This is a genomic window from Streptomyces nitrosporeus (assembly GCF_008704555.1).
Lineage (GTDB): Bacteria > Actinomycetota > Actinomycetes > Streptomycetales > Streptomycetaceae > Streptomyces > Streptomyces nitrosporeus.
Genome location: NZ_CP023702.1, coordinates 7422758 through 7479173 on the forward strand (window position 1 = coordinate 7422758; position 56416 = coordinate 7479173).

Sequence of the window (56416 nt, forward strand, 5' to 3'; positions counted from 1 at the left end):
CGCCCGCGGATCCGGCGAAGCCTCCCCGGCCAGGCCGGCAGAGGGCCCCTCGGGGCGGCGCCCGCCGGCGGGCGGTCCCGCCTGGGCCGCGGGCACCAGCGCCGGCGCGTGGAAGGCGCCCACCACCATCGCGGCCCGCTCACCGCCCGCGGTGGCGGCGGCCAGACAGGACCGCATCCACCGCTCACGCCGGAGGTCCAGCGGACCGATCCCGTGGGACGCGGCCGCGTCCTCCCGCAGCGCCCACCCCGTGAGCAGGGCGGCCCTGCGCAGCGCCTCCGGCGGCGACCCCGGTGCGGCGGCCTCCACCAGCCGGTCCCACAGATCGTCACCGGCCCGGCCGGTGAGACCCGCGCGCAGGGCGGCGGCCGGCCCTGCGGTGTGCTCCCGGCCGCCGGCTCCGTGTGCCGGTTCCGCTTCCGACGGCTCCGCCTCCTCACCGGCCCGGCCGGCCAGCGGGAGGTCGCAGGCGACCACCCGCACACCCCGCCGGGCGGCCCAGCGGACCGCGGCCAGCTCGGGTGAGAAGTCGGCGAAGGGATAGAAGGCGGGACCCCGGCCGTCGTCGGGAGCCGCGGCCAGGGCGACCGGCGCGCGCGTCTCCTCGTGCGCGAGCCAGGGCAGCCACTCCTGCAGATCGGCCGGGAGCTCGACGAGCAGCACGTCGGGCCCGGCCCCGTCGAGGAGCGCGGGCACCACCGCGGCCAGGGACGGCGCGTGGTGCCGCACACCGATGAGGTACGGCGCCGCCGGGCCGGTCAGGGCGGCGAGGGCCGCCTCGGGGGAGACGGGGGCGAGGGACACGGCGGTCAGTCCTCCAGAACCGTGCGCAGGTCCCACAGGGTGCGCCAGGTCGCGGCACCCTGTTCGGCACGGCGCCGCACCGGACCGTCCCAGTAGCCGCGCAGCCGGGCGGCGTCCGCCGGATCGTCCTTGCGGACCACACCCAGCAGATGACCGGGCAGCAGGCCCAGCACATCACGGTCACCGGGGAAGTACGCCGACGCGAGCCCCAGCGCACCGGCCACGGCCACGGCCTCGGCCGTGCTCATCACCGTCGAGGGCCGCTCGACCTCCCAGCCCTCCGCCGACCGCCCCTCGCGCAGATCGCGGAAGGCGGTGACCAGCGCCTCCAGGACGGCGTCGTCCACCCGGAAGGCCGCACCGGCCCGCTCCACGGAGGCTCTGGCCTGGGAACGCACCAGCGCGGTCTCCGCGTCGAGGTCCGGGATGGGCCCCACGGTCTCGAAGTTGAAACGGCGCTTGAGCGCGGCGGACATCTCGGACACGCCCTTGTCACGCAGGTTGGCGGTGGCGATGAGACCGAACCCCGGCACGGCGTGCGCCAGGGCGCCGTCCGTACCCGCCAGTTCGGGGACCGCGATACGGCGCTCCGACAGCAACGAGACGAGCGAGTCCTGCACCTCCGGCAGGCAGCGGGTGACCTCCTCGACCCGGGCTATGGCCCCCCGGTTCATCGCCGTGAGCACCGGGGAGGGCACCAGCGCCCGCGGACTGGGCCCCTGCGCCAGCAGCAGGGCGTAGTTCCAGCCGTACTTCAGCTGGTCCTCGGTCGTGCCGGCCGTGCCCTGCACCACCAGCCCGCTGGTCCCGCACACGGCGGCGGACAACAGCTCGGACAGCATCGACTTGGCGGTACCGGGCTCACCGACGAGCAGCAGGCCGCGCTCACCGGCGAGCGTGACGACACACCGTTCGACCAGGGCGCGGTCACCGACGAACTTGCCCGCCACCACGAGCCGGCGCGGTACTCCCGCGGGAGCCCCGGCCTCGTCGGGCAGCTTCAGGGCCTGCCCGCCACTGCCCATGACGAAGGTGACGACGGCCCGCGGCGTGAGCCGCCAGGAGGGCGGGCGCGGCCCGGTGTCGTACGTGGCGAGGAAGGCCAGTTCCGTCGCGTACAGGTCCTCGGGCGGCACGATCTGCCGGGTCGCCCCGGCAGCGAGGGCGGTGGTCATCAAAGGGGGCCTCTCTGGGTGGTACATGGGGCGGTACGGGGACGGGTGGTGCCGGCCGGTGCCGGCCGCGGGGACCCGGTGCCGCACCGGGCACCGGGCCGTCCGCCGGGGCGGGCCGCACTCACCGGCGGCCCTTGCGGGCGCTGCGGGTGGTGAGCTGTTCGTACGCCGGCGCGTCCTGGGCGAGCACCCGCTCCCAGGCGCGTGCGAAGAGCTCGGCCACGGGAATCCACGGCACGGTCCGCTGGTGGGCGTGGACCGGGTAGAGCCCTTCCTTCCAGCTCTCCACCGGCAGGGCGGGCGACTTGAGGTCGAGCCAGCCGCCGGGCAGGAAGAGGGTCCGGCCGGCGCGTGAGCGCTTGGCCTCGACGACGAGGCCGGTCGCGGCCAGTTCGGTACGGGCCTTCTTGGCCCGTGCCGGCTTCCAGCCCGTCCACAGGGCGCGGTTGCGGTCCGTGGGGTCCGGCAGAGCCAGCAACTGGAGGTAGAGGGCGGCCGCGTCCTCGCCCACTCCGTACGCCGCCGCGACCTCGGCGACGAGCGCGGGCACGCTGACCGCCGGGTCCTGCGCGTACCCCGCCGGCTGCCCGGCGCCCGCCGCGACGGCCCGGGCGAGACCGTCGCCCAGGACGGCCCGCAGCGCCGCCGGCCCCTGGGCGCGTCCGGTGCCCGTCAGCCCTTCGAGGAGGCCGAACACCTCGTCGTCGGGGCCGGAGAGACCGGCCGGGCGGACCAGGACGGTCTCGGCGTCCCGGTACCAGGGCCGCAGGACGAGGGCCTCGCCGATCCGGGTGAAGCCCTGGGCGTCGGCCCCTCCCGTGGCGGGCATCCCGTACGCCTTGCGGAGCTCGGCGGCGGTGTGATGTCCCTGCTCCGTCCACTCGACGCCCAGGTCGAGCAGCAGTCCCGGGTCGGCGACACGACGGCGCAGCGCTGCCAGGGAGTCCGGCAGCGTCGCGCGCAGCGGGTGGCCGTACGGCAGGGCGTAGGCGAGCGCGGCCAGGGCGCCGGCCGCGTGCTGGACCGCGTGCCGGCCGGGAACGGCCGAGGGGTCGTCGGCGACCAGGTCGCCGTCCTTGTCGTGCCGCTGGACCGTGGTACGGCTCAGCCAGGGGGTGTGCCGCGGGTTCAGCACCGCCTCCGCGGCGGCGGTGTCCACCGTCGTGAGCTGCCCGGCGAGGTCCTCCGGCAGGCGGACCAGATGGCCGAGCCGCTCCGAACAGACGAGGCCGGCCGCCGCGGTGTCCGGGCCCGAGGTCCACAGACCGGCGGGGTCGGCGGGCAGCAGCGAACCGACGAGCGCCAGCAGGTCCCCGCCGCCCACCGAGCCGAGCAGTCCGTCGCCGGTGTCCAGCTGACGCTGTTTCAGGCCGATGGTGCCGAGTTCCGCCGCGGCCGGCCGGTAGGGCAGGGCGGCGAGGAGCACGGTGCTCTGGAGCGGGCCGAACCGGCCGTCGGTGGCGGTCTCGAACGCCTCGGCCGCCTCGGGCCGCCAGGGGGCGGGGCCCTTGTCCCGGACCAGCCGCACGACGGCCGCCAGATGCCCGGCGGCGATCGCCGGGGCGTGCCGCACCTCGTGGTCCAGGGTGAAATGGGCGACCGCCCCGAAGACCCCGGACGGGTCGTGGTCCAGCGCCAGCCAGTTGACCCGGTCGTGCTGCGGGTCGACGTTCCGGCAGCCGAGCACGACCACGGTGCGCCCGCCGAGACGCAGCACCTGCCCCGCCCGCTGCTGTTTGCCGCGCGGCTCACTCAGCACGACCTCCCGGAGCACCCCTTGGGGAGTGGCGAGCGGCCCTTCGAGGATCGCGTCGAACAGCAGGAGGAGCCCCTCGCGCCGGGGCGTGTCCAGGGAGGGCGAGGCCGCCCGGTAGGCGAGCGGCCGCAGCGCGGAGAGAGCGTGCGTCCATCCCATGCCGATGTCGGGGACCGTGCGCTCCTCGCTGCGCCAGCCGCCGTCCAGGACGGCCGGCCGGCCGTCCTGGGGCAGGGGCCTGCCGTCCGCGGGCTTCCCGGACAGCACATGGTTCACCGCGCGGACCTGGCGCAGCACGCTCCACCGCGCGGTACCCCACCAGCCGCGCATATCGGCCATCCGGGACGTCGCGTCGTGCAGCACGCGGTCCTCGCCGTGCTCGGGCGCGTAGTCGGCGAACATGCCCGCCGTCCGCCGGGAGGGCTTCGGCCGCTCGGCCTCGGGCGCCGCGAAGGCGGCCGCCGAGCCGGCGAGGTGCAGAGCCGAACGGACGAGGGAGCGGACACCACTCAGCAGCGCCCCGTCGAGGCCCGGCAGGACCCCGGCCACCGCGTCCGCCGCCACCTTGTCCGCGGAGGGTACGGCGGCCACAGCGGCCTTGTCGGCCCCGGCGCGGGTCAGCGCCTCCTGCCGCTCGGCCAGTGCCTTCCCGGCGGTGCGCAGCAGCTCTTCCGCCCGCTCGTCGGTCAGGGAGCGCAGCACGGCCGAACCCTGTTCGTCGCGCGGACGCAGCGCGTGCCAGAAGGCGGCCGGCGGTACGAGCCGGGTGCCCGCGGCGAACTCCCCGCCCCGCTCGCACGGCGTGAACCTGCCGAGCAGCCCGTCGCCGGAGTCCGCCTCCCCGGCGAACAGGCCGATCTGCTGGTGCAGCAGTGCGGCGGCCGGCGCGGCTCCCCCCGGCAGCCGCAGCGCGCCCAGAGGGATCCCCGCGCTCCGGCCGGCGCCGTCCGCGCGCAGGGTGACCGTCCTGCCGTCCGGTGTCCCGGCCGTCGTCCGGGCCTCGGCGCCCTCGCCCTCCCTGCGCACCCAGCGGCCGAGCACCACGCCGTCCGTGCCGAACGGGCTCTGCTCCAGACCGGGTTGCAGGGGCAGCACCTCGCAGGAGTCCATGAGCAGGGTGGCGCCCTCCCGGACACCGGAGCCCAGCAGGGCGGGCAGGGACGCGCGCCCGTGGGTACCGGTGGCCGGGTCGTACTCCAGCCACAGGGTCTGCCGGCCCTGCCGGCCCCGGCGCCAGAACGTCGTCCCGTCGCCGATCACGGCACGCCGGGACGGCAGTTCGGTGTCGCCCGCGTGCAGCGTACGGCCGCCGGTGGCACGGCCGCCGCCGGGCAGCGGGAGGGAAACGGGGTGGACGTCGTGCCCGGACCACCAGGCGTCGAACTGCTCACCGCCGAGGGTGAACACCTCCAGGGGGCGGGACGACCAGTAGGCCGACTGCTTGCTGCCCTGCCGCCACGCCACCAGCAGTTCCCCGTCCACATAACGGAACCGGGGGCGCTGCCAGCGGTCGAGGTCGTCCGGGAGGTGCAGTTCGTGTTCGAGCAGCACCTCCCCGGGGCCGACGACGACCGCCTTGCGGCGACGGGCCAGGATCAGCGCGGGCCAGGCCTCGTGGACGCCCAGGGTGTCGTTGTCGCCCTTCGCGGCTTCGGCGTCGAGCAGCCGCAGCGCCTTCTCCAGGGCGGGCCAGCCCAGCTCGTCCAGGATGCCCGCGCGCAGGGTACGCCCCAGCAGCGGCGCGAGCGGGTGCCCGGCGGTGCGCGCGACGGCGGCGGGGGCGACCGCGGCGGCCACCTCGCGGAAGGGCCGCATCCGGTCGAGCGCCGTGCGGGCGCCGGGCAGGCCGGCCGCGCGGGTGTACGTCCCGGCGGCTTCCTCCAGCCACTCACGGGCCACCTCCCGGAGCACCGGGTGCTCCGACAGGGCGGTCATGACCTTGCCCGAAGCCCTGCGGCTGTCCCCCAGCGCGCCCACGGCCCGGTGCAGCAGGGCACGGAAACGGGTGTCGGCGGCGGTGGCGGTCAGATCGCGCCGGGCGGACGCCGCCGCGTCACCGGGGAGGAGCCAGTGCTCCAGCGCCAGATGCACGTCCACGTCGTCGGCCGGCAGGGTGAGCGGAACGCCTTCGGCCACGCACAGGTCCAGCAGGTCGAGGTCCGCCCCCGCGTGCCACCGGCCGGTGAACAGGTCGACGGGCCGCCCGTCGGCCCGCAGGCGCGGGGCCATCCGTCCGACGAGCGCCAGGGTGGCCGCGGACGGGCGGGACCAGGACGCGCCGTGCTTACGGTGCAGTGCCCAGCGGCTCAGCCAGTCGGCGGCGTCCACCCCCTGCTCCTCACCGGCCGGTGAGGTGAGGAGGGCCTCCGCACCGCTCTCCGCCAGCACCGCAAGCCAGAACTCGTCGTCCTCCAGGCCCCGGCCCAGACCGGTCGGCATGATCTCCAGCAGCCGGGCCCGCACGGCCGGCCGGTGCCCGGCGAGGACCGCGAGCGTGGACCGGTAGGCGGTCCAGAACGAGGCCGGTGCCCGCACGGCGGCCGGAGAGGCCAGCAGATCCGCGACGAGCGCGCACTCCTCGGTCACCCGGTCCAGGCCGGCAGCCCTGATCAGCCCGCGGGCGTCCTGCGGCAGCGAGGCGTACGGCGGCATCCCCGCCGCACAGCGCTCCACGGTCAGCTGCCGGAACTGGCCCCACGCCGTGGCGGCGTCGAGCCGGCGGGTGAGGTCCTTCACGTACTCCTTGAGCGCCTTGACCGTCAACGCCCCGGCGAAGGCGAACTCCAGGAAGACGGCCCGCTGCCGCTCCTCGTCGACCGCGAGCGCGTGCACCCGCTCGGCCTCGCGCGCCTTGCCGAAGAAAGCGGACGCGTACGTCGTGTTCTCGTACCGGAGGAAGACCCGCGCGGCCTGCTCGTAGAACGTCGGCAGGAAGTGCGGCACCGCCCGGCCGAGCCGCGCCCCGAGGGCCTCGAAGCCCTCCTTCGCGTTGCCCGGGCGGGACTTGGCCTGGCGGGCGAGCCGCTCGACGTCCTTGACCAGGGCCAGTGCGTGGTGCCCGTTGGCCGGGTCGTTGACCAGCGCCCAGGCGGGGAAACCGAGGGTCTCCCGCCGCACCTGCCCGACCTCGGGCGTCTTCGCCTCGCGGGCCAGACCCAGGAACTCCAGCGCCAGGTCCTCCGCCTCGCCGAGCGTGCCGGGCACCAGCCGGACCACGCGCCGGCCGTCCAGGGCGGGATGGCCGTAGGACCGTACGGTCAGCGTGTCGGCGTCCTCACGCGTGGTGGCACCGGGGAGCAGCACGGCCCCCGCCTCCAGCAGCGCGGCCGCGGCGGTGTCGTCGTACGTCGTGCTCATGCCGCCTGCTCCTCGTCCTCGATGTCCCGCCCGGCGTACAGGGACGCCGCCATCCGCATGCCCTCGGACCAGGCCACGGGGCCCACCTGATCCAGCCTCAGCGTGCCGCCGGAGGGGCCGGCCCAGGCCAGTGGACCGGTCTCGGTCTCCTCGTAGCTCTCGTAGTCACCGATCCACACGCGGGCCTCGGCCGTGCGGCCGTCCTCCAGGACGGAGCACACGGCGTGTCCGCCGCGCACCCGGTATCCCAGCTGGGCCGCCCTGCCGTGCAGGAAGCGGAGCTCCTTGAACGAACCGCCCGCGTAGTCCTCGACCTGGGTGCTGCGGGCGTCCACGGCCGCCGGACGGTGCCACACCTCGCGGAAGAGCTGCTGGGCGCGCTGCTCGACGCCGAGTTCGACGGCGAACTCCCGCAGTTCGGCCAGGTCCTCCAGGAGGACCGGGTGGGGGATGTGCACGGTCTCGGGCGTGATGCGCACCGTGTCCCCGTCCAGGTCGACCAGGCCGAGACCGCGCTCGGGGTCCGCGTCCCTGAGGAAACCCGCGACCCTTCCGCCGGGGCCCGTGACGACGAGGTCGCGCAGCGCCGCCTGCCAGGCGGGATCCGGCCAGACACGGGCCACCACGGCAGACGGCACGGGCAGCGAGCGTGTCATCCACCGCTCGACGTCCGCCAGGCACTGCCGCTCGTGCCGTTCGAGCCACTCGGCGAGCTGCCGCAGCCCCACGACCGCCGGATCGTCCGCGAGCCTGGCCGGAACGGACTTCAGCCTCCGCCCGGCCGCGTTGCGGCACACCACCTTGCCGTCGTCGAGGGCGATCTCGTAATCGCCCGCCGCCACCCACCCCATCGGTGCCTCCCCGTACCCGCAGTGATCAAGTGACGGGAACTCTAGGCGAGGCCACTGACAACGCCGGGCGGCGGCCGGGACCCGGCCGGGGGAGGGGCGGAACGCGCAAGCCCGGAGCGGGAAGGGGGCGGGGGCGGCGGGCGGTGCGGACGCGCGCCCGGCGCCCGTACCGGCCGCGGGCGGGCGGACGTGGCCGGCAGGGGGTCAGGGGCGCTGCCGCACGGGTCAGTTGAACTCGTCGGGGTCCGGGCCGGTGCGCATACCGCGGTCCAGACCGGCGATCGCTTCCATGTCGTCGGGCGTGAGCTCGAAACCGAAGACGTCGATGTTCTGCCGGATCCGGGCGGGCGTGACCGACTTGGGGATGACGATGTTGCCGAGCTGGAGGTGCCAGCGCAGGACGATCTGGGCCGGTGTCCTCCCGTGACGCGCGGCGAGTGAGAGCAGTACCTCGTCGTCGAGCAGGGCGCCCTGGGCGAGCGGGCTCCACGCCTCGGTGGCGATGCCGTACTCCTCGTGCAGGGAGCGCAGTCCGCTCTGCTGCAGACCGGGGTGCAGCTCGATCTGGTTGACGGCGGGGACGAGCGAGCCGGTGTCGATCAGCCGGCGCAGATGGGCCGGCTGGAAGTTGGAGACGCCGGCGGCCCGGACCCGGCCGTCGGCCACCAGCTTCTCCAGGGCGCGCCAGGTGTCGGGGTACAGGTCACGGGCCGGGGTGGGCCAGTGGATCAGGTAGAGGTCCACATGGTCGAGACCGAGCTTCTCCAGGCTGGAGTCGAAGGCGGCCAGAGCCGCGTCGTAGCCCTGGTCGGCGTTCCACAGCTTGGTGGTGACGAACAGCTCCTCGCGGGGGATCCCGGACTCCGCCAGAGCCCGGCCGACCCCGGCCTCGTTGCCGTACACGGCGGCGGTGTCGATGGAGCGGTAGCCCGCGTCGAGCGCGGCGGCGACCGCCGCGGTGGTCTCCTCGTCGGGGACCTGGAAGACGCCGAAGCCGAGCTGGGGGATGGTGACGCCGTTGTTGAGGGTGACGGTGGGTACGGAGGACATGGTGCTTCCTTCCTGGGGACCGGGACAACCGGTCCGCGTGCGGTGGTTGCAAGCGTAAACAATAATTGCATGCGCGGGTTAATGCCAAAAGCGGGCCACCCGCTCCCCGGGTCGGAGCCCTCCCCCCTCCGCCCCCTGCCTCACGCCCGTGCCCGCCCGGTCATCCGTACGGTCCCCCTACACGTCCGCGACCGAGTCGAACCGGACGTCGTCACGGCCGACCCCCCGCGCGTCCGCGTCGACCGAACGCCTCAGCGCCTCATGGAGCTTCGCCGGGGTGAGCACCCCGAGGAAGCGCGCCCCGTCGAGCACGGCCACCCACCCCGCGTCGTGCTGCAGCATCTCGCCGAACGCCTGCTTCAGCGGCGCGCCTACCGGCACCCACGCGTCCATGCGCCGGGCCGGACCGCTCACCGTCCCTCCCTCCCCGGCGTCCCGCAAGGCGTCGGCCGACACCCACCCGTGCAGCTCGCCGTCCCCGTCCAGCACGACGGCCCAGCGCGCGCCCAGGCCGTCGAGCCGCGCGGCCACCGTGTGCGCGGGCTCGTCGAGCCGCGCGGTCGGCGGCTCCTCCAGGTCGTCGGGCTCGACCGCGGTGACCGAGAGCCGCTTCAGCCCGCGGTCGGCGCCCACGAACCGTGCGACGTACGGTGTCGCGGGCGCGCCGAGGACCGCGCCCGGCGTGTCGTACTGCTCGATCCGCCCCTGCCCGAACACGGCCATCCGGTCGCCCATCCGCACCGCTTCCTCGATGTCGTGCGTCACCAGCAGCACGGTCTTCCCGACCCTCGCCTGCAACGCGAGGAACTGGTTCTGCAGGTGCTCGCGCACCACCGGGTCCACCGCGCCGAACGGCTCGTCCATCAGCAGTACGGGCGGATCGGCGGCCAGCGCCCGGGCCACTCCCACCCGCTGCCGCTGCCCCCCGGAGAGCTGGGCCGGGTAGCGCGGACCGTACGTCTTCGGGTCCAGGCCCACCAGGTCGAGCAGTTCGGCCGCGCGCTCCCGCGCCCGGGCGCGCTTCCAGCCGACGAGGAGGGGGACGGTCGCCGTGTTGTCCAGTACGGTCCGGTGGGGGAAGAGGCCGGCCTGCTGGATGACGTAGCCGATCCGCCTCCGCAGCTGTACGGGATCGATGCCGGAGACGTCCTCGCCGTCCACCAGGATCCGGCCCGACGTCGGTTCGATCAGCCGGTTCACCATCATCATCGTGGTGGTCTTCCCGCAGCCCGAAGGGCCGACCAGGGTGACCAGTTCACCCCGCTCCACCTCGAAGCTCAGGCCGTCGACCGCGCGGGTCCCGTCGGGATAGACCTTGCCGACCTGCTCGAACCGGATCATGGATGCACGCTAAGGGCTGCCCCGCCGTTCCCGGTGGATCAGCGCGCGGCGCCGTACGGTGCGCCGCCGGACGCGGGCGCCACGGGCCGGGGCCCCGGGAGCCGGCCGGGGGCAGGCGGGCACGGGCCGGGGGCGGCCGGACCGGGGGCGTGTGCTGGACTGTCCGGGAATCACCGGATATCAGGAGTACACGTGAACAGCTATCGCCGGCCCGGCCTCGTTCTCACCGACCACCGCTTCACGGTCCCGCTGGACCACGGCGACCCGGGCGGCGAGACGATCGAGATCTACGCCCGGGAAGCCGTCGCCGCCTCCCGGGCCGGCGACGGGACGCTGCCCTGGCTCCTCTACCTGGAAGGCGGTCCCGGTTTCGGGGCCCGCCGTTTCATCGGCACCGAGGCGTGGATCGGCCGGGCCGTGCGGGAGTTCCGGGTGCTGCTCCTGGACCAGCGCGGCACCGGCCTCTCCACCCCCGCCAACCGCCAGACGCTGCCGCTGCGCGGCGGCCCGCGGGAGCAGGCCGCCTATCTGGCCCACTTCCGCGCCGACAGCATCGTCCGTGACTGCGAACTCGTCCGCCACCGGCTCGCCGGCGGCAAGCCCTGGACGGTGCTGGGGCAGTCCTTCGGCGGTTTCTGCGCCGTCCACTACCTCTCGGCCGCGCCCGAGGGCCTGGAGGAGGTCCTGATCACCGGCGGGCTGCCCTCGCTGGACGGCCACGCCGACGACGTCTACCGCGCCGCGTACCCCCGGATCGAGCGCAAGGTGGCCGCCCACTACGCCCGCTACCCCCAGGACGTCGCACGGGCCCGCGCGATCACGGCGTACCTCGCCGAGCACCGCCCCGAGAGCGCCGGGTACCGGCTCACCCCGGAGAGCTTCCAGTCACTGGGCATCATGCTGGGCGGCGCCGACGGCAGCCATCAGCTCCACCACCTCCTGGAGAACGCCTTCGTCACCGGACCGCACGGCACCGAACTCTCCGACGCCTTCCAGGAAGCCGTCCGGACGGCGAACTCCTTCGCCGGCCACCCGCTGTACGCCGTGATGCACGAGGCGATCTACGGACAGGGCGACCGCCCCACCGCCTGGTCCGCCGAGCGGATCCGCGCGGAGTTCCCGCAGTTCGACGCCGCCGCCGCGCTGGCCGGCGAAGGACCGGTGCTGTTCACCGGCGAGAGCGTCCACCCCTGGCACTTCGAGGTGGACCCGGCCCTGCGCCCGCTGCGCGAGACCGCCGGACTGCTCGCCGCCCGCACCGACTGGCCCGCCCTGTACGACATGGAGCGGCTGGCGGCCAACGACGTACCCGTCGCCGCCGCCGTGTACCACGACGACATGTACGTGGACACGGGCCACGCGCTGCGCACCGCGGCCTCGATCCGGGGCCTGCGCACCTGGGTGACCAGCGAGTTCGAGCACGACGGGCTCCGCGCGAGCGGCCCGCGCGTGCTGGACCGGCTGCTCGGCCTCGTGCGGGGCGAGAGCGACCGGTAGGCCCGGCCCCGGGGCGGGCGGGCACCGGCCCGCCCCGGGCGGTCGGTCAGCGCTGGAGGACGGCCAGCGTGGCGTCCAGGCCGGCGGCGGTGCGCGGCGCGCGGTTGTGCGGGAGCCTGGAGAGCGCCGCCGCCATGCCGCAGGTGTTGCTCACCGCCGAGTAGACGAGCCCGGCGCCGACACCGGCCGACAGCCAGCGTGCGGCCGGCAGGCGCCGTCCGGCGAGCAGGCCCGCCACCACCAGCGAGCCCGCCGCGAAGCGCACCTGGCGTTCCATCGGCCAGACGGCCCGGCCCCCCTGGGGCCGTTCCAGGCCGTGGCCGTCGCTCTGCCAGGCGGAGGTCCCGCCGGCCAGCGTGCTGGCCTCGATGTCGGCCTCGGCGAGGATCTGGCAGGCCTGGACGGAACGCGCGCCGGAGGCGCACACCACCAGCAGGGCTCCGCGGGCGGAAGCGGACTTCAGGGCGGGAACCGCCTCTTGGAGCCGGTCGAGAGGGACGTTCAGGGCGCCGGGCACATGGCCGGAGGCATACTCTCCGGGCGCCCGCACATCCACCACGGTGAACTCCTCCAGGCGTTCCGCGGCCTGGGCGGGGGAGAGGGCGGCGGGGCTGGTCACGAGTGGGTTCCTTTCGTTCGCCGACGCGGGGGAGAGGCGGGGCCTCTGCGCACCCGACTCTCCCCAGCATACCCCTAGGGGTATTTTCCGGGCTGAGGCCGGATGGCCGTACGGCCCGGCCGGGCGGTTCGGTGTCCGGCGGCTGGACCGCGGTCCGGGGCCGGGCCCCGTCCGGCCCGGGGTGACGGTGCCCGCCTACCCCGCTCCGCGCCCGGAACGCGTTCTTCCGTCCCGTTCCCGGAGAGGCCGGCCCGCCGGCCGTGACGGAGCGGCTGGGGCCCGCGCCCGCGGACCGGCGGCGGGCGCTCGCGGCCGTCGCCCGCCCCGGTGGCCTCGGGTCCGGCTGCGCCGCGGCGGTGGGGGCCTGGACCGGCGGGGCCCGGGGGCCGTCCACCCGTCCGCCGCGCGGGCCCTGCCCGCCCGCGGAACCCCTCCCGTACCGGGCCGCCGGGTGCCCGGCGGCCCCGCCGGCCCGCGTGATTGACAAACCGGCTTGCCGAAAATGCAATGGGCGGATGAAGGAACAGAGTCAGGAAGACCCCGAACTCGACGCCGTGCTCGCCGGAGTCGGCCCCCGGCTGCGCAGGCTCCGCAAGGACCGCGGTGTCACGCTCGCCGCGCTCTCCGAGGCCACCGGCATCTCCGTGTCCACCTTGTCCAGACTGGAATCGGGCGGCCGGCGCCCCAGCCTGGAGCTCCTGCTGCCCGTCGCCCGGGCCCACGAGGTGCCGCTCGACGACCTCGTCGGGGCGCCGCCCGTCGGGGATCCCAGGGTCAGGGCGAAACCCATCGTGCACGGGGGCAAGACCTCCCTCCCGCTGACCGGCAGGCCCGGCGGCCTCCAGGCGTACAAGGTCATCCACGAGAAGGTGCCGGGCGACGCCTGCGAGCAGCGCACCCACGAGGGGTACGAGTGGCTCTACGTGCTCTCCGGCCGGCTCCGGCTGCTCCTCGCCGAGCACGACCTGGTGCTGGGGCCCGGCGAGGCCGCCGAGTTCGACACCCGGCTGCCGCACTGGTTCGGCCCCGTGGGGGACGACCCGGTCGAGTTCCTGAGCCTCTTCGGCCCGCAGGGCGAGCGCATGCACGTACGGGCGAAACCGAAACGCTCCTGAACGTGTGCGCCTCCGCTCGCCCGAAGGTGTTCCCAGAGAGGCAAGCGACCGCTTAGTATGCGCCGGAGCAGTGGTAATGCCGACAGTGTTGGAGGGCCCCTCATGCAGGCATGGCGAGTGCACCGGAACGGTGAACCGGGCGAGGTGATGAAGCTGGAGGAGGCGGACCTCCCGGTCCCGGCCGAGGGCCAGGTGCTGCTCAAGGTGCGCGCGGCGAACGTCAACTTCCCCGACGCGCTGCTCTGCCGCGGCCAGTACCAGGTCCGGCCCCCGCTGCCGTTCACCCCCGGCGTGGAGGTCTGCGGCGAGACGGAGGACGGCCGGCGGGTGCTGGCCACCCCGGCCCTGCCCCGGGGCGGTTTCGCCGAGTACGTCGTCGCCGACGAGGCGGCCCTGCTGCCCGCACCCGACGCCCTGGACGACGCGGAGGCCGCCGCCCTGCACATCGGCTACCAGACCGGCTGGTTCGGACTCCACCGCCGCGCCCGTCTGCAGCCCGGCGAGACGCTGCTCGTGCACGCGGCGGCCGGTGGCGTCGGCAGCGCCGCCGTACAGCTCGGAAAGGCGGCCGGCGCCACCGTCATCGGCGTCGTCGGAGGGGCCGCCAAGGCCGCGACCGCCCGGGAACTCGGCTGCGACCTGGTCATCGACCGCCACAGCGAGGACATCGTCGCCTCCGTGAAGGAGGCCACCGGCGGGCGCGGGGCGGACGTCGTCTACGACCCGGTCGGCGGGGACGCCTACGCCAAGTCCGTGAAGTGCATCGCCTTCGAGGGCCGCGTCCTGGTCGTCGGCTTCGCGAGCGGCACCATCCCCGCTCCGGGTCTGAACCACGCGCTGGTGAAGAACTACTCGATCGTCGGGCTCCACTGGGGCCTGTACAACACCCACGACCCGGCCGCCGTGCGCGCCTGCCACGACGAACTCGCCGCACTCGCCGCGCAGGGGATCGTGAAGCCGCTGGTCAGTGAGCGTGTCCCGATGGCCGGGGCCGCCGAGGCCGTCCAGTGTGTCGCCGACGGCACCAGCACCGGCCGCATCGTCGTACTGCCCCCGGGAGGGACCCGATGACCGCCGCCACCGACGCCGACGCCATCCGCCGGCGCACCCAGGACCTGCTCGCCGCCCACCCGCCCGCCACCACCGGCCGGGCCGAGTTCCTCCGGGCCCGCTTCGACGCCGGACTGGCCTGGGTGCACTACCCGGCCGGACTCGGCGGACTCGGCGCCCCGCGTTCCCTGCAGGCCGTGGCCGACGCGGAACTGGCCGCCGCAGGCGCCCCCGACAACGACCCGCGCCGCATCGGCATCGGCCTCGGCATGGCCGCGCCCACCATCCTCGGCTACGGCACCGACGAGCAGAAGCAGCGCTTCCTGAGGCCCCTGTGGCTGGGGGAGGAGGTCTGGTGCCAGCTCTTCAGCGAGCCGGGGGCCGGATCCGACCTCGCGGCGCTGGGCACCCGTGCCGTCCGGGACGGCGACGACTGGGTGGTGGACGGACAGAAGGTGTGGACCTCCAGCGCCCATGTGGCCCGCTGGGCCATCCTCATCGCGCGTACCGACCCCGGCCTGCCCAAGCACCGCGGCATCAGCTACTTCGTCTGCGACATGACCGACCCCGGCGTCGAGGTCCGGCCGCTGCGGCAGATCACCGGCGAGGCCGAGTTCAACGAGGTCTTCCTCACCGGCGTACGCATCCCCGACAGCCATCGCCTCGGGCCGGTGGGCGAGGGCTGGAAGGTCGCCCAGACCACCCTGATGAACGAGCGCGTCTCGATCGGCGGCGCCCGTATCCCCCGCGAGGGGGGCATGATCGGCACCGTCGCGAAGACCTGGCGCGAACACCCCGGACTGCGCACCCACGACCTCCACCAGCGCCTGCTCACCCTCTGGGTCGAGGCCGAGGTCGCCCGGCTCACCGGCGAACGGCTGCGCCAGCAGCTCGTCGCGGGTCAGCCCGGCCCCGAGGGCTCGGGCATGAAGCTGGCGTTCGCCCGCCTCAACCAGGAGATCAGCGGCCTGGAGGTCGAACTGCTGGGCGACGAGGGACTGCTGTACGGCGACTGGACCATGCGCCGCCCCGAGATCGTGGACTTCACCGGGCGCGACGCCGGGTACCGCTACCTGCGCTCCAAGGGCAACTCCATCGAGGGCGGGACGAGCGAGGTCCTGCTCAACATCGTCGCCGAGCGCGTCCTCGGCCTGCCCGCGGAACCGCGTAACGACAAGGACGTCGCCTGGAAGGACCTCGCCCGATGAGCGCACAGCCCGAGACCGCGCACGCCCCCGACCTGCTCTACTCCGAGGCCGAGGAGGACCTGCGTTCCGCGGTGCGCTCCCTGCTCACCGCGCGCGCCGACGCGCCGGCGGTGATCGCCGCGACCGAGTCCGCCACTCCGTACGACCAGGAACTGTGGGCCTCCCTCGCGTCAGGGATCGGGGCCGCCGGACTGCTCGTACCGGAGAAGCTCGGCGGACAGGGCGCCGGGCACCGTGAGGCGGCCGTCGTCCTGGAGGAGCTCGGCCGCGGCGTCGTGCCCGCCCCCTACCTGACCAGTTCCGTCGTCGCGACCGAGGTCCTGCTCGCCCTCGATCCGCTGGGCGGTCCGGCCGGTGAACTCCTGGCGGACCTGGCGGCGGGGCGCCGTACGGCCGTCCTGGCGCTGCCGTTCGCCACCCCGCCCGCCGGCGCCCGGGCCGCGATGGCCGGCGGCCTGGAGCGTACGGTCACCACCGTCGCCGACGCGGCCGCCGCCGACGTCCTGCTGGTGCCCACCGCCGAGGGGCTGTACGCGGTCGGCACCGCGGGCACCGGCGTCACCGTCGAGCCGCTCGTCCCCCTCGACCTGACCCGGCCGCTCGCCTCGGTGACCCTCGCGGGTGCCGCGGGCGCCCTCCTCGCGGAGGCCGGGCCCGCGGCGGTGGCGGTGGAGCGGGGACTCCTGTCCGGTGCCGGACTCCTCGCCTCCGAACAGCTCGGGATCGCCGAGTGGTGTCTGACCGAAACCGTCCGGCACACCCGCGAACGCCACCAGTTCAACCGCCCGGTGGGCTCCTTCCAGGCGCTCAAGCACCGGATGGCGCAGCTCTGGCTGGAGGTCGTCTCAGCCCGTGCCGCCGCCCGCAACGCGGCCGACGCGCTCGCGGCCGGCGCCCCCGACGCACCGCTCGCCGTGGCGGTGGCCCAGGCCTACTGCTCGAAGGTCGCGGTCCACGCGGCCGAGGAGTGCGTCCAGCTGCACGGCGGGGTCGGCATGACCTGGGAGCATCCCGCGCACCTGTATCTGAAGCGGGCCAAGGCCGATTCGACCGCGTACGGCACCCCGGGCCGCCACCACGAGACCGTCGCCCGTCTGACGGAGCTGCCCGCACCGTAACGGCCGCGCACGGTTCGACCCGGAGCGGGACACACCACGGTGGGTGTCCCGCTCCGGCGCGTGGACCGGGACACCGCGGCGGCGGACAGCCCCGCGTCCGGCCGGGACGCGACCGGGGGCCGTCCCCGGGGGCCGGCCGGGACGCGACCGGGGCAGGCCGCCCCGTGTCCGGCCGGGCGCCGGGGCGGGGAAACACCCGGGACGGCACCGGCGGCGGGCGGACGACATCCACCCCAACTCTTGGCAGGTACCTGCCCGACAGGGCGGACGGGCCCCATACTCGTCATGCGTCGGGCGCGGCCCCGGAGCCGTCGGGGAAGCGCGCCGGTCATGCGCGCCCCCACGCCGATACAGGGAGACCCCCATGGCATACCCGACCCGCCGCGCAACCGTCACCGCCACCCTCGCAACCGCCGCTGCCCTCGCCTTCGTCCCCGCCCCGTCCGCCGCCGCGACGCCCGCCCGGCCGCGGGGGCCGCGCCCGCTGGCCCACGCCCACGCGCACAACGACTACCTCCACCCCCGCCCGCTCCACGACGCGCTGGACCACGGCTTCACCAGCGTCGAGGCCGACGTCTTCCTCGTGGACGGCGAACTCCTCGTGGCCCACGAGGCGAGCGGTCTCGACCCGGCCCGGACCCTCGCCTCCCTCTATCTCGACCCGCTCCAGGAACGGGTCCGGGCGAACCGGGGGACCGTTCACGCCGGATACCCCGCTCCGCTGCGGCTCCTGATCGACATCAAGGCCGACGGCGTGGCCGCCTACCTCGCACTCGACCGGCTGCTGCGGCGCCACCGGACCATGCTGACCAGCTGCCACCACGGCCGGGTCCGCCCCGGCGCCGTCACCCCCGTCGTCTCGGGGGACCGCGCCGCCCGCGTCCCCATGGAGGCGCAGGCCACCCGGTACGCCTTCTACGACGGCCGGCTCGACGACCTGGGCACCCCGGCCCCCGCCTCCTTCGTGCCCCTCGTCAGCGCGAACTGGACACAGACCTTCGCCTGGCAAGGCGCCGGCCCCTTCCCCGCGGCCGAACGCGCCCGGCTGGACGCCCTCGTCTCCACCGCGCACACGCACGGCAGGCGCGTACGGTTCTGGTCCACACCCGACACCGCGGGCCCCGAGCGCGACGCCGTGTGGACCGAACTGCTCGCGGCAGGCGTCGACCACCTCAACACCGACGACCTGGCGGGCCTCGAAGCCTTTCTGCGAAGCCGCGGACACGGCGGCCGCCACGACCGCTGAACCGGTCCGGCGGCCCAAACCGGTCACGGTGCGTCAACACCCGTTCGGCCGACGTGCCGTGTGCCGGACGGGCCTCCCGCTCCGACACACTGGCGGCCGAATGCCGCAAATCCGGCGCGGCGGAGGAGGTTGGCGTGGTCATCTCGATCTCATTGGTGCTGCTTCTGCTGCTTCTCGCAGTGATCTTCCTGCGTAACGGAGGCCTCAAGGTCTCGCACGCCATCGTCTGTGTCCTGCTCGGATTCCTCCTGGCCAGTACCCGCATGGCGCCCACCATCCACGAGGGCATCACCGCGACCGCGAACGTGGTCAGCGGCCTGCACCCGTGAGCCGGAGCGCCCCCCGGACACGGGAGGGCGGGGCGGATCACGGACGGGTGCCGCATGCGGCGGCGAGGGGCGGTACCGTCGTCCGCGGGCCCCTTCCGGTCCGGCCGGCACGGCCTGGACCCGGGCGGTCCCCGCCACGCACCAGGAGAAGCACAGCGATGTCATTCCCGCCACCCGGACGGCATTCCGGCGCCGCCCACCACGAGCACTGCAACAGCGCCCTGTGCTGCCGCTGCCAGCAGCGGCAGTGGTCGACGAGACAGGGCGAGGAACGCCTCTGCGGTCACTGCGCCTCCTGCTGCCGGGACTGCGGACGCGCCCCCGCGCCGCACCTGGACGGTCTCGACGACGGCCTCTGCGCCCAGTGCCGCGGGCGCTGCGGGCGCTGCGGACAGCCGGTCGCCGCCGAGGGCCCCTGCCCCTGCCGCCGGTGGAAGGAGCGCGCGGGCCGCGACCCGGTCGGCTACGTGCTCCAGGCGCTGCCGCAGCCCCTGCTCCAGGCACTCGCCCACCGCACCCCGCGCTCCGTGCACGAACTGGTCCACCAGGAGCTCGGCAGGCGCACCGCCGACCAGCTCCTGGAGCGGGTGGAGCGCCGCTGGAACGTCCGCTGGTCGCACGCGCTGCACGAGAAGGACGAGGACGGCCGGCGCCGCTGGGCCCCCCAGGAGATCGCCGAGGCGCTGGTCGGACCCGGCCGCTGCACCGAGCCGCAGTGCGAGGACGGGTACCTGATCAGTACCGGCGCCCCGTGCGCCCTGTGCATGCGGCCGACCCACCGTTTCGTCCCGGCGACGGCGGACCGTACGGCGGCGACGGAGCACGCACGGGCGAGCGCCGCCATGATCCGCCGGGCCCTCGTGGAGGGCCGGTCCGCCAAACCCGGCCGCCCGAGGCCGCCGCGCTGAGCAGCTCCGCCACGACGGCCCCCGGCCCCCGGCGCGGCGGACCGTTACCGTGCGGCGCGGACCGAGGCGGCGATCTCCTTGTCCAGCGCCGCGCGCACCAGCGCGGCGGCGAGGACCGCGGGGTCCCGGTCCCCGGCCGCCCGCAGCAGCCCGGCGGGAGACGCGGGCAGCCCGAGGCGCTCGGCGCCCTGGAGCGCCTTGGCGTCCAGGTAGGGGGCCGCCTCGGTCCACACCGACTGCACCTCCCGGAGGAAGATGTCCGCGCCCGCCGGCCCCATGCCCGGGAACCTCCGCAGCGCCGCGCGCAACGCGTCCGTGTCCCCGTCCGCGTCCCGGCGCAGACGCCGCAGGTCCCCGCCGTAGGCGTCGAGCAGCAGCGACGCGCCGTCGCCGAGCTGGGTCGCCGTCCGTTCGTCGTAGCGGCGGTACCCGCCCTCGCCCAGCGCGTCGACCCTCTGCTGCCAGGTCGCGTCCGCCATCCGGCGGGGCGAGCGCATACCGTGCGCGGACAGCGCCCGCGCGGAGGCCACGGCCACCGGGGCGCGGATCCGGGCGCTCAGCAGATGGCTGAGCACCAGGAGCCGGTACAGCGGCTGCGGGGTGTCCCGCAGCCGGATGCCGGCTTCCTCGGCGTAGGTCGTGCCGTGCCGTTCCAGCAGCGCGTCCAGCGTCGCGCCGTCGCTCACGGGAAGCTGAGGATCCGCGCGACGAAGTAGCCGGCGACCACCAGCGAACCGAGCAGCACCACGACCGCCCAGACCACCGGGTGCTCCCATACACCGCCGTCCGCGCGTTCCTGGTGCGCCTCGCTGATGGACCCTTCGGCCGGGGGCGTCTCGCCCGGCGGAGTCAGCCTGCGTGCCGGGGCCGGAGCACCCGGGGGGATGTGTGAAATAGCCATGCGTCCACCATCCCTCCGCTCGGCCGGACCCGCATCGCAGCCTCCGGGCAGCAGCGGTGCGTACGTCCGTAAGGAGTTCGCCCGCCCGTCGGGGCACTGCGACGCCGCGTTACGGGGCACCGTCATGGAATGCCAGGAGTATCAGCGCCCGCGCACGTCATCAAACTCGTCCAGCGCACCACGGAGCCCGCCGGGGCCCAGGTGCTGCGGTCCACCGCCGCCGCCGTCATCGCGTTCGTCGTCGCCCAGTGGTCGCTGCCCGATCCGCATCCCGCGCCGCTGACCGCGCCCCTCACCGCGCTCCTCGTGGTGCAGGTGACGCTCTACGCCACGCTCACCACCGGTATCCGGCGTGTCAACTCGGTCGTCGTCGGTGTGCTGATCGCCAGCGGGTTCAGCTCCCTGGTCGGCCTGAGCTGGTGGAGCCTGGGTCTGACGATCTTCACCTCGCTGCTGATCGGGCGCGTCGTGAGGGTCAACGAGTTCGTCCCGGAGGTCGCGATCAGCGCGATGCTCGTCCTCGGCGTCTCCCAGGTCACCGACACCGCCCTGGAACGCGTCATGGAGACGCTCATCGGCGCGGGGGTCGGACTGCTGTTCAACCTGCTGTTCGCACCGCCGGTCTGGGTGGAGACGGCGGGCGCCTCCATCGGGGGGCTGGGGGAGCGGATGGGCGCCATGCTGCGCGCCCTCGGCGACGAGATCGGCGGCAGCCACCCCGTCGGCGAGGCCGCCGCACGGCTGCACGAGGCCCGCCGGCTCGACCACGACATCGTGGAGGTCGACGCCTCGCTGCGGCAGGCCGAGGAGAGCCTGATGCTCAACCCCCGGGTCCGCCAGGGACTGCTGTACCGGGTGGTCCTGCGCACCGGCCTCGACACGCTGGAGATCTGCGCCGTGGTGCTGCGTGTGCTGACGCGGACCCTGACGGACCTCGCCAAGGCCCGCACCGGGGAGAGGCTTTTCCCGGAGGACGTGGCCGATTCGCTGCGCGAACTGTTCGGACACATGTCCGATGCGGTCGAGGGGTTCGCGGTGATGATCACCACGCCGATGGCCGACAGCGGGGAAGAGGCCGAGGAACGCCTCGCCGACGCCCTCGCCCGCAGCCGCAGGACACGGGACCTGGTGGCGGACCTGCTGCTGGAGGACGTCCAGGAGCACCCGAGGCAGTGGCAGCTGCACGGGGCCCTGCTCGCCGAGGTCGACCGGATCCTCGACGAACTCGACATCGACAAGCGCACGGAGCGCCTCGGCGAGGAACTCGACCGCCGTTCGGCCCAGATGCACGAACGGCACCCGCGCTTCCGGGCGGTGGTCCGCCGGCTCCGGGGAGCCTCCCGGCAGGGACCCCGGGCCGAGGTGTGATCCCGCACGCCGGCCGGGTCAGGGCGAGGAGTGCTCCACCGGGCGGGCGAGCGCGCGCTGGACCCGTGCGAGGGCGCTCCAGCGGTGACCGTGCAGGGCCGCCTGTGCCGCGTTGGCGCCCGGAGCGCCGTGCACGCCGCCGCCGGGATGCGCGCCGGCCGAGGCGAGGTACAGGCCCTTCACCGGGGTCTCGGGGCGCCCCGCTCCCGGGACCGGCCGGAACACGAGCTGCTGGTGCAGCGCCGTCGTCCCGCCGTTGACGGACCCGCCGCTCAGATTGGCGTCGAGACCCTCCAGGGTCCCGGGGGACAGCACCCGCCGGGCCCGGACGAGGCCGCGGAACCCGGGCGCGGCCCGTTCGACCTCCGCCTCCATCCGGTCCGCCATCGCCTCCTCCTCCCGCCGGTCCCAGGACCCCGTCAGGCCGTCGCTCCCCGCGTCGCCCCGGGCCCGGCGGGGCACATGCGTATAGGCCCAGGCCGACTCGGTGCCCGCCGGGGACCTGCCGGGATCGGCGGTGGTCATCTGCCCGAACAGGATGAACGGCCGGTCGGGCACCTGGCCCATGGCGATCTGCGAGGCGAAACGGGTGAGACCGTCGACCCCGTCGGCGAGATGGACGGTACCGGCGGACGACGCGCCCTCGGCGGTCCAGGGCACCGGCCCGCCCAGGGCCCAGTCGACCTTGAAGGTGGCGAAGTCCCACTGGAAGCGGCGCAGGTCCTCCAGCAGCCGCCCCGGCAGATGACGGGCGTCGACCAGGTCGTGGTAGAGCGCGGGGGCGGACACGTCCGCCAGCACGGCACGGCCCGCGGGCACCGCCTCGCCCCCGGCCGTACGCACCGCCACGGCCCGGCCGCCGCGCACCACCACCTCGGCGACCCGCTCGCCGCACCGCACGGTGCCGCCCCGGCTCCGCAGCCGCCGGACCAGTGCCGCGGTCAGCCCGCCCGAGCCGCCGGCCGGCACGGGGAACCCGTACGTCTGGCCGAGCATCGTCATCAGCCAGCCGAACCCGCCGCTGCCCGCCGCCTCCGGCGCCAGGTCGGCGTGCAGGGCGTTGCCCGCGAGCAGCAGCCGCCCGCCCTCACCGGCGAACTCCTCCTCGCCCAGCCGGCGCACCGGCAGCAGCATCGTCCGGGCCAGCCGCAGGCCGCCGGCCGCGCGCACCGCCGCCGCGAGCCGCGCACCGGCGCGTACCGGCGGGAACGGTGTGAACAGCGCGTCGAGCAGCGGGGCCCGCACCTTCTCCCAGACCTCGTGCTGGGCGCGCCAGGAGGCACCGTCCCCGGGACCGAACTCCTCCAGCGACCGCGCGGTCTCCTCGACGCTCCGGTGCAGCACCGCGCACCGGCCGTCGGGGAACGGATGGGCCAGCACCGCGGGGGCCTGGCTCCACCGCAGCCCGTACGCGTCGAGACGGAGCCCGGCGAGCACCGGCGACGCCGCCGCCAGCGGATAGAACGCGCTGAACACATCACTGACGTACGCGGGATCCACACCCCGGTCGTGGCGTACGGCCCCGCCGGGCTCGTCCTGCGCCTCCAGGACCTCCACCGTCCAGCCGGCGTCGGCCAGGAGGTTGGCCGCCACCAGTCCGTTGGGTCCCGCTCCGATGACCACGGCATCCGGCACGGTTCAGCCCTCCCCGTTCTCGCAGCACCGGGCCAGCCGGTCGAGCATGGCCCGGTGACGCAGCTGGAGCACCGCGTCCGCGGCGACGTTGTGCAGAGCCGCCCCCGCGCCCCGCAGGGGGTGCTCGTCGACGACCAGCAGGGTGTCCTCACCCCAGGGGCGCACCTCGAAGGCGACCCGCGCCGTGCCCAGACGACCGCTGTCCACCTCCAGCTCCAGGATCCGGGGCGGTTCACAGCGCCGTACGAACGTTTCGTTGCGCAGTGTGCAGGGACCGATCCGCACGGTGTAGGCGAGGCTCGAACCCACCTGCGGCCACCGGCCCTTCGCGGGCTCGGAGCCGGACGGGCCGACGACCCATCTCTCGTAACCACTGCTGTCGGACAGGACGTCCCAGACGGCGTCCGGGGGCTTCCGGATCAACTTGTGCCGTACGGCCATGGGGGGCTCCTCCGGCTCGTTCCCGGGCCGGTGCCGTCAGCACCGGCCACCTGTTCAGCGTAGGGCGGCCCGGTGGACCGGGCTCGCCGGCGGATCTACTCCGGACGGGCGAACGGGCTCGCGTCGAGGCCGTCCAGCAGCGCGGCCACGTCCCGGTACACGGCCGCCGCACCGGCCTCCTCCAGGTCCCCGCGGGGGATGCCGCCCGAGAGCACGGCGACGGCCCTCACCCCGGCCCCGGCCGCCGCCCGCATGTCCCACACGGAGTCGCCCACGAACACCGCCTCCCCGGCGGAGCACCCGGCGATCTCCAGGGCGTGCCGCACGGGCTCCGGCGCCGGCTTCCCCGCCGACACGTCGTCGGAACTCGCCGTGCCCGCGATGACGTCGTCCGCGTCCACGGCCGCCCGCAGGGCGGTCAGTTCCCGGCCGCTCGCCGACGTGGCCAGGACGATCCGCATACCGCGTCCGGCCAGGGCCCGCAGCAGCTCACCCGCCCGGTCGAACGCGGCCAGCCGGTCGAAGTAGGTGGCGTACAGCGTCTTGTGCGCGGCCGCGATCCCGGCGTCCTGCTCCCGGTCGCGGTCCTCGCCGAGCAGATGCGCGACCAGGTCACCGGAGCCGAGTCCGATGGCGCGGTGGATGTCGTGCGCCGCCACCTGGTGCCCCGCCTGGCGGAATGCCTCCCACCAGCAGGTGACGTGCAGATGGTTGGTGTCGACGAGGGTGCCGTCGACGTCGAAGAGGGCGGCGTGCGCCATGGGGGTCCAGCCTTTCCGGGTCGGGGGCGTCAGGGGAGCGGGGTGCCACCGGTGGCGTTCATGATCTCGCCGGTGATGTAACTCGCCCGGGAGGAGGCGAGGAAGACGTACGCCGGTGCCATCTCCGCGGGCTGGGCGGGGCGTCCGAGAGGGCTCTGCTTCCCGAACTCCGTGGTGTCGGGCAGCGTCGCCGGGATCAGCGGCGTCCAGACGGGGCCGGGGGCGACCGCGTTCACCCGGATGCCGTCGGACGCCAGCATCTGCGCGAGCCCCTTGGTGAACGTGACGATGGCGCCCTTGGTCATCGCGTAGTCGAGCAGGTGCGGGCTCGGCTCGTAGGCCTGCACCGACGTGGTGTTGATGATTGAACCCCCGGCGGGGATGTGCGGCAGCGCGTTCTTGCACAGCCAGAACATCCCGTACAGATTCGTCCGGACGACCCGGTCGAACTGCTCCGTGGAGATGGCCGAGATGCCCTCGGGCCGGGACATCTGGTAGGCCGCGTTGTTGACCAGGACATCGATGCGCCCGAACTCGGACACCGCCCGTTCCACCAGCGCCCGGCACTGCTTCTCGTCCCGGATGTCGCACACCACGGGCACCGCCCGCCGGCCCGCGGACTCCACCAGCCGCACCGTGACGAGCGCGTCCTCCTCCTCTTCGGGCAGATGGGTGAACAGGACGTCCGCACCCTCGCGGGCGAAGGCCAGGGCAACGGCCCGGCCGATGCCGGAGTCACCACCGGTGACCACCGCCGCACGCCCTTCGAGCTGGCCGCTGCCGCGGTAGGTGTCCTCGCCGTGGTCGGGCGCCGGGTCCATCGGCCCGGTCAGGCCCGGATGCGCCTGCTCCTGGTCGGGGAGATCGGGACGGGGGTACGCCTCCGCCGGGTCCTGCGGGCGTCCGGAATCAGTCATCGCTCTGCTCCTCACAGTGGGTTCGGCGCCGGTGGCTGGTGTCGCACCAGGGGTACATCCGGCTCCGCCGGCAGGTGCACAGGGCGACCGCGAACCGGTCCGAGACGGCCACCCTGCCGTCGGCGCACACGACTTCCACCGGGCCTTCGACCAGGAGCGGTCCCTCTGTCCCGATCCGGATCCGGCGGGGGCGTTCAGGGGTGCTCGGCACGGATGACCACCAACTCCTCGGTCGTGGCGGGGCCCGGCATCAGCCCCGCCTCCCTCAGCCAGCGGAGCCGGGAGCGCAGGACGGGCCCCAGCGGCACACGGGCACGGTCACTGACGCGGGCGTCCAGCCCCGCGTCCGCCAGTCTGCGTACGGTCGTATCGCTGTCGCACAGCGCGGAGTGCACCATCAGCAGGCGGCCGCCGGGGCGCAGCACCGCGGGAGCGGCGTCGCAGATCCGGTCCAGGACCGCCCGCCCGTCACACCCCGCGTCCCAGGCCCGTTCCGGGCCGCGCCCGGGCACCTCGTCCACGGGTGACGGGACGTACGGCGGATTCGCGACCACCAGGTCGTAGAACCGGCCCGGCAGCGCGGACAGCAGGTCGCTGCGGCGCACGCTGATCCGCCGGCCGCTGAGCAGTGCGTTCAGCCGTGCGGTCAGCACCGCGCGGCGCGCGACGTCCACGGCCGTCACGCTCGCGCTCCGCCGTGCCGCGTGCAGCGCGAGGGCGCCGCTGCCCGTGCCCAGGTCCAGCACCTCGGTCCCCGGGCCTATCTCCTCCCGGTCCACCGCCTCCATCAGCAGCCGGGTGTCGTGCTGGGGCGCGTAGACCCCGGGCAGCGTCACCAGCCGGTCCGGACGGGTCGTTCCCCCGATTACTTCTGCGGACATCTGATCCTCCTCATGGCGGACGGGCGCGCGGGCGCCCGCCCGGTACCCCGGTCCCTCAGCTCTGCCAGCCGGCCAGCAGCCGGTCACCCAGCCGGTCCTCCACGAAGGAGGTCGCCGTGACACCGAACGCGATGTCCGGGGCAAGCTCCGGTTCCTCCTCGACCAGACCGCCGACCACCTCATGGCGCACCACCTGCTCGTGGACGGCGTCCGCCTCCACGTGCTCGGTGTAGAAGAACTCCGCCGCGGCACCCGCCCCGGTCCGTTTCATGGCCTTGGCCAGGCGGCGCGAAGCGGGCGGGGAGGTGATCTCGACGGCGGCGAAATGCCCGACCAGCGCACCGCGCAGCCGCCGGTGCAGACCGAACAGCGACATCAGGTTGACCAGGGCCAGCATCTCGGCGTACCCGTCGTCCAGGTAGCGCCCGTAGGCCGTGTCCAGCCCCAGATCGGCCATCAGGCCGGCGAAGAGCCGGGCGTGCACCCGGTCGGCCCGGCCCGCGCCGAACTCGTCGTACTCGATCGCCGCCATTCCCGCCTTGGCCCGTCCGCTCAGCCGGGGCAGCACCCAGGCGTGCGGATCGGCCTCCTTGAGGTGGTAGAGCGAGCGCTGCACGGCGTACGCGCGCAGGTGCCGCAGCTCCCCGCGGTCCTGGAGGAACCACGACGGACCCGTCCCGCGCACCGGCTCCACCAGCAGGCCGTCCAGGACGTCGTCGAGAGGGCCCTTCGGCAGAGCGTCGCGCCGCAGCGCGTCGAGGAACCGCCGCTCCAGTGCCGCGCGTACGGCGAGGAGGGGCGGGTCCCACTCCAGCTCCGGCCGCACGCCGGCGAAACCGCGGTAGTGCATCTCGTAGCAGACGTACAGGGCGAGCTGGAGATCATCGCCGTAAGGGTCCGCGTGCCCGGCGGAGTCCGGGCCGGGAAGCGGCCCGTCACCCCGCAGATGAGCCACCACCCCGGCGGAGAGCCCGCCGCGGGGCTCGGGAAGACGAGGTCCTTCGCGTCGATCGGTCATGGGCCGCTCCTGCCCCGTGAACGGGAAAAGACCACACAGACGTCCTTCCCGACACTACGCCGCACGCCCGTGACGGGCCTCCCCAAGCCCTCGGCAGCCCGGTACGGCAAGGACGGAACCGCAGCTCAGGGCCGGTTTCCCCGGGCAGCCCCGGGCCTCTCCCCGGACGCGCCGGAGGGCCGCGACGGCCTCCGCGTCAGGGCCGGGCGGTGTGGTCGGGATGCCCGTGGGTCCGCCGGGCCTCCTTCATCTCCGCCTCGTACAGATGCCTCCGCCCTCCCACCAGATCCCGGCGGACCCGGGCCTCGACCTCGGCGAACGGCCGGTAGTACGTGCTGTCGTACGCCTCGACGAGCTGATAGGTCCAGCACCCCGGTACGACGTTGCGGCCCAGGATCTCCCGTTCCACCAGATCGGCGTGCGCCGCGTGCCCGGCCACCCGCAGCAGCTTCACGGCCCGGTCCAGCGTCAGATCGGCGCCCCCCGTCAGCTGGTGGAAGTCGAAGAGCCGCCCGCGGGCCCGCTCCACCGTCTCCAGGGCCTCCGTCAGCGCGCCCACCGCCTCCACCGTGGTGTCCCCGACCCCCGGAGGGCGTTCGTGTCCGGCGCCGGGCCCGTTCTTCTCATGTGCGTCACCCATGTCCACGACTGTGCACCCCGGCGGGCCGGGTACGGCCGGCCGGCGGGCCGAAGGAGTGAGTGCGCCGGCACCGCCCGCCCGCCCGCTCGAGATGCGCCGTGCCCCGTGGTCACGAGACTGGGTCCCATGGCAGAGAAGACCCGCACCCGTCCCGGCCACGCGAAGAAGACGCCGGCCTCGCGTCCCCCGGCCGGGCGAGGCCCCGAGCACGCTGCGAACACCGCCTGCCAGAGCCTGGAACGGCTCATCGGGCACCACACCGAGGGGGTGTCGGCCGTGCGGCGGCACGAAGACGGCTGGTGCGTCGTGGTGGACGTACTCGAAGTACCGCGCATCCCCGACACGACGAGCCTGCTCGCCTCGTACGAGGTCCTGCTCGACCAGGACGGCGAACTCCTCGAGTACAGCAGGGTCCGCAGGTACCGACGGGGTGCCGCCGACGAATGACCCGTTGCCACCGCCCCACCCCTGACCGGAAGGACGCTCTGTGACCACGACCATGTACGCCGACGAAATCGCACCCTGCCCGCCCCGCGCGGGCACCCTCTACGACGTGCTCGAACTCATCCTCGACCGGGGGATGGTCATCGATGTGTTCATCAGGGTCTCCCTGGTCGGGATCGAGATCCTCAAGATAGACGCGCGCATCGTGGTCGCCAGTGTGGACACCTACCTGCGGTTCGCCGAGGCGTGCAACCGCCTCGACCTGGAGCGCGACTCACGCAGCACGACCGTGCCCGAACTCTTCGGCGGCGGCGCTGCCAAGGCCGTCGGCAAGCGGAAGGTGCGCAAGGCCGCCGAGTCCGTGGGCGACACCGTCCGCAAGGTGGTCGGAGCCGACGACGACGACGAGGACGCCGAGCAGGAGGAACGCCCCAGGAAGCGCCGGGCACCGGCCCGCGGGAGCGCGCCCCGACGCCGCCGCGCGGAGGCATGACCATGACGGCGAACGGCGTCTACATCTACGCGATCATCCCCACAGGGCAGGCACTCGGACCGGAGGACGCCGGCGTGGGCGCCCCGCCGGCCGCCCTGCGACTGCTGTCCCAGGGCCCGGTGGCGGCCGTGGTGAGCGACGCGCCCGAGCAGCTGCGCCCCAGGCGACGTGACCTGATGGCCCATCAGGACCTGCTCACCCGCCTCGCCGGCAGGGGCCCGGTCCTTCCCATGCGGTTCGGCACGGTCGCCCCTGACGAAGCAGCCGTACGGCGTGAACTGACCGGATCGGCCAAGGACCATGTCGCCACCCTGCGGCACCTCTCGGACGGGGTCGAGATCAACCTCAAGGCGCTTCCCGCCCAGGACGCGCTCGCGACTCTCCTCGCCGAGGAGAAGCCGGTGCGCCGCCTGCGCGACGAGGCGCGCCGCCGACCCGGCTACGAGGCGAACGTCCGGCTGGGGGAAGCCGTGGCCGCGGCCCTGACGCGCCGGGCCGCCGAGGCCGGCCACGGGATCGTACGTGCCCTCACTCCACTGGCCCGCGAGGTGGCGCCGGGGCCGGAGGTCCACGGCTGCGCGCTGAACGTGTCGTTCCTCGTCGACCGTGACGCCGCCGGCCGTTTCCGTACCGAGGCGGAGCGGCTCGCGGGCCCCCGGCGGGACCACGTCGAACTCCGGGTCGCCGGTCCGCTGCCCTGCTACAGCTTCGTCACGCCCCGGCGCCGTCGCGCCCCGGCCGGAAGGACCTGACGTGGGACTCGTCAGCGCGATCCTGCTGGCCCCGCTCGCACCGGTCCGCGGGGTGGTCTGGGTGGCGGAGAAGATGCAGGGCGCCGCCGAACGCGAGATGTACGACACCGGGGTGATCCGGGCACAGCTGGCCGCTCTCAACCAGGAGTTCGAGCGAGGGGAGATCGGGGTGGAGAAGTTCGAGCGGGAGGAGGAGGTGCTGCTCGAACGGTTGCACGTCGCTCAGGCCCGCACCGTGGGCCGGGCACACCCGGTACCGAACGATCGAAGGTGACTGGACCCATGGAAGATCAGACCAAAGTGACTCTGGCCGCCGCGATGGTGGGCGGCTATGTGCTCGGCCGGACCAAGAAGGGCCGGATGGCCCTCACCCTCGCGACGTACCTGGCGGGCCGCCGCTTCGGCCTGGAGCCGAAGCAACTGGCCGCCGAGGGTGTGCGGAGGCTCGGGAACGTCCCCCAGTTCGCGGAGTTGCAGGAACAGCTCAAGGGCGAGGTCCTCGACTCCGGACGCAAGGCGCTCACCGCGGCGGCGGACCGCGGCATGAACTCGCTGGCCGACGCGATCAGCGATCGCACGGCCCGGCTCGCGGACCGGGGGGAGGAGGACGACGAGGAGGGGGACGACGAGGAGCACGAACCGGAGGAAGCGTACGAGGACGGGGACGGGGACTCCGAGGGGGACGAGGACGAGGAGGACGAGGAGGACGAGGAGGACGAGGAGGAAGGGGAGGACGAGGAGGAAGAACCCGAGGAGGAGGAACCCGAGGAGGAGCCGGAACCGGCGCGCCGTCGGCGCCCGGACAGGGGCGCTTCCGGTGAGGGGAAGAAGCCCTCCGGTGACCGGCCCGCCAAGAAGGCCGCCGCGCGGAGGCCCCCGGCGAAGAAGGCCGCCAAGAAGGCGACGAGCGGAAAGACGGCGACCGGGAAACCCCCGGCGAAGAAGGCCGCCAAGAAAGCCGCGGAAAAGAAGCCGGCGGAAAAGAAGACTGCGGCGAATAAACCTCCCGCGAAGAAATCCCCCGCGAAGAAATCAGCGGCCGGGAAGTCCGGAGCGAAGAAGACGGTGCCCGCCCGCAAGTCGCCGGCCAAGAAAGCAGCACCGGCCAAGAAAACCGCAGCCGGGAAGAAATCTCCGGCCAAGAAATCGTCATCGTCCAAGCGTGCCGCGACCAAGCGCGCCGAACGCCGGAGGTAGCCAGTCATGGCCAGGACGGACAAGGACCAGCCGGAAGCGGCGGAGTCCGGTATGGACCGGCTGCGCGGGGAGTTGACGAACTACCTCAGCGCACAGGCGGAGAGGCTCGCGGGCAAGGCGGGCGAAAAACTCACCGGTGTCACAGGGCAGTTGTCGGACATCGCGGAGAACGGCGGCCAGTTGCCCGCGATCGGCTCCCGCGTCCTGAAAGGGGAATCCCCGGCCAAGGCGTTCGTCGCGGAGAAGGCGAAGAGCGTCAAGGACAACGTCGTGGGAAAGGCCAAGGACGCGATCGGAGGCGGAGGCGGAGACGGGGGTGGGGGCGGTGGTAAGAAGAAGGCGGGCGGCCCCAAGGTGACCAGCATCATCGAGGTGCTCGACGTAGGGGTTCCGCTGCGGGATGCCTACGACTACTGGACGCAGTACGACCGGTTCAGCGGCTTCGCGAAGGGCGTGAACGACGTCTCGATGGAAGACGAGGCGGTGAGCGACTGGAAGGTCAAGATCGGTCCGTCCTCCCGGAGCTTCAAGGCAACCGTCCAGGAACAGGTGCCGGACGACCGGATCGTATGGACCTCCGAAGGGGCCAAGGGCACGACCCGGGGCGCTGTCAGTTTCCACGAACTGGCGCCGACGCTGACACGCATCGTTCTGGTCGTCGAGTACTACCCCTCCGGGTTCTTCGAGAAGACCGGCAACCTGTGGCGCGCCCAGGGCCGCCGTATGCGGCTGGACTTCAAGCACTTCCAGCGCTACGTCACGCTGACCGAGGAGGAGCCCGAGGGCTGGCGCGGCGAGATCCGTGACGGCGAAGTCGTGGTGACACACGAGGAGGCCATGGAGCGCGAGGAAGAGGAAGGGCCGGAGGGAGACGAAGGACCGGAGGACGAGGAGAGCGAGGACTTCGACGACGAGGAGGAACCGGAGGAGGACGACGGGGAGGAGCCGGAGGACTGGGAGGACGAGGAGGACGGCGACGAGGACGACGAGGGCGACGAGGACGACTGGGAGGAGGACGAGGAGGAGCCGGAGGAGGGCGACGAGGACGAGGAGGAGTCCGGCGAGGACGAGCCGTACGACGAGGAAGAGGAAGAGGAAGAGGACGAGGACGAGGAAGAGGACGACGGCCGGGCCCGGGGATCCCGCCGGGGCGGGAGGCGCGGACGTGACTGACACCTACCTCGTGGAGAGGGACTGCCAGGTACCGGGCCCCCAGACGAGCAACCTCGCCGACATCCTCGAACGCATCCTGGACAAGGGCATCGTCATCGCGGGCGACATCAAGATCGACCTGCTCGACATCGAACTGCTCACCATCCGGCTCCGCCTGTTCGTCGCGTCCGTCGACACCGCGAAGAAGGCGGGGATCGACTGGTGGGAGACGGATCCCGCGCTCAGCTCCCGTGCCGCACGCGACTCGCTCCTGGAGGAGAACCGCGAACTGCGGGAACGCCTGGCCGCTCTGGAGCCGGAGGCCGGGGAGACGAGGGACCGGGACCGAGAGGAGGACCGACGCCCATGACGCGATGGAGCACCGACCCGTCGGACGGCGACCGCGCGGCGACCGGAACCGGAAGGGAGCCCGAGGGTGAACCCGGTACCGCAGCCGGAAGCGACGCCGTCTACGTCTTCGCCGTGTGCCTCCCGGCGCCCGGTACGGCGGTGACAGCCGGTCTGACGGGTCTGCCGGGCGGACAGGACGTACGCACGCTCCGGGCCGGGGAGCTGACCGCGGTGGTCCAGACCGTTTGTGCCGCCGACTTCGCCGAGGAGGCATGGCAGGCCCGGCTGTCCGACCGGGACGAACTCGAACGGTACGCGCGTGCGCACCACCGCACGGTGTCGGCGGTCGCGGCGGGCTGCCCCACCGTGCCCCTGCCCCTGGCCACGCTCTACCACGACGACGAGCGGGCCCGGTCGGCGCTGGGGGAGCAGGCCGCCCGCTTCCGCACGGTCCTGGAACGGACCGCCGACCACGCGGAGTGGGGGGTCAAGGTCTACTCGGAGGCACCGGCCGCGGAAACCGCGTCAGGTGACGACGCGTCGCGGTCCGCGCTGCCGGCGCCGGCGGCGGACCGGGCCGCCGGCGGCCCCGCGGGGCGGAGCGGCCGTCCCGCGCCGGGGGCGGGCCTCGCCTACCTGGAACGCAAGCGGGGGATGCAGGCCCGCCGCGAGCAGCGGCAGAGCGAGGCGCTGCGCGTCGCCGAAACGGTCGACGCCGGATTCCTGGAGGTGGCCGCCGCCGGCCGCAGACTCCGTACGCACGCGCCCGAGTCCGCCCGGGACCGGCGGGTGCAGATCCTCAACGCCACCTACCTGGTCCCGCGGCACAGGGCCGGCGAACTGGCCGCGCTGGCCGGCACGCTGGGCCGGCGCACCGGGGCGAGGATCGAGCTCTCCGGGCCGTGGGTGCCGTACTCCTTCGTGGGCGAGGTGTGACCGGTGCGCCGTGACGTCGTCCCCTGGGACAACCCCGAGCCGTTGAGCGGACCCATCGGGGTGCCGCTCGTCGACCTGCTCGACCGGGTACTCGCGACCGGTGTCGTGGTCAGCGGGGACCTGGTGATCGCGATCGCGGACGTGCCGCTCGTACGGCTGTCGCTCCACGCCCTGCTGTCGTCGGTGAACGAACGGATCCCCGCACCCTGGGCGGACGGAGGCCCGCTGTGACGGTGTCCAGACTCGACGTGGACCGGGACGAACTGGGGCGGGACCTGGTCGCCCTGGTACTGACGGTGGTGGAACTGCTGCGGCAGCTGATGGAGCGCCAGGCCATCCGCCGCATCGACCAGGGCGACCTCAGCGACCGGCAGGTCGACGAGATCGGGACGACGCTCATGCTGCTCGACCAGCGGATGGCCGAACTGTGCGAGCAGCACGGCGTACGTCCCGAAGACCTCAACCTCGACCTCGGCCCTCTGGGGACCCTCCTGCCCCGCGACTGACGCGGTCAGACGGTCAGCAGGGTCTTGACCATGCCGTCCTCCTTGGCCTGGAATGTGGCGTACGCCCGCGGGCCGTCGGCCAGGGGCAGCCGGTGCGTGGCGAAGCCGTCCACGCCCAGGGGGTCCGAGTCGTCGAGGAGCGGGAGGATGTCGTCCACCCAGCGCCAGACGTTGGCCTGGCCCATGCGCAACTGGATCTGCTTGTCGAACAGGGTCAGCATGGGCACCGGGTCCACGGCCCCGCCGTAGACACCGCTCACGGAGATGGTCCCGCCCCGCCGTACGGCGTCGATCGCCGTGTAGAAAGCGCTCATCCGGTCGAGGCCGACGCGTTCCATCATCCTGGCGCCGAGCGCGTCGGGCAGCAGTCCCGCCGCCCACTGGGCGCCCTTGACGAGGGGTGCGCCGTGCGCCTCCATCCCGACGGCGTCGATCACCGAGTCCGTGCCGCGCCCGTGGGTGAGGCGGCGGATCTCGTCGGCCACGTTCTTGTGCTCCCGCAGGTCCAGGGTGTGCACCCCCCTGGCCCGCGACCTGTCCAGCCGTTCGGGTACCAGGTCCACCCCGATGACCTGCCCGGCCCCCTGGTGCAGGGCGATGCGGGTGGCCATGTCGCCGATCGGACCGAGGCCGAGCACCGTCAGACTGCCGCCGGGCGGCACGTCGGCGTACGCGACGGCCTGCCACGCGGTGGGCAGCACGTCCGACAGGTACACGAAACGGTCGTCCGGCGGGCCGTGGGGCACCTTGACGGGCAGGGTGTTGCCGAAGGGGACGCGGAGGAGTTCCGCCTGCCCGCCCGGCACCTGGCCGTACAGCTTGGAGTAGCCGAAGAGGGCCGCCCCGGAGCCCTGTTCCCGGACCTGGGTCGTCTCGCACTGGGACTGGAGGCCCTGCCCGCACATCGCGCAGGTACCGCACGACACGTTGAACGGGACCACCACGCGGTCGCCGACGGAGAGCGCGTGGACGTCCGGGCCGACCTCCTCCACCACGCCCATCGCCTCGTGGCCGAGGATGTCGCCCGGGTCCAGGAAAGGACCGAGGATTTCGTACAGATGCAGATCGGAGCCGCATATCCCGGTCGAGGTGATCCGCACGATGACGTCCGTGGGGTCCTGGATCCTCGGGTCGGGCACCGTCTCGACGCGCACGTCGCGTTTGCCTTGCCAGGTGAGTGCCTTCATGGGTCTCTTCTTCCCTGCCGCCGTCCTTCCGGCGGGCATGTAGAAGTCGCTCCTCTCCCTGTATACGCCGTCCGGTGGGTGCAGCGCATCGGCGGGGGAGGGAAGCGCTCGTACAGCGGGGCCGTACCGCCCCGCGCGGCGCCGGGGGAGTCCGGGGACCGCGGACCTGCGCCGGCCGGCCGCCGGCCCCGCCGCTCGGCCGGCCGAGTGGCGGGGCGGAAGGGCGGGGCCTACCGTCGGACGGGTGGCGGAATCCGTCCGCCCCGTCCGCCGGCAGGCCCCGCGGGGGAGAACCCTCCCGGCGGCTCGGACACCGCAACGCCATGACCGCTTCCCGTACGACATCCCGCCGGTCTGCCGGAACTCCGGAGAAGGGCCACGGCAGCGGGACGGCCCTGCTCGTCATCGCGTCCTGCCAGCTGATGGTGGTCCTCGACATCACCATCGTGAACATCGCTCTGCCGCACATGCAGACCTCCCTCGGGTTCTCGACCGAGAACCTCTCGTGGGTGATCAACGCCTACACCCTGACGTTCGGAGGACTGCTGCTGCTCGGCGGACGGCTCGGTGACATCCTCGGACGCCGCAGAGTCCTCGTCCTCGGCGTCCTGCTCTTCGTGGCGGCCTCGCTGGCCGGCGGATTCTCCCAGGAGTCCTGGCAGTTGCTCGCAGCCCGCGCCCTTCAGGGGGCCGGCGGCGCGATCGCGTCCCCGACGGCCCTCTCGCTCATCACCACGACCTTCCGGGAAGGGCCGGAACGCAACAGGGCGTTCGGTGTGTTCGCCGCCGTGTCGGCGGGCGGCAGCGCCATCGGGCTGCTCGCCGGCGGGGTGCTCGTGGAGTGGCTCGACTGGCGCTGGGTCCTCTTCGTCAACGTGCCCATCGGGCTGCTGATCGCCCTGGCCGCCCCCCGCTGCATCCGGGAGTCCGAACGGCACCCCGGACACTTCGACCTCCTTGGAGCCCTCACCTCCACGCTCGGGATGGTACTGCTGGTCTACGGGTTCATCCGGGCGTCCGAGGACGGCTGGAGCGACGCCCTGACCCTCGGTGCCTTCGTCGCGGCGGTGGTCTTCCTGGCCGCCTTCCTCATGGTCGAGCGCGGTTCCCGGCAGCCGATCACCCCCCTGCGCATGTTCCGTGACCGCAACCGCGCCGGGGCCTACGGGATGATGCTCAGCCTCGCCGCCGCGATGTTCGGCATGTTCTTCTTCCTGACCCTGTTCGTCCAGAACGTCCTCGGTTTCAGCCCGCTGCGCGCGGGCCTCGCCTTCCTGCCCGTCAGCGCGGTCATCGCGGTCAGCGCGGGCCTGGCCTCCAGGTTCCTGCCCCGCTGGGGGCCGAAGCCCTTCATGGTGACGGGGGCGGTCCTCGCCGCGGCCGGGCTGGCCTGGCTGACCAGGACAGACGTCCACAGCACCTACGCCGGGAGCATCCTGGGCCCGATGCTGGTCTTCGGCTCCGGTATGGGCATGCAGTTCGTGTCGCTGACGCTGATGGCGGTCTCGGGGGTCGCCCCCCGGGAGAGCGGAGCAGCCTCCGGAGTCCTCAACGCCACACAGCAGGTGGGCGGTTCCCTCGGCCTGTCCATCCTGGTCACCGTGTTCGGCACGGCCGGCCGGAACGAGGCCGCCGACCAGGTACCGCGCTTCCTGGCGGAGGCGACGCCCGCCCAGCAGGCGGAGTTCCGCAGGACCGGCCGGCTGCCGCCTCCGTGGGGGGAGCAGGTGCTCGCCACCGGGGTCTCCCACGCCTTCGTCGTCGCCGCCGTGTTCGCGGTCGTCGCCGCGGTCGTCGCGCTGCTGGTCATCCAGGTCCGGGCCTCGGACCTGCGGCGCCTGCGGGGCGGAGAGGCGATGCCCGCAACCGGACAGGACGCGGAGGACGCCCCGGCCGGGCCGGGCCCCGCGGCCGGCGGGGCGGACACGGGGCCCGGCGCGGGCGGCTGAGGCCGGAGCCCGCGGCGGGCCGTGGCCAGGAGCGGTCAGGGGCCTTCGCCCGCGGTGCAGACACGGACGGTACGCAGCTGCGGATCCGCCGGATCGGGAACGTTCATGCCCGCCTCGATCCCCGAACGCAGGTACCGCAGAACCGGTTCGGTCAGCCGTTCGCCGGGTACGACGGCGGGGATGCCGGGCGGGTAAGGGGTCATCATCTCCGCGGCGACACGGCCCACCGCCTCCTCGACGGGAATGTCCTCGGTGGCCGAGAAGTACGCGTCAGCGGCGTGAGCACCTGAGGCAGCCGCAGCTCCGCCGGGGGCGGGATGACCATCTCCGGCGCGGGACGCAGGGTGTGCGCGTTGCGGGACAGGTCCCGCAGCGCCGTGAGCAGGCGCCCGGCCGTCTCCGCGTCGTCCGCGTGGGTGAGCTGCGCGCTGATCCGGCGGTGGTCGACCAGGTGCATGTCGACATGGTGGGTCTCGCGCAGCCAGTCGGCCGCCCGGTAGCCCGATGTGCCGAGTCCCGTGACGTCGATGACGACGGGCAGGGGGTCGAAGTCCGTGCCCGCGCCCGGACCGCAGAAGTCGGAGCGGTCGTTGACGTGGAGGCCGTCGCCGGCCTCGATCTCCTGCCGCACACCGGCCGCGAGGTCGAGCGCGCGGCCCAGCAGGGAGTGCCCGTCCAGCATCATCTGCCGGCGCCAGCCGTCGATGCCGGCGTACAGCAGCACCGAAGGGCTGGTGGTCCCCAGCAGGTCGGCGCGTGAGGCGAGTGTGTCGTGGTCGATCAGATCGCCCCGCAGGTGGAACACGGAGCCCTGCTCCGGACCGCTTCCCATCTTGTGGATGCTGGTGACGCACACGTCGGCCCCGGCGTCCATCGCCCAGGCGGGCAGACCGGGATGGAAGGGCAGGTGCGCCCCCCACGCCTCGTCGACGACGAGAGGACGCCCCCGGCGGTGGCAGACCTCGGCGATCGCGGCGAGGTCCGCCGTCGAGCCGTACGGGGTCGGGCTGGTAACCAGGGCGCCCCGGGCGTCGGGATGCTCCTCGAAGGCACGCTCGAAGGCCTCGGGCGAAGGGGCGTGTGCGAGATGCCGTCCGGCGTCCCACTGCGGATCGATCCAGACGGGCTCGATGCCGGACAGGATCAGCCCCGCCACGACCGACTTGTGGGCGTCCCGGCCCACCAGCAGCTTCTCGTTGTGCCAGGCCACGCTGAGCATGGCGGCCTTCACGGACAGGGAACTGCCGCAGGTGGAGAAGAAGGTGTGCTCGGCGTGGACGGCGTCCGCCATCAGGTTCTCGGCCTGCTTCAGGACGTTTCCCGACGTCCTGCGGTCGTCGAGGCCGCCGCTGGCCAGGACGTCGCCGAGGAAGACGGCGTCGCCGAGCACGGCCCGCACGTCCGGGGCCGCCCCCCCGGGCGTGTTTGTGCCCCGGTGGGGAGAACCCCAGCCGCCCCCTCTCCTGATAGGCGGTGAGAGCTTCCAGTACGGGCGCCTTCTCGTGGTCCATGCGCATGTGCGACGCCTTCCCGGACCGGGGCGCGGCCAATCAGGAAGTCAGAGCAGGTTGACCAGACGTATGTACCGGACCCAGTCCCAGTTCACCCCCGGGTCGGTGTGGTCGCTGCCCGGGACCTCGTGGTGCCCGATGATGTGGGCGCGGTCCTTGGGCAGGCCGTACCGCTCGCAGATGTCCGCGGTGAGCCTCGCCGACTGCTCGTACATGGTGTGGGTGAAGAACGAGGGCTGGTCCACCCAGCCCTCGTGCTCGATGCCGATACTGCGCGTGTTGTAGTCCCAGTTGCCCGCGTGCCACGCGATGTCCTTCTCGCGCACGCACTGGGCGACGTACCCGTCACCGGAGCGCACCACGTAGTGGGCGGACACCTGCTTGGCGGGATTGCGGAAGATGTTCAGCGTGTCCGTGAACGTCTCCTGGGCGACGTGGATGACGACGAAGCCGACCGGATAGGCGGAAGGGCGGCTCGACACCGTGTAGTTGGACGTGGAGGCCGGGGCCGCGTGGGCCGGCGGGTAGTCCGTCCCGGCCGTGGACGCGGCGACGGCACGGACCGAGGCGGGTAAGAACGCGGCGGTGGCCGTGACCGCCGCTCCCTGAAGAATTCTCCTGCGGTGCATGGGTGCTCCTGTCGGGGGTGAGGGTGGCCGCGGCGGCGGAACGGCGTCCGTATCGCGGACAGCGGCGTCCGGTACGGCCGACCCACCGTACGGGGCGCGGCAGGTGCGGCGGAAGACGGCGGTGACGGGCACAGCGCCCGGCATCCGCTCAGCGGGCGCGCGGGAAAGGGGCCCGGCCGGCCGCGCGGTCAGGGGCCCGGGGCCGGGTCGGGAACGCTCGCCAGCGCGGCCGCGGGGTCGTCGTCCGCGGGGCCGCAGGGTACCCAGCGGCCGTGCTCCCGGCGATAGGGCCACCAGCGCCCGTCCCGGCCGTACCTCAGCTGTGCCGCCGCCCCCGCCACCGTCCAGCGGTTCTGCGCCACACGCAGCCCGGGGGCGCCGCCGTCCTCCCAGGCCGCGGCCAGCCGGGCCCGCGCACGGGCGAGATCCGCGGGCCCGGGGGCCCACTCCTCGTCGTACACCGCCAGCCCCGCCGTACGGCCGTGGCGCCAGGCGGCCACCGCGGCGTCCAGACCGGCACGCGACCGGCCGGAGGCCGTGGCGATCCGGGCCAGGAGCGGCGCGCCCGGCCGCGCGTCGGCGGCCAGCCGCACGGCGTCCTGCTCCTTCGTGAGGGCGGGAGCGGGAGGCCGTGCCCCGTGGCCGTCGGACAGCGCGTCCGCCAGCATCGCGAGAGCCCGCGCGGCGGTGTCGGCCGCCAGCACCTCCAGCGCCGCCGGATCCACACCCTCCACCGGGTCGGCCTCCGTGTCCAGTGACGGCGAGTCGCCGGGCGCCCCCGGGACGGGCGGGGGAGGGGGCAGCGGCGGCAGGACGTCCCGGGCGGCGAACGCCTCGTCCGCCCGTACCGCGGCCGGGGAGACGCCGGGCGGCCCGGACTCCTCGCCGGCCGCCACGTGGGAGGCGAGGGCGGTGCTGCGCGCCTGCAGCTCGTCCAGGAGCCGCCGCTCCGCCCGGCCCCGCAGCAGGAGGAGGACGAACGGGTCCTGGTCCAGCAGCCGGGCCACCTGGTAGCACAGGGCGCCCGTATGAGGACAGTGGTCCCACGCCTCGCAGCCGCACTCGGGCTCCAGGTCCCCGATGCCCGGGAGCAGATGGACCCCGGCCGCCGCCGCGTCCTCCACCAGGTGCGGGGGCATCTCCCGGTCGAGCAGGGCCGCGATGTGCCCCGCCCGCTCGGAGGCCATGCCGAGGAAGCGGTCCCACTCGTCCTCGCTCAGCTCCTGGAGCAGCACGTCACTGCGGTACACCGCCTCACGGTCCCGTACCACCGCGGTGATCCGCCCCGGCCGCACGGAGACCGCGCCCACCCGGCCCTCGCGGGCGAGCCTGCGCCCGGTCTTGAGCTGCCGGCCGTCCAGCGCGGTGTCCTCCAGCGCCTTCAGCCACGCCAGCCCCCACCAGGACGACGCGAACCCGCGGCCCTGGGCGGGCGGCAACGCCTCGAACGTCCGTTCCAGCTCATGGCTGTTCATCGTGATTCCCCCCGCAGCTCGACCAGGTCGGCCAGTTCCGCATCCGTCAGTTCCGTCAGCGCGCTCTCGCCACTGCCCAGCACGGCGTCCGCGAGTCCCTGTTTACGTGCCAGCATGGCGGCGATCCGGTCCTCCACGGTCCCCTCGGCGATCAGCCGGTGCACCTGCACGGGCTGTGTCTGCCCGATCCGGTACGCGCGGTCCGTGGCCTGCGCCTCCACCGCGGGGTTCCACCAGCGGTCGAAATGCACCACATGGCCGGCCCGGGTCAGGTTGAGCCCCGTTCCCGCCGCCTTGAGCGACAGCAGGAAGACCGGCGCCCCGCCCGCCTGGAAGCGGTCCACCATGGCCTCGCGTTCGGCGACCGGAGTGCCCCCGTGCAGGAACTGCGTCCGTATCCCCCGCGCGGCCAGATGCCCTTCCAGCAGGCGCGCCATCCGCACGTACTGGGTGAACACCAGGACACTCGATCCCTCCGCCAGGATCGTGTCCAGCAGTTCGTCCAGCAGTTCGACCTTCCCCGAGCGGTCCGCGATCCGGGGGCGCTCCTCCTTGAGGTACTGCGCCGGGTGGTTGCAGATCTGCTTGAGCGCGGTCAGCAGTTTGACCACGAGTCCGCGGCGCTCGAAGCCCTCGGCGGCCGAGATCTCCGCGAGGGCCTCCCGCACCACCGCCTCGTACAGCCCCGCCTGTTCGGGGGTGAGCGACACGGCGCGGTCCGTCTCCGTCTTCGGCGGCAGCTCCGGGGCGATACCCGGGTCCGACTTCCGGCGTCGGAGCAGGAAGGGGCGGATGAGCGCGGCCAGCCGCCGTGCGGCCGCCGGGTCGTCGCCGCCCTCCACCGCGCTCGCGTACCGGTCGCGGAACGTCCCCAGCCGGCCGAGCAGCCCCGGGGTGGTCCAGTCCAGGATCGCCCACAGCTCCGAGAGGTTGTTCTCCACGGGCGTGCCGGTGAGCGCGACCCGCGCCCGGCCGCCTATCGTCCGCAGCTGCCGGGCGGTCGCCGAATGCGGGTTCTTGACGTGCTGAGCCTCGTCGGCCACCACCAGCCCCCACGGCGTGCCCGCGAGCCGGGCCGCGTCGAGCCGCATGGTGCCGTACGTGGTGAGCACGAACTCGCCGTCCACGACGCCCTCCAGCGACCGCGCGGCGCCGTGGAAGCGACGTACCGGCGTGCCCGGGGCGAACTTCTCGATCTCCCGCTGCCAGTTGCCCAGCAGGGAGGCCGGACAGACCACGAGGGCCGGACCGGCGGAGCCGCTGTCGCCCTGCCGGTGCAGATGCAGGGCGATCAGGGTGATGGTCTTGCCGAGACCCATGTCGTCCGCGAGGCAGGCGCCGAGTCCCAGGGAGGTCATGGTGTGCAGCCAGTTCAGGCCGCGCAGCTGGTAGTCGCGCAACTCCGCGGCCAGCGCGGACGGCGGGCCGACGGTCCGGCCGTCCGCCGCCTCGGGATCGGCGATCCGGGCACGCAGCTGTTCGAGCCGGCCGGTCGCGGTCACCTCCACCCGCCGCCCGCCGACCTCGGTGCTCCCGGTCAGCACGGCCCCCAGGGCATCGAGCGGTGTGACCTTGTGGTCCTGGGCCCGCCGGGCGCGCCGTGCCTCCTCCGGATCGACGAGCACCCACTGGTCGCGCAGCCGGACCAGAGGCCGGCCCGCTTCCGCGAGCCGGTCGAGCTCCGTCCGGCTCAGCTCCCGGCCCCCCAGCGAGAACCGCCAGTCGAACGCCAGCAGGGCGTCCGCGGACAGGAAGGAGGGTGTCCTCGCGCCGGGCCGCCGCGGACCACCGCTCCCGGCCTCGTCCTCCTCGTCCTCCTCGTTCGCGAGACCGATCACCGCCCGGGCGGTGAGCTTCCCGGACAGCTCCTTGGGCCAGTGCACCCGCACACCCGTCGCGGCGAGCACCCGGGCGGCGGGGCCGAGCAGTTCGGCCATCTCCTCGTCCGCCGGCTCCACGGCGTCCGGGACCGCGGCCGACAGCAGAGGCGTCAGGGGCGGCCAGGCGCGGGCGGCCCGGCGCAGGGCCAGCAGCGCGTCCATCCGCGCCCGCGGCCCGAACAGCGCCACGGTGCCGGTACGGCCGGTCCAGACGTCGGCCGCGTCGGCGACCACCGCGGGATCCTGGACGCTGTGGAGCTGCAGGACCACCCGGAAGGCGGGACCGGCGGCCCCGGCGCCGTCCTCTGCCCCGGCCGTCCCGGACACCTCCACGCGCAGCGAGAGCCGCACGCCCGCGTCATGACCCGCCGCCACATCGGTGGCCCACGGCCGCAGTCCGGGCAGACGCACCGGCTCCGCCGCCGCGAACGCCGGACCGCCGGTGAGCCGGGCGGCACCGGGGGTGCGCGGCAGCGTGTCGGCGACGGCGTCCACGAACGACCGCAGGAGCGGCTCCGGCGCCGGCAGCATCAGCGGATCCGCCGAGGGGTCCAGCGGCACCGCGTGCGCGTACGGCGGCATGGAGGCGGCGAGCACCCGGACCCGTTCCAGGTCGTCCGCCGCCAGGGGGCCGGCCCGCCACGCGTCGTGGTCCTTCGCCCCGAGCCCCGGCAGCAGCAGCCCGCGCGCGACGAACTGGAGGGCCAGGACGGCCGCCGCACCCCAGAAAGCGGCCCCGGACGAGGCATGGGCCGAGGTGCGCGCCCGCGTCAGGACCGGCAGCGCGTCGCCCACCGGGACCAGCCGCGCCGCCACCGTACGGAGAAGGGCGCCGTCGCCGGCGACGGTCAGCTCCGCCGTGCTCCCCGGACCGGCGGGCGGAGTGCCGCTCTCCGGATCCCAGAAGGCGACGGCACCCGAGCGGGCGGGCTCGGAGGGCAGGAAGACCGCCTGGCAACGGGACAGTCCGCCGATCTCGTCGAGAGTTGCCGCAGAGGGCCTGTGCACAGTGATGGCAGATTCCTCAAATTTGACTAGTGGGGGGCCGGGGCGCCGAGGGTACCTCACCCGCGGGCGGTCCGCGCGGTCATGCGCCGATCCGCCGGGAGCCGGTGACGCGCGGCCCCGTGGTACAGCCTGCGCCACCCCCGGACGGTGGGGCTGGCCCCCGTACGCCCGGGGTGAACTCCCCAGGCGAACCGGGGTGAAGACCTCATGGCCCGGCAGTGCTCACGCTCCGTACGTTTGACGAGGTCAGAGCCGTTGCCGAGAAACCGGAGACACCATGCCCCAGGCAGTAACCACCGTCGGACAGCCATCGGGCGACGGCATGGAGAGCCCCGGACGCCCCCCGGCTCCCGGCAGCGACTTCGCCCCCCTCCTGAAGACCGTCAGGAGCCAGGGACTCCTGGAACGCCGGCCCGGCCGGTACGCCCTGGCCATCGCGGCCGACCTGGCGGCCCTGGGCGCCACCGTCGCGGCGGTCGTGCTGGTCGGGGACACCTGGTGGAACCTGTTCCTGGCCCTGCCACTGGCCGTCCTGTGGACCCGCACCGCCTTCGTCGGGCACGACGCGGGGCACTCCCAGATAACCGGCGACCGACGGGCCGCCCGGATCCTCGGACTCGTGCACGCCAACCTTCTCCTCGGTATGAACGAGGCCTGGTGGAACGACAAGCACGTACGCCACCACGCCAACCCCAACCACATCGAGAAGGACCCCGACGTCGGCGTGGGCGCGCTGGTCTGGACCCAGAAACAGGCCGCGCAGCGCGAAGGGCTCGCCCGTCTGCTCACCCGGAACCAGGCCCGCCTCTTCTTCCCCATGCTGCTCCTGGAGGGCATCGCCCTGAAGGTCTACGGCTTCCAGTTCCTGCGCCGTCAGCCCGCCCGTGAACGCGCCCTCTCCGGACTGCTGCTGGGCCTCCACCTCGCGCTGTACGCGACCCTGCTGCTCACCACCATGTCCGTGGGCCGGGCCGTAGTCTTCGCCCTGGTGCACCACGCGCTCTTCGGACTCCACCTGGGCATGGCCTTCGCGCCCAACCACAAGGGCATGGAGATGCCCGACCCGGACGGCGACCGCTGGGGCCACCTGCAGCGCCAGGTCCTCACCTCGCGCAACGTCCGCGGGGCCGTGCTCACCGACTGGTTCCTCGGCGGCCTCAACTACCAGATCGAGCACCACCTCTTCCCGAGCATGCCCCGTCCCCATCTGCGCCTGGCGCAGCCCCTGGTCAAGGCCCACTGCGCGGCCATCGGAATGCCGTACACGGAGACCGGACTGACCGAGTCGTACCGGCAGGCGCTGAGGCACATGCACGAGGTGGGCGAACCCCTGCGGTAGAACCCGGTCCCGCTCGGTGGAACCGATCGGCCGACGCGGACGTTGTCGTCAGTACAGGAGCGGTTCCGGCCGCGGAGGAGGCACAGGTCATGTCGAACGGTGCGAAGGTCGCCATCGGGGGAGTGGTCGTGGCGGTCGTCCTGATCCCCTTCATCGGGTTCTGGTGGTCGCTGCTGATCCTTCTCGGAGTGCCCGCGGCCGGGTATCTGATGCTGGATCCTTCCCAGCGGCGGAGGCTCCGCAGGGTCGGGCGCAAGGAGATAGGACGCTGAACAGCAAGGTCGGCGCCGTCAGCAGCAACGGCGTGTACGCGTTCACCAAGCCGAACAGGGAGAGCATCCGGCTCCTGGCGGGCCTCGGCGTGGAGGGCGACGTCCACGCCGGGACGACCGTCAAGCACCGGTCCCGGGTGGCCCAGGACCCGACGCAGCCCAACCTGCGCCAGGTGCACCTCATCCACCAGGAACTCTTCACCGAACTGAGGGAGGCGGGTTTCGAGGTCGGCGCCGGTGACCTGGGCGAGAACATCACCACCGTGGGACTCGACCTCCTCGCCCTGCCCACCGGGACCCTGCTGCGCCTCGGGGACGAGGCGGTCGTCGAGGTGACCGGCCTGCGCAACCCCTGCCTGCAGATCGACGCCTTCCGGCCAGGACTGCTCAAGCGGGTCGTCCACCGCGACGACGAGGGCTCCCTCGTCCGGAAGGCGGGAATCATGGGAATCGTCGTCAGCGGTGGAGTGGTACGGCCCGGGGACCCGATCGAGGCCGAACCGCCCCACGGACCGCACCGCCCCCTCGACCGCGTCTGAGGAAGGGCGGAGCCCGCCCTTCTGAGCCGTCCCCGGCGCCCGGACCCGTCGTCGCCCGGTCTCGTCCGGCGCACCTCAGCCACCCGGTGACCCCGCCGCCGAGGGCCTGACGACCGGACAAGGGGCGACGAGAAGGCGGCGCACCGCCTCTGCCGGGACGGACCGGCCGGAACACGCCCCGCGTGTGGTGCCGGCACGCCCGCCGCACATAGGGTTGCCGCTCCGGCCGGCGAGGGGGAGACAGCATGGTGAAGCGGTTCGACAGGCTCAAGGAGATCCGGCGGCTGGACCCGGAGCGCGACTTCCTGGAGATCTTCCGGCTCACCGTCACCTACGAGTTCCCCTGGGACGTCACCCGCGCACTCGAACTCGCCCTGTACCGCACCTACGCCGTTCCCGGCATCGGCCGGCTGCTCGCCACGACCGCGGAGCTGACGGAACGTTCGCAGAAGAGGTACGACGACACCGCGCTCCTCCTCGACGCCGTGGTGGAACACGGCTTCGACAGCGAGACGGGGCGCACGGCGATCCGCCGGATCAACCGGATGCACCGCAGCTACGACATCAGCAACGACGACATGCGCTACGTCCTCTGCACCTTCGTCGTCACGCCCAAGCGCTGGATCGACGCCTACGGATGGCGCAGGCTTTCCGGACACGAGACGAGCGCGTTCGCCGCGTACTACAGGACACTCGGCGCGCACATGGGCATCAGGGACCTGCCGCAGACCTACGAGGACTTCGAGCGCACCCTCGACACCTACGAGGCGGAACACTTCGGCTGGGACCCGGGAGCACGCGAGGTGTCCGACGCCACGCTGGCCCTGATGGGCTCCTGGTACCCCCGCCCGCTCGCCCCCGTCGTACGCAAGGCGGCTCTCGCCCTCCTCGACGACTCGCTGCTGCGGGCGTTCCGCTACGAGCGCCCCGGCCCCGTCGTACGAGGTCTGACCCGTGGGGCCCTCCGTCTGCGGGCACGCGCCGTGCGGCTCATGCCGCCGCGCTCCACCGCCCGCTACGCCCGCCAGAATCCCGAGATCAAGGGGTACCCGGACGGCTACGAGGTGGCGCGCCTCGGCACTTTCCCCGTCCCGGGCATCCGGGGCTGCCCCGTTCTGCACAGCCGGGCCCCGGACGCGCCCGCGGAGTGAGACCGCCGCGGGCGTCCGCGTCAGCGGGCCCGTTCCGCGAGGGCCAGGAAGCGGTCGTCCCGGTCGGTGTACGACCGGATCCGCCACCCCGAACGCGCCAGCAACGGGGTGAGTGCGGCTTCGGCCCGCAGATCGCCGTCGGTGAGCCGGCGGCCGTGCCGTGCCGCCAGTGCCGCCCGGCCGACCGGATGGAACAGGGCGAGCCGTCCACCGGGGCGCACGACACGGGCGAGTTCACGCAGCCCCTCCCCGGGGTCCGCCAGGTGCGAGATCAGCCCGGCCGCGAACACCGCGTCGAGCGTTCCGTCGCGCAGGGGCAGGCGGGCGGCGTCGGCCAGCAGCAGCGCGCCGTGGCGGGTACGGCCCGCTCGGACGGCCTCGGCGAGCATGGCGGGCGTCAGATCCGCCCCGAGCACCGTGCCGCCGCCGCCCACGGCGGCCCGCAGGGCGGGCAGGGCACGGGCCGTCCCGCAGCCGGCGTCGAGCACCGCGTCCCCGGGCCGCAGCCCCAGCTCACCGACCGCCGCAGCATAGGCGGGTCCGTCCCCGGAGAAGCGGCTGTCCCAACCGGCAGCGCGTACGGAGAAGAAGTCCTGGACGTGTGTACGAGCGTCGGTCATCGGGTTCCTCTGCGGACACCCCGCCGTTCACGGCGGAGAAGAAACGGACACCTGCGGAGCGGGGCGACGGGCTGCGGCACACCGGCAGAGCGGATCGTAGCGCCCGGGCACCGCGGGTTCGGGCACCGCGGTGAGAGGGACCGGTGGGCGAACGCGGCCGCCAGGCGGACGGGCCCCGGATCCCGCCGCCGGGCCGCTTCCCGCGGGTTCCGGCACCGGGCACCACCCCGGACCTGTCCGGGCGATCAAGACGCCGGCGGCCGAGGCACGGCGGTTTGTGCACGGCCGCGTCAGCCCGAGGGCACGGCCGGCACGCGACGCCGTGCGGTGGTGCGAACCGCCCGAGGGGTCCGGACCGCGGAAGACCGCTTGTGAACCCCGTCGGCCGTGCCCGGCCGACGGGACCCGGGAGCGTCCGCTCCGGCAGGCCCGGGCCGAAGCGGGCGCTCCCGGGGAGACAGTCCGCGGGACACCCCGGCCGGCTCCACCGTCGTGCGTGCGCGTCAGCGAACGCGAGCACGACGGAGCCGACGCCCCTCGGTGCGACGAGCGCGGCCACGTCCTCCTCGGCACCGTCACCGCGGCGGCCCTCGTCATCCGGCCCCGCACATGAGCGCCCGGACACGCCCTAATCGGCGACGTCAGCCATGGCGAGCACCTTGTCGGCACGCACCCGCACGAGGAGTTCCCCCGGCACACCGTTGCGTGCCCCGAACTCCTCGGCCGCCTCCGGGCCCATGTAGCGCGACGCGATCCGGGTCGCCCACCCGCGTACCTCGTCGAGGTCCTCACTGAGCCGGGCGTGCCCCTGGACCACGGCGAACGCGAACGGGGCGCGGTCGTCGTCGACACAGACCGACACCCGCCCGTCGCGTGCGAGGTTGCGGCCCTTCACGGTCTCCTTGCCGGTGTTGAACACGAGATCGTCGCCGTCGAGCAGGAACCAGACGGGAGCGATGTGAGGTCTGCCGTCCGCCCGGACGGTCGCCACCTTGCCGGTGCGGGTGCCCTCGGAGAGGAACGCCCGCCACTCTTCCTGAGTCATGTGGTGTGCCATGCGCCCATCCTCCGCCGCCGTCGCCCGGTGGCGCGAAGCGACGCCCCGGTAACCGAGGGGCGCTTGCCCGTGAGGATCGTGTGGGTAAGGCTTGCGCACGACGTGGGGAACGGACGATGGGGGAGGACGCGCACATGGCGCTGGACCGGGGACTTGACTGGCTCCTTGACGATCTCACCAGCCGGGTGGAGCACATACGGCACGCGCTCATCCTGTCGAACGACGGGCTGGTGACGGGGGCCAGTTCGGCACTGGCACGGGAGGACGCGGAACACCTGGCGGCCGTCTCGTCCGGCCTGCAGAGCCTCGCCAGGGGATCGGGCCGGCATTTCGGAGCGGGACGGGCGCGTCAGACGATGGTGGAGTTCGACGAGGCGCTGCTCTTCGTGACCGCGGCCGGCGACGGAAGCTGCCTGTGCGTACTCAGCGCCGCCGAGGCGGATGTAGGCCAGGTCGCCTACGAGATGACGCTGATGGTCAACCGCGTGGGCGAACACATCGGTGTGACGGGCCGTCAGCGCATCGACGACATGGGGCACCTGTGACCCGCGCCGGCCGGCGGACCCGGTGACGGTCCCCGGGGGCCGCCGACGGGGGAGGCTGTCCCCCGGGCCGGTCCGGGACGTCGCGCCACCGGCCGGTGCGTCGGCCGCGCCCTGGGCGAGTGCACGGTGGGACGGGCACGTGCCGGGGTCACCGCGCCATGCGGTCCGACGCGGTGGTGGAGACGGACACCCACGCGGTGAGCCTCCACCGCTCGCCCGGGTCCGATGTCCCGGGAACACCGGCCCGAAGGCTTCGGGCACTCCGCACGCGGTGACGTCGGACTGCACCTCACGCACAAGGCACTTTGAGGAACGCTCCGGCCACCGCGGGGCCCTCTCGCCGCCGCACGGGTCCTCGGCAACGTCACCTTCCGGCCATCTTCGGAGCGGCCCGCCGGATTCCGGGCCCGGCCGGCCCTGCCGGAGTCTCCCGGACGCGGTACCCCGGGCGTATCGGGAGGGGCGCCGGCCGCCCCGCACGCCCGGGGCCACCGCCCGCCGGCCGCACGGCGGGCATCCGTACGGCTCGGCGCGGAGACGGAGCCCCGGCCCGGCCCTCCCGGGCACCAGGCCGCTCCGGAGCCGGACCGATCCCGCACCGGACGGCCTTGCCCTCGCCGCGTGGCTCGATGCCCCACCGCGCGGCGACCGTGCCGAGGAGCGGCAGACGCGGGGCCGAAGGGCGGCCCCGGCGGTCGCGTCCCGCACCGCACCGACGACCCGGTGGGGCCCGCCCTCCGCGGAGCGCAGGGCCCTGGCCCGGGCACGGGCCCCCTGCGGGGTGCCGTCGGCCAAAGGCAGCTGGGCGGACGCTGCATGAACCGCTCCCGCCGGTGAGCGCCTCGTCGATCGTGGCGGCCGGGACCGCTCGCCGGCGGCCGGCCGCTCCACCGCCGTGGACGGACGGGCGTCGAAGACCGCCGGGCCTCCACCGAAGACCGCCGGTCCCGCCTCATCGGCGTCCAGCGTCCGCGCGTCGAGGCCCCACTCGGAACTTCCGGTCCGGTTCGGGGCGAGGCGCTCCGCCGTCCCCGCGCCCCTGTCCGAACCCCGGCCGGACCGGAGCAGCGAGGGGATCGCGAAGCCATCGCCCTGCCCCGAAGCGCCGGTCATTCCCGCTCCGGAAGCCGTCCCGGCGGGATTCCCGGACGCGACGGCCCGCTCGTCCCGTTGCCGAACCCGCCGTACGGGTGTGCCGCAGCGCGTTTGCCGGCCCCCGGCGCCGGGGTGCGGCGGCGCCCCTGCCCGGACCCGGCTCCCCGGCGTCCCGGGGCCCGTCGCAGAATGGCCCCGTAGATCACCGACGGCCCACCGGAGCGCACCCATGAACGACCAGTCCGTCCTGCTGCACACCGAGGGCCACATCCTGCACATCACGCTCAACCGCCCGAAGGCCCTGAACGCGCTGAGCCACTCCATGGTCCACGGCATCGACGGCGCCCTGACCCGGGCCGAGGCGGACGACTCGGTCACGGCCGTCCTCATCCGGGGCGCCGGTGAACGCGGACTCTGCGCGGGCGGTGACATCCGGTCGATCTACGAGGACGCACGGGCGGGCCGCCGTACCTCACTGGACTTCTGGCGCGACGAATACCGGCTCAACGCCCGGATCGCCCGGTTCCCGAAGCCGTACATCGCGCTCATGGACGGCTTCGTGCTGGGCGGCGGCGTGGGCGTGTCGGCCCACGGCGACATCCGCGTCGTGACGGAACGCTCACGCGTCGCCATGCCCGAGACGGCCATCGGCTTCGTCCCGGACGTCGGCGGCAGCCACCTGCTCGCCGCCGCGCCCGGAGAACTCGGGACCCACCTCGCGCTCACCGGTGACCAGGCACACGCGGCCGACGCACTGCTGTGCGGTCTGGCCGACCACTACGTGCCGTCACCTCGTCTGCCCGGCCTCGTCGCGGACCTCTCCCGCGCCACCACTCCCGGAGAACTGGCCGGCACGGTACGGCGGTACACCGCCCCCGCTCCTCCGGCCGGGCTGGCGCGGCACCGCGGGTGGATCGACGACTGCTACGCCGCGGACACCGTGGAGGAGATCCTCGGCCGCCTCGACGACAGCGGCGTCCAGGCGGCCCGGGAGGCGGCCGCGACCCTCCGGACCAAGTCACCCACCGCGCTCAAGGTCACTCTCGAGGCGGTGCGCCGCGCCCGGCGCCTCGGCCGTCTCGAAGCCGTCCTCGACCAGGAGTTCCGCGTCTCCTGCCAGGCCTTCGAAGGGCCCGACCTGATCGAGGGCGTCCGTGCCCGGATCATCGACAAGGACCGCAGCCCCCGCTGGACCCCGGCCCGTCTCACCGATGTCACCGCCGCCGACGTCGCCCGTCATTTCGAGCCGCTCGGTGACCGGGAACTCGGCCTCTGCCCGGCGCCCTGAGCCTCTGCCCGGCACCCTGCCCGAACCGGCCGTCCGCCCTCAGGCGCACGCCGCGTCCAGCCGGTCCGCAGCCCGGTCCCACGCCTTCCCGTCACCGCCGGGGCTGTAATGGCGCAGCTCCTGGGTGCGGGCGACCAGCCGCCGCAGATCCGTGAGATCCCCCAGCAGCCCGTGGGCCCGGGCCTGGACGAGCACGTTGCCGAGGGCCGTCGCCTCCGCCGGGCCCGCCGTGACCGGCAGGCCGGTGGCGTCCGCGGTCCACTGGCACAGCAGCGCGTTGCGCGCGCCGCCGCCGACCAGATGCACCCGGGTCGGCTCGCGGCCCGCCAGCCGCGCCGCCTGGCGCAAGGTCCTGCGGTGGGCCAGCGCCAGACTCTCCAGGACGCACCGCACATAGCCGCCCGGGCCGTCCGGCAGCGGCTGCCCCGTACGGGCCAGCACGGTGTCGATCCGGGCCGGCATGTCACCCGGCGCCAGGAAGAGCGGATCGTCCGGATCGATCACCGCCGCGAACGGCCGGGCCCGCGCCGCCTCCCCGAGAAGACCGGCCAGATCCGCCGGTACGCCCCAGCGGCGCCAGGAGCGACGGCACTCCTCTAGCAGCCACATCCCCATGATGTTGCGGAGGTAGCGGACCGTCCCGTCCACCCCGCGTTCGTTGGTGAAGTTCGCGGCCCGCGACTCCTCGGTCAGCACCGGAGCGTCCAGTTCCAGACCGGCCAGCGACCAGGTGCCGCACGAGACGTAGGCGAAGCCCGGCTCGGTGGCGGGGACAGCCGCGACGGCGGAAGCGGTGTCGTGCGAGGCGACCGTCGTCACCGGCGTGCCCGGGGGCAGTCCGGTGTACTCGACGACATGCGGCAGGACCGTCCCCGCGGCGGCCCCCGGTTCACGCAGCGGAGGAAAGAGCGAACGCCGCAGCCCCAGCCGGCCGATCAGCGCGTCCGACCAGTTCCCCGTCCGCGCGTCCAGCAGTCCCGTCGTCGACGCGTTGGTCACCTCCGCGCCCACCGCCCCGGACAGCCAGTACACCAGCAGATCGGGGATCAGCAGGACCGTCCGCGCCGCGGCCCACTGGGCGCCGGACCGGTGGGCGGCGAGCTGGAAGAGCGTGTTGAACGGCAGGTGCTGCAACCCGCTGACCCCGTACAGCTCACGCGCGCCGACGTCCGCCAGCACGGCGTCCGCGGCCGGCGCGTTGCGGCCGTCCCGGTAGTGGAACGGGATGCCGAGCAGGGCCCCGTCGGCATCGAGGAGACCGTAGTCCACGGCCCAGGTGTCCACCCCCACCGAGGCGACCGGCCCGCCGCGCGCCGCCTCGCGCAGACCGTCCAGCATCCCCTGGTAGAGGGCGGGGACATCCCAGCGCAGCCCGTCCGGGAGCCGCACCGGAGTGTTGGGGAACCGGCAGGCCTCGCTCAGCACCAGGGAATCCGGGCCGACCCGGCCGGTGATCACCCGGCCGCTGGTCGCCCCGAGGTCCACGGCGGCGAACACCGGGTGCTCTCGTGAAGTCGCAGACATGAGATCTCGTCCGATCCGGGCGGCCGCCGCACCCGTGCGGGGGCCGCCCACGGTGGTCAGCGCAGGAAGGCCGCGGCCACACCGGCGTCGACCGGGACGTGGAGGCCGGTGGTGTGGGTCAGGTCCCCGCCCGTCAGCGCGAACACCGCGTTGGCGACGTGTTCCGGCAGGACCTCCCGCTTGAGGAGCGTGCGCCGGGCGTAGAACTCACCCAGCTGCTCCTCCTCGATCCCGTACGCCGCCGCCCGCTGCGCGCCCCACCCGGAGGCGAAGATCCCGGAACCGCGCACCACCCCGTCGGGGTTGACGCCGTTGACCCGGATGCCGTGCTCGCCGAGTTCGGCGGCGAGCAGCCGTACCTGGTGCGCCTGGTCGGCCTTGGTGGCCGAATAGGCGATGTTCTGGGGACCCGCGAACACGGCGTTCTTGGAGACCACGTAGACGATGTCCCCGCCGAGGCCCTGCGCCCGCATCATCCGCGCCGCCTCCCGCGACACCAGGAACGACCCGCGGGCCATGATGTCGTGCTGGAGGTCCCAGTCCGCGGCCGTCGTCTCCAGCAGCGGCTTGGAGACGGAGATCCCGGCGTTGTTGACGACGAGGTCCACCCCGCCGAACGCCAGCGCCGCGGCCCGGAACGCCTCGGTGATCTGCTCCTCCGAGGTGACGTCCACCGTCACCGCCACGGCCTTGTCCGGTCCGCCGAGCTCCTCGGCCACCGCCGCCGCGTTCCCGGCGTCCAGGTCGGCGACGACGACGCAGGCCCCCTCGGCGACGAGCCGGCGGGCGACGGCCCTGCCGATGCCCGACCCGGCCCCGGTCACCAGGGCGACCCGGGTGGCGAGGGGCTTCGGCTCCGGCATCCTGCGGAGCTTGGCCTCCTCCAGCTCCCAGTACTCGATGCGGAACTTCTCGGACTCCTCGATCGGCGCGTAGGAGGAAACGGCCTCGGCGCCCCGCATCACATTGATCGCGTTGAGGTAGAACTCACCCGCGACCCGAGCGGTCTGCTTGTCCTTGCCGAAGGTGAACATCCCGATCCCGGGCACCAGGACGACGGCCGGGTCCGCGCCGCGCATCGCGGGCGAGCCGGGAACGGCATGCCGTTCGTAGTACGCGCGGTACTCCTGCCGGTACTCCTCGTGGAGCACCCGGAGCCGTGCGACCGCCTCGTCCAGCGGCACGTCGGCCGGCAGGTCCAGGACCAGCGGCCTGACCTTCGTACGGAGGAAGTGGTCCGGGCACGACGTGCCGAGAGCGGCCAGACGGGGGTGCTCGGTGCGGGAGAGGAAGTCCAGCACCGGCTCCGCGTCGGTGAAGTGGCCCACCTGGGGCCGGTCCGCGGACGCCAGCGAGCGGATCACCGGAGCGAGGGCGGCCGCCCTCTCGCGGCGCTCCTGCTCACCCGGAGTCCGCCGCCCGGCAATCACGGCGCCGAACGGCTCGGGCCGGCCCCGCTCCGCCAGGAACGCCTCGGCGGTACGGATCATCCAGAGCGCGTTGCGCTCGCACTCCTCGGAGCTGTCGCCCCAGGCGGTGATGCCGTGCCCCCCGAGAACCACGCCGACCGCCCCGGGGCGGGCCTCCTTGACGGCCGCGATGTCCAGGCCGAGCTGGAAACCGGGACGGTGCCAGTCCACCCAGGCCACCTTGCCGCCGAAACACTCGGCGGTGAGCTTCTCGCCGTCGGCCGCGCAGGCCAGCGCGATTCCCGAGTCCGGATGCAGATGGTCCACATGGGCGGCCTCGACCAGGGCGTGCATCGCGGTGTCGATCGAGGGGGCGGCGCCGCCCTTGCCGTGCAGGCAGTAGTCGAACGCCTGGACCATCTCGTCCTCACGTCCGGCCCCTGGATACACGTCCTTGAGGGCACGCACCCGGTCCAGCCGGAGCACCGCGAGACCGGCCTCGGTCAGGGTGCCCAGGTCGCCGCCCGATCCCTTCACCCAGAGGAGTTCGGTCTCCTGCCCGGTGACGGGATCGGTCTCCGCCCCCTTGGCCGAGGCGTTGCCGCCGGCGTAGTTGGTGTTGCGCGGGTCGGATCCGATGCGGTGCGCCCGGTCGAGAAGGGCGGCGACCTCGGGGTGCGTCGCGGACGTCATGGGATTTCCTTCGTGGTGGGAGCGGACGGATGCGGGGGAGCGGGACGCTCAGGCGCCCCAGCCGGCCTGTGTGCCGCCGACCCGGTCGGCGGCGATGCGGTCCTGGTTGCCGGAGGCGAGGTAGGCGGCGAACGGGTCGCGGGCCAGCCCGAGTTCCTCGCGTACCTCGGCCAGCAGCGGCCGTACGTCGGTGTTGAAGGCGTCCATCAGCACGCCGTTGGCGGCGAGCACGTCACCGGACCGCTGGGCGGTGGCCAGCGCATCGGAGTCGACCAGCAGGGCCTTCGCGGTCGCCTCCTGCACATTGGTGACGGAGCGGATGACGGCCGGGATCTTGGCCTCGATGTTGTGGCACTGGTCGAGCATGAAGTTGACGTTTCTCTCCGGGGCCAGCCCGCCGTTGCAGACCACCTCGTACATGATGCGGAACAGCTGGAAGGGGTCTGCGGAGCCGGCCATCAGGTCGTCGTCGGCGTAGAAGCGCGAGTTGAAGTCGAAGGCGCCCAGCTTCCCCTCGCGCAGCAGGAACGCCACGATGAACTCGATGTTGGTGCCGGGGGCGTGGTGGCCGGTGTCCACGACCACCTGCGCCTTGGGGCCCAGCTTGAGGCAGTGGGCGTAGGAGGTGCCCCAGTCCGGGACATCGGTGGTGTAGAAAGCCGGTTCGAAGAGCTTGTACTCGAGCAGCATCCGCTGGTCCTCGCCGAGCCGCTCGTAGACCTCCGCCAACGCCTCGGCCAGCCGGTCCTGCCGGTCCGAGATGCTGTCCTGGCCGGGGTAGTTGGTGCCGTCCGAGAACCACAGCTTGAGGTCGGGCGAGCCGGTCGCGTCCATGATGTCGACGCACTCGAGAAGGTGATCGGTCGCCTTGCGCCGCACCTTGGGGTCGGGGTGTGTGACCGAGCCGAGTTTGAAGTCGTCGTCCTGGAAGACGTTGGAGTTGATCGCGCCGATGCGCAGGCCGAGGTCCCGTGCGTGCCTGGTCAGTGCCGGGTAGTCCTCCACCTGGTCCCACGGGATGTGCAGCGACACCTTCGGGGCGACACCGGTGTGGCGATGGACCTGTGCCGCGTCCGCCAGCTTCTCGTAGGGATCGCGGGGGACGCCGGCCTGCGCGAAGACCTTGAAGCGCGTCCCGGAATTGCCGTACCCCCACGACGGCGTCTCGATGACCTGGGACTTCAGGGCTGCCTTGACGGCCGACACATCAGACATGAGCACCTCGTGGTCGAAACCGCCCGGCGGCCGGCCCCGCCCGGCGGCCGGGGAGGGCCGGGCGGCGAGCCACGCGAGCGGAACGTGCGGAAACAGGGAAAGTGAATCGTTTCATCGAATCGTTTCACCGGTCCGTACGCTAAGTAGGCGTACGTCTGTCAGTCAAGGTGCTGGTCAGCTTTTGGAGGACTTGAATCAATTCACCAGGGTGTG

At 73.6% G+C, this 56416-nt stretch carries 52 protein-coding genes and 1 pseudogene (1 of these 53 only partly in view); 26 read left to right on the forward strand and 27 right to left on the reverse strand.

Annotated features, from left to right (window positions below; translation table 11 throughout):
- The 6 genes from CP967_RS33040 to CP967_RS33065 form a co-directional block, all read right to left on the reverse strand.
- Positions 1-804, reverse strand: the start of a protein-coding gene (locus CP967_RS33040) for a DUF5682 family protein (RefSeq protein ID WP_229888449.1). Its footprint begins 2814 nt before the window's first position; only the first 804 of its 3618 coding nucleotides appear in the window; the start codon lies at positions 802-804; its stop codon lies beyond the left edge, outside the window.
- Between the two features lie 5 nt (positions 805-809).
- Complete coding sequence (locus CP967_RS33045; protein WP_150491492.1) at positions 810-1979, reverse strand: ATP-binding protein; 1170 nt, start codon at positions 1977-1979, stop codon at positions 810-812.
- A gap of 121 nt (positions 1980-2100) precedes the next feature.
- On the reverse strand, positions 2101-7092 hold the full coding sequence (locus CP967_RS33050) for a hypothetical protein (protein WP_150491493.1): 4992 nt from the start codon (positions 7090-7092) through the stop codon (positions 2101-2103).
- On the reverse strand, positions 7089-7943 hold the full coding sequence (locus CP967_RS33055; protein WP_150491494.1) for a DUF4132 domain-containing protein: 855 nt from the start codon (positions 7941-7943) through the stop codon (positions 7089-7091). Before CP967_RS33055 ends, CP967_RS33050 begins: the two co-directional genes overlap by 4 nt.
- A gap of 225 nt (positions 7944-8168) precedes the next feature.
- A complete protein-coding gene (locus CP967_RS33060; protein WP_150491495.1) occupies positions 8169-8993 on the reverse strand; it encodes an aldo/keto reductase in 825 nt (274 codons plus the stop codon).
- A 177-nt stretch (positions 8994-9170) separates the two neighbouring features.
- On the reverse strand, positions 9171-10334 hold the full coding sequence (locus CP967_RS33065) for an ATP-binding cassette domain-containing protein (protein WP_150491496.1): 1164 nt from the start codon (positions 10332-10334) through the stop codon (positions 9171-9173).
- 192 nt (positions 10335-10526) lie between these two features.
- Between CP967_RS33065 and CP967_RS33070 the strand changes: the two genes are divergently transcribed.
- Positions 10527-11831 (forward strand): alpha/beta fold hydrolase, encoded by a 1305-nt coding sequence (locus CP967_RS33070; RefSeq protein WP_150491497.1) that lies wholly within the window; start codon positions 10527-10529, stop codon positions 11829-11831.
- Positions 11832-11877: 46 nt separating this feature from the next.
- Here the strand turns inward: CP967_RS33070 and CP967_RS33075 are convergent, their stop codons facing one another.
- Positions 11878-12450 carry a rhodanese-like domain-containing protein gene (locus CP967_RS33075; RefSeq protein ID WP_150491498.1) on the reverse strand — a complete coding sequence of 191 codons (573 nt, stop codon included), beginning with the start codon at positions 12448-12450 and terminating at the stop codon, positions 11878-11880.
- 515 nt (positions 12451-12965) lie between these two features.
- Between CP967_RS33075 and CP967_RS33080 the strand changes: the two genes are divergently transcribed.
- The 7 genes from CP967_RS33080 (at position 12966) to CP967_RS33110 (ending at position 19424) form a co-directional block, all read left to right on the forward strand.
- Entirely contained in the window at positions 12966-13565 is a 600-nt protein-coding gene (locus CP967_RS33080; protein ID WP_150491499.1) for a helix-turn-helix domain-containing protein, read from the forward strand.
- A 102-nt stretch (positions 13566-13667) separates the two neighbouring features.
- Complete coding sequence (locus tag CP967_RS33085) at positions 13668-14636, forward strand: NADPH:quinone oxidoreductase family protein (protein WP_150491500.1); 969 nt, start codon at positions 13668-13670, stop codon at positions 14634-14636.
- Positions 14633-15823, forward strand: a complete 1191-nt coding sequence (locus CP967_RS33090; protein WP_150491501.1) for an acyl-CoA dehydrogenase family protein — start codon at positions 14633-14635, stop codon at positions 15821-15823. Before CP967_RS33085 ends, CP967_RS33090 begins: the two co-directional genes overlap by 4 nt.
- Positions 15820-16941, forward strand: coding sequence for an acyl-CoA dehydrogenase family protein (locus CP967_RS33095; RefSeq protein ID WP_150491502.1), 1122 nt, complete (start codon positions 15820-15822; stop codon positions 16939-16941). Before CP967_RS33090 ends, CP967_RS33095 begins: the two co-directional genes overlap by 4 nt.
- 364 nt (positions 16942-17305) lie before the next feature.
- A complete protein-coding gene (locus CP967_RS33100; protein ID WP_150491503.1) occupies positions 17306-18187 on the forward strand; it encodes a phosphatidylinositol-specific phospholipase C/glycerophosphodiester phosphodiesterase family protein in 882 nt (293 codons plus the stop codon).
- 134 nt (positions 18188-18321) lie between these two features.
- Positions 18322-18516, forward strand: coding sequence for a hypothetical protein (locus CP967_RS33105; RefSeq protein WP_150491504.1), 195 nt, complete (start codon positions 18322-18324; stop codon positions 18514-18516).
- A 158-nt stretch (positions 18517-18674) separates the two neighbouring features.
- A complete protein-coding gene (locus CP967_RS33110; RefSeq protein WP_150491505.1) occupies positions 18675-19424 on the forward strand; it encodes a hypothetical protein in 750 nt (249 codons plus the stop codon).
- 44 nt (positions 19425-19468) lie between these two features.
- Here the strand turns inward: CP967_RS33110 and CP967_RS33115 are convergent, their stop codons facing one another.
- Positions 19469-20110, reverse strand: coding sequence for an HhH-GDP family DNA glycosylase (locus CP967_RS33115; protein ID WP_150491506.1), 642 nt, complete (start codon positions 20108-20110; stop codon positions 19469-19471).
- Complete coding sequence (locus tag CP967_RS33120) at positions 20107-20325, reverse strand: DUF6480 family protein (RefSeq protein WP_150491507.1); 219 nt, start codon at positions 20323-20325, stop codon at positions 20107-20109. Before CP967_RS33120 ends, CP967_RS33115 begins: the two co-directional genes overlap by 4 nt.
- A 129-nt stretch (positions 20326-20454) precedes the next feature.
- On the opposite strand from CP967_RS33120, the gene CP967_RS33125 reads away from it, so the two are divergent.
- Complete coding sequence (locus CP967_RS33125) at positions 20455-21693, forward strand: FUSC family protein (RefSeq protein WP_150491508.1); 1239 nt, start codon at positions 20455-20457, stop codon at positions 21691-21693.
- Between the two features lie 18 nt (positions 21694-21711).
- Here the strand turns inward: CP967_RS33125 and CP967_RS33130 are convergent, their stop codons facing one another.
- The 8 genes from CP967_RS33130 to CP967_RS33165 all read right to left on the reverse strand — a co-directional run bounded on the left by CP967_RS33130 (position 21712) and on the right by CP967_RS33165 (position 27986).
- Positions 21712-23328: a phytoene desaturase family protein gene (locus CP967_RS33130; RefSeq protein ID WP_150491509.1), complete on the reverse strand. Its 1617-nt coding sequence runs from the start codon at positions 23326-23328 to the stop codon at positions 21712-21714.
- 3 nt (positions 23329-23331) lie between these two features.
- The gene (locus tag CP967_RS33135) at positions 23332-23769 is read right to left on the reverse strand and encodes an SRPBCC family protein (RefSeq protein ID WP_150491510.1); all 438 of its coding nucleotides are present in this window, start codon (positions 23767-23769) and stop codon (positions 23332-23334) included.
- Between the two features lie 95 nt (positions 23770-23864).
- Positions 23865-24530, reverse strand: a complete 666-nt coding sequence (locus tag CP967_RS33140; protein ID WP_150491511.1) for an HAD family hydrolase — start codon at positions 24528-24530, stop codon at positions 23865-23867.
- A 29-nt stretch (positions 24531-24559) separates the two neighbouring features.
- The gene (locus tag CP967_RS33145) at positions 24560-25447 is read right to left on the reverse strand and encodes an SDR family oxidoreductase (protein ID WP_150491512.1); all 888 of its coding nucleotides are present in this window, start codon (positions 25445-25447) and stop codon (positions 24560-24562) included.
- Positions 25440-25658 carry a CDGSH iron-sulfur domain-containing protein gene (locus tag CP967_RS33150; protein ID WP_150491513.1) on the reverse strand — a complete coding sequence of 73 codons (219 nt, stop codon included), beginning with the start codon at positions 25656-25658 and terminating at the stop codon, positions 25440-25442. Before CP967_RS33150 ends, CP967_RS33145 begins: the two co-directional genes overlap by 8 nt.
- On the reverse strand, positions 25642-26328 hold the full coding sequence (locus tag CP967_RS33155; RefSeq protein ID WP_150491514.1) for a HemK2/MTQ2 family protein methyltransferase: 687 nt from the start codon (positions 26326-26328) through the stop codon (positions 25642-25644). The genes CP967_RS33150 and CP967_RS33155 overlap by 17 nt, the downstream gene beginning before the upstream one ends.
- A 55-nt stretch (positions 26329-26383) precedes the next feature.
- A complete protein-coding gene (locus CP967_RS33160; RefSeq protein ID WP_150491515.1) occupies positions 26384-27346 on the reverse strand; it encodes an iron-containing redox enzyme family protein in 963 nt (320 codons plus the stop codon).
- A 196-nt stretch (positions 27347-27542) separates the two neighbouring features.
- Positions 27543-27986: a hypothetical protein gene (locus CP967_RS33165; protein WP_150491516.1), complete on the reverse strand. Its 444-nt coding sequence runs from the start codon at positions 27984-27986 to the stop codon at positions 27543-27545.
- A gap of 126 nt (positions 27987-28112) precedes the next feature.
- Here CP967_RS33165 and CP967_RS33170 point away from each other — a divergent pair, with 126 nt between their 5' ends.
- The 10 genes from CP967_RS33170 to CP967_RS33215 are packed head-to-tail and all read left to right on the forward strand — an operon-like array spanning position 28113 to position 33817.
- On the forward strand, positions 28113-28433 hold the full coding sequence (locus CP967_RS33170) for a gas vesicle protein GvpO (protein WP_150491517.1): 321 nt from the start codon (positions 28113-28115) through the stop codon (positions 28431-28433).
- A gap of 40 nt (positions 28434-28473) precedes the next feature.
- The gene (gene gvpJ, locus CP967_RS33175) at positions 28474-28923 is read left to right on the forward strand and encodes a gas vesicle protein GvpJ (RefSeq protein WP_150491518.1); all 450 of its coding nucleotides are present in this window, start codon (positions 28474-28476) and stop codon (positions 28921-28923) included.
- Positions 28924-28925: 2 nt separating this feature from the next.
- Positions 28926-29675, forward strand: coding sequence for a GvpL/GvpF family gas vesicle protein (locus CP967_RS33180; RefSeq protein WP_150492163.1), 750 nt, complete (start codon positions 28926-28928; stop codon positions 29673-29675).
- A 1-nt stretch (position 29676) separates the two neighbouring features.
- Positions 29677-29949, forward strand: a complete 273-nt coding sequence (locus tag CP967_RS33185) for a gas vesicle protein GvpG (protein WP_150491519.1) — start codon at positions 29677-29679, stop codon at positions 29947-29949.
- An 8-nt stretch (positions 29950-29957) separates the two neighbouring features.
- Entirely contained in the window at positions 29958-30872 is a 915-nt protein-coding gene (locus CP967_RS34235; protein WP_167535483.1) for a histone H1-like repetitive region-containing protein, read from the forward strand.
- Between the two features lie 6 nt (positions 30873-30878).
- A complete protein-coding gene (locus CP967_RS33195) occupies positions 30879-32045 on the forward strand; it encodes an SRPBCC family protein (protein ID WP_150491520.1) in 1167 nt (388 codons plus the stop codon).
- Positions 32038-32394: a gas vesicle protein GvpJ gene (gvpJ, locus tag CP967_RS33200; protein ID WP_150491521.1), complete on the forward strand. Its 357-nt coding sequence runs from the start codon at positions 32038-32040 to the stop codon at positions 32392-32394. Before CP967_RS33195 ends, gvpJ (CP967_RS33200) begins: the two co-directional genes overlap by 8 nt.
- Complete coding sequence (locus tag CP967_RS33205; RefSeq protein ID WP_150491522.1) at positions 32391-33311, forward strand: GvpL/GvpF family gas vesicle protein; 921 nt, start codon at positions 32391-32393, stop codon at positions 33309-33311. Before gvpJ (CP967_RS33200) ends, CP967_RS33205 begins: the two co-directional genes overlap by 4 nt.
- Positions 33312-33314: 3 nt before the next feature.
- Positions 33315-33542, forward strand: coding sequence for a gas vesicle protein (locus CP967_RS33210; RefSeq protein WP_150491523.1), 228 nt, complete (start codon positions 33315-33317; stop codon positions 33540-33542).
- Positions 33539-33817, forward strand: a complete 279-nt coding sequence (locus tag CP967_RS33215; RefSeq protein WP_150491524.1) for a gas vesicle protein K — start codon at positions 33539-33541, stop codon at positions 33815-33817. Before CP967_RS33210 ends, CP967_RS33215 begins: the two co-directional genes overlap by 4 nt.
- A gap of 5 nt (positions 33818-33822) precedes the next feature.
- On the opposite strand, the gene CP967_RS33220 is transcribed toward CP967_RS33215, so the two are convergent.
- Complete coding sequence (locus CP967_RS33220) at positions 33823-35004, reverse strand: zinc-dependent alcohol dehydrogenase (RefSeq protein ID WP_150491525.1); 1182 nt, start codon at positions 35002-35004, stop codon at positions 33823-33825.
- 323 nt (positions 35005-35327) lie between these two features.
- On the opposite strand from CP967_RS33220, the gene CP967_RS33225 reads away from it, so the two are divergent.
- Positions 35328-36953, forward strand: a complete 1626-nt coding sequence (locus CP967_RS33225) for an MFS transporter (RefSeq protein ID WP_150491526.1) — start codon at positions 35328-35330, stop codon at positions 36951-36953.
- A 35-nt stretch (positions 36954-36988) separates the two neighbouring features.
- On the opposite strand, the pseudogene CP967_RS33230 reads toward CP967_RS33225, so the two are convergent.
- The 4 genes and pseudogenes from CP967_RS33230 to CP967_RS33245 all read right to left on the reverse strand — a co-directional run bounded on the left by CP967_RS33230 (position 36989) and on the right by CP967_RS33245 (position 43456).
- Positions 36989-38470: pseudogene (locus tag CP967_RS33230) on the reverse strand (aminotransferase class I/II-fold pyridoxal phosphate-dependent enzyme).
- A 41-nt stretch (positions 38471-38511) separates the two neighbouring features.
- The gene (locus CP967_RS33235) at positions 38512-39093 is read right to left on the reverse strand and encodes an N-acetylmuramoyl-L-alanine amidase (RefSeq protein ID WP_150491527.1); all 582 of its coding nucleotides are present in this window, start codon (positions 39091-39093) and stop codon (positions 38512-38514) included.
- Between the two features lie 188 nt (positions 39094-39281).
- Positions 39282-40568 carry an SWIM zinc finger family protein gene (locus CP967_RS33240; RefSeq protein ID WP_150491528.1) on the reverse strand — a complete coding sequence of 429 codons (1287 nt, stop codon included), beginning with the start codon at positions 40566-40568 and terminating at the stop codon, positions 39282-39284.
- Positions 40565-43456 (reverse strand): DEAD/DEAH box helicase, encoded by a 2892-nt coding sequence (locus tag CP967_RS33245; RefSeq protein ID WP_150491529.1) that lies wholly within the window; start codon positions 43454-43456, stop codon positions 40565-40567. Before CP967_RS33245 ends, CP967_RS33240 begins: the two co-directional genes overlap by 4 nt.
- Before the next feature lie 277 nt (positions 43457-43733).
- On the opposite strand from CP967_RS33245, the gene CP967_RS33250 reads away from it, so the two are divergent.
- The 4 genes from CP967_RS33250 (at position 43734) to CP967_RS33265 (ending at position 46757) form a co-directional block, all read left to right on the forward strand.
- Complete coding sequence (locus CP967_RS33250) at positions 43734-44795, forward strand: acyl-CoA desaturase (protein WP_150491530.1); 1062 nt, start codon at positions 43734-43736, stop codon at positions 44793-44795.
- Between the two features lie 89 nt (positions 44796-44884).
- Entirely contained in the window at positions 44885-45067 is a 183-nt protein-coding gene (locus tag CP967_RS33255) for a hypothetical protein (protein ID WP_150491531.1), read from the forward strand.
- Positions 45064-45606 (forward strand): MOSC domain-containing protein, encoded by a 543-nt coding sequence (locus CP967_RS33260; protein WP_150492164.1) that lies wholly within the window; start codon positions 45064-45066, stop codon positions 45604-45606. The genes CP967_RS33255 and CP967_RS33260 overlap by 4 nt, the downstream gene beginning before the upstream one ends.
- Before the next feature lie 245 nt (positions 45607-45851).
- Entirely contained in the window at positions 45852-46757 is a 906-nt protein-coding gene (locus CP967_RS33265) for an oxygenase MpaB family protein (protein ID WP_150491532.1), read from the forward strand.
- A 20-nt stretch (positions 46758-46777) separates the two neighbouring features.
- On the opposite strand, the gene CP967_RS33270 is transcribed toward CP967_RS33265, so the two are convergent.
- Together CP967_RS33270 and CP967_RS33275 are read right to left on the reverse strand one after the other, a co-directional pair.
- On the reverse strand, positions 46778-47377 hold the full coding sequence (locus CP967_RS33270) for a class I SAM-dependent methyltransferase (RefSeq protein WP_150491533.1): 600 nt from the start codon (positions 47375-47377) through the stop codon (positions 46778-46780).
- A gap of 628 nt (positions 47378-48005) precedes the next feature.
- Positions 48006-48434 (reverse strand): PPOX class F420-dependent oxidoreductase, encoded by a 429-nt coding sequence (locus CP967_RS33275; protein WP_150491534.1) that lies wholly within the window; start codon positions 48432-48434, stop codon positions 48006-48008.
- Between the two features lie 134 nt (positions 48435-48568).
- Here CP967_RS33275 and CP967_RS33280 point away from each other — a divergent pair, with 134 nt between their 5' ends.
- Positions 48569-48979, forward strand: a complete 411-nt coding sequence (locus tag CP967_RS33280; protein ID WP_150492165.1) for a roadblock/LC7 domain-containing protein — start codon at positions 48569-48571, stop codon at positions 48977-48979.
- Between the two features lie 1324 nt (positions 48980-50303).
- Positions 50304-51362, forward strand: a complete 1059-nt coding sequence (locus CP967_RS33285; protein ID WP_150491535.1) for an enoyl-CoA hydratase/isomerase family protein — start codon at positions 50304-50306, stop codon at positions 51360-51362.
- 39 nt (positions 51363-51401) lie between these two features.
- Here the strand turns inward: CP967_RS33285 and CP967_RS33290 are convergent, their stop codons facing one another.
- Genes CP967_RS33290 through rhaI form a run of 3 tightly spaced genes read right to left on the reverse strand, consistent with a single transcriptional unit; the run spans position 51402 to position 56203 of the window.
- Entirely contained in the window at positions 51402-52886 is a 1485-nt protein-coding gene (locus tag CP967_RS33290; RefSeq protein ID WP_150491536.1) for a rhamnulokinase, read from the reverse strand.
- Positions 52887-52942: 56 nt separating this feature from the next.
- Entirely contained in the window at positions 52943-54988 is a 2046-nt protein-coding gene (locus tag CP967_RS33295; protein WP_150491537.1) for a bifunctional aldolase/short-chain dehydrogenase, read from the reverse strand.
- Positions 54989-55036: 48 nt separating this feature from the next.
- Positions 55037-56203 (reverse strand): L-rhamnose isomerase, encoded by a 1167-nt coding sequence (gene rhaI / locus CP967_RS33300; RefSeq protein WP_150491538.1) that lies wholly within the window; start codon positions 56201-56203, stop codon positions 55037-55039.
- Positions 56204-56416: the final 213 nt, after the last annotated feature.

Bases quoted from the DNA above. Each gene is read 5' to 3' on its own strand.
- CP967_RS33045 (WP_150491492.1), bottom strand. From the start codon at position 1,979: ATGACCACCGCCCTCGCTGCCGGGGCGACCCGGCAGATCGTGCCGCCC.
- CP967_RS33050 (WP_150491493.1), bottom strand. From the start codon at position 7,092: ATGAGCACGACGTACGACGACACCGCCGCGGCCGCGCTGCTGGAGGCG.
- CP967_RS33055 (WP_150491494.1), bottom strand. From the start codon at position 7,943: ATGGGGTGGGTGGCGGCGGGCGATTACGAGATCGCCCTCGACGACGGC.
- CP967_RS33060 (WP_150491495.1), bottom strand. From the start codon at position 8,993: ATGTCCTCCGTACCCACCGTCACCCTCAACAACGGCGTCACCATCCCC.
- CP967_RS33065 (WP_150491496.1), bottom strand. From the start codon at position 10,334: ATGATCCGGTTCGAGCAGGTCGGCAAGGTCTATCCCGACGGGACCCGC.
- CP967_RS33080 (WP_150491499.1), top strand. From the start codon at position 12,966: ATGAAGGAACAGAGTCAGGAAGACCCCGAACTCGACGCCGTGCTCGCC.
- CP967_RS33085 (WP_150491500.1), top strand. From the start codon at position 13,668: ATGCAGGCATGGCGAGTGCACCGGAACGGTGAACCGGGCGAGGTGATG.
- CP967_RS33090 (WP_150491501.1), top strand. From the start codon at position 14,633: ATGACCGCCGCCACCGACGCCGACGCCATCCGCCGGCGCACCCAGGAC.
- CP967_RS33095 (WP_150491502.1), top strand. From the start codon at position 15,820: ATGAGCGCACAGCCCGAGACCGCGCACGCCCCCGACCTGCTCTACTCC.
- CP967_RS33100 (WP_150491503.1), top strand. From the start codon at position 17,306: ATGGCATACCCGACCCGCCGCGCAACCGTCACCGCCACCCTCGCAACC.
- CP967_RS33110 (WP_150491505.1), top strand. From the start codon at position 18,675: ATGTCATTCCCGCCACCCGGACGGCATTCCGGCGCCGCCCACCACGAG.
- CP967_RS33120 (WP_150491507.1), bottom strand. From the start codon at position 20,325: ATGGCTATTTCACACATCCCCCCGGGTGCTCCGGCCCCGGCACGCAGG.
- CP967_RS33125 (WP_150491508.1), top strand. From the start codon at position 20,455: ATGCCAGGAGTATCAGCGCCCGCGCACGTCATCAAACTCGTCCAGCGC.
- CP967_RS33135 (WP_150491510.1), bottom strand. From the start codon at position 23,769: ATGGCCGTACGGCACAAGTTGATCCGGAAGCCCCCGGACGCCGTCTGG.
- CP967_RS33140 (WP_150491511.1), bottom strand. From the start codon at position 24,530: ATGGCGCACGCCGCCCTCTTCGACGTCGACGGCACCCTCGTCGACACC.
- CP967_RS33145 (WP_150491512.1), bottom strand. From the start codon at position 25,447: ATGACTGATTCCGGACGCCCGCAGGACCCGGCGGAGGCGTACCCCCGT.
- CP967_RS33155 (WP_150491514.1), bottom strand. From the start codon at position 26,328: ATGTCCGCAGAAGTAATCGGGGGAACGACCCGTCCGGACCGGCTGGTG.
- CP967_RS33160 (WP_150491515.1), bottom strand. From the start codon at position 27,346: ATGACCGATCGACGCGAAGGACCTCGTCTTCCCGAGCCCCGCGGCGGG.
- CP967_RS33165 (WP_150491516.1), bottom strand. From the start codon at position 27,986: ATGGGTGACGCACATGAGAAGAACGGGCCCGGCGCCGGACACGAACGC.
- CP967_RS33170 (WP_150491517.1), top strand. From the start codon at position 28,113: ATGGCAGAGAAGACCCGCACCCGTCCCGGCCACGCGAAGAAGACGCCG.
- CP967_RS33180 (WP_150492163.1), top strand. From the start codon at position 28,926: ATGACGGCGAACGGCGTCTACATCTACGCGATCATCCCCACAGGGCAG.
- CP967_RS34235 (WP_167535483.1), top strand. From the start codon at position 29,958: ATGGAAGATCAGACCAAAGTGACTCTGGCCGCCGCGATGGTGGGCGGC.
- CP967_RS33195 (WP_150491520.1), top strand. From the start codon at position 30,879: ATGGCCAGGACGGACAAGGACCAGCCGGAAGCGGCGGAGTCCGGTATG.
- CP967_RS33205 (WP_150491522.1), top strand. From the start codon at position 32,391: ATGACGCGATGGAGCACCGACCCGTCGGACGGCGACCGCGCGGCGACC.
- CP967_RS33220 (WP_150491525.1), bottom strand. From the start codon at position 35,004: ATGAAGGCACTCACCTGGCAAGGCAAACGCGACGTGCGCGTCGAGACG.
- CP967_RS33225 (WP_150491526.1), top strand. From the start codon at position 35,328: ATGACCGCTTCCCGTACGACATCCCGCCGGTCTGCCGGAACTCCGGAG.
- CP967_RS33235 (WP_150491527.1), bottom strand. From the start codon at position 39,093: ATGCACCGCAGGAGAATTCTTCAGGGAGCGGCGGTCACGGCCACCGCC.
- CP967_RS33240 (WP_150491528.1), bottom strand. From the start codon at position 40,568: ATGAACAGCCATGAGCTGGAACGGACGTTCGAGGCGTTGCCGCCCGCC.
- CP967_RS33250 (WP_150491530.1), top strand. From the start codon at position 43,734: ATGCCCCAGGCAGTAACCACCGTCGGACAGCCATCGGGCGACGGCATG.
- CP967_RS33255 (WP_150491531.1), top strand. From the start codon at position 44,885: ATGTCGAACGGTGCGAAGGTCGCCATCGGGGGAGTGGTCGTGGCGGTC.
- CP967_RS33265 (WP_150491532.1), top strand. From the start codon at position 45,852: ATGGTGAAGCGGTTCGACAGGCTCAAGGAGATCCGGCGGCTGGACCCG.
- CP967_RS33270 (WP_150491533.1), bottom strand. From the start codon at position 47,377: ATGACCGACGCTCGTACACACGTCCAGGACTTCTTCTCCGTACGCGCT.
- CP967_RS33275 (WP_150491534.1), bottom strand. From the start codon at position 48,434: ATGGCACACCACATGACTCAGGAAGAGTGGCGGGCGTTCCTCTCCGAG.
- CP967_RS33280 (WP_150492165.1), top strand. From the start codon at position 48,569: ATGGCGCTGGACCGGGGACTTGACTGGCTCCTTGACGATCTCACCAGC.
- CP967_RS33285 (WP_150491535.1), top strand. From the start codon at position 50,304: ATGAACGACCAGTCCGTCCTGCTGCACACCGAGGGCCACATCCTGCAC.
- CP967_RS33290 (WP_150491536.1), bottom strand. From the start codon at position 52,886: ATGTCTGCGACTTCACGAGAGCACCCGGTGTTCGCCGCCGTGGACCTC.
- CP967_RS33295 (WP_150491537.1), bottom strand. From the start codon at position 54,988: ATGACGTCCGCGACGCACCCCGAGGTCGCCGCCCTTCTCGACCGGGCG.
- rhaI (WP_150491538.1), bottom strand. From the start codon at position 56,203: ATGTCTGATGTGTCGGCCGTCAAGGCAGCCCTGAAGTCCCAGGTCATC.